The organism is Agrococcus sp. AC640b (assembly GCF_979255995.1).
Map to the genome: position 1 here is coordinate 201,177 of NZ_CEEDMM010000043.1, position 55,749 is coordinate 256,925.

Consider the following 55,749-nt stretch of genomic DNA (forward strand, 5'->3'; position numbering starts at 1 on the left):
TGGAGGTGTCGAGCGACGTGTTCACCGAGTAGCCGGCCTCGATCCACGCGGCGAGCGTGAAGATCTTGAATCCCGAGCCCGGCTGGAACCCGTTGCCTCCGCCGTACTGCGGTCCGACGTTGAAGTTGATCCCGGTCTCGGTGAGGGGATCGTGCGCCTCGGTGTCGTCGTAGTCCTTGTTCTGCGCCATCGCGAGGATGCGGCCGGTCTGCACGTCGAGCATCGTGACGGCACCGCCGTACTCGAGGCGCTGCTCGGTGTTCGGCACGTACTCGTCGAGCGTCGCCTGCACCTCCTCGTTGAGGCCGACGTCGATCGTCGTGTAGATCTGCAGGCCGCCGAGCGACAGCGTGCGCGTCGCCGCCTCGCGGTCGGCGCCGAGGATGAAGCTGCCATCTGGCTGCGGCTCGTCGAGCAGCTCGGTGACGTAGTCGCAGAAGAAGCCCGTCGAGCCGTAGTAGGAGGCGATGCAGCCGTTCTGCGCGGGCTGGATGTTCACGAAGCTCTCGTCGATGACGGTCGCGACCGCCTCGTCGTGCTGCTCCTGGGTGATGTAGCCGACCTCGAGCATCGCGTCGATGATGTAGTTGCGGCGAACCTCGTTGCGCTGGTAGTTGTCCGGCGAGAAGAGGTGCAGCGTCGAGGGGTTCTGCACGATCGTCATGATCGACGCGGCCTGCGCGATGGTGAGCTGGTTGGCGTTGACGCCGAAGTACCGCTGCGCAGCCGCCTCGATGCCGTACGTCGCCTGGCCGAAGTTGGCGATGTTGAGGTACGCGGCGAGGATCTCGTTCTTCGTGTACCGCTGCTCGAGGCCGATCGCGAAGCGCATCTCCTGCAGCTTGCGGCCGTAGGAGTCGGTGGTCTGGTCGTCGCACAGCTCCTGGTCGAAGCGCTCGTCGGTCTCGACGTCGACGACCTGGCATGCGACCTCGACGATCTGCTGGCGCACGAGCTGCATCGTGAGGCTCGAGGCTCCGCCGGAGCCACCCGTGACCTGTCCGACGGCGGCGCGGATGATCGACGGCGCGTCGACGCCTCCGTGGTCGTAGAAGCGGCGGTCCTCGCCGGCGATGGCGGCGAGCGGCGCCCACTGCCCTGCCTGGTCGAGCGTGACGACCTCGCGGTTCTGGCTGTAGAACTCGGCGATGGGCACGTTCTGCCCGTCGAGGGTTCCGAAGATGGTGGAGACCTCGGACTGCTCGTCGATCTGGGCGAACTCCGGCAGGTTCTCGAAGATGTCCAGGCCGCTGTTGGCGGTGCTGGAGGCGACGGCGACGGCGGGCGTGACGGTGGCGCTCACGAGGAGGCCGGCGACGACGCTGAAGCCGATGAGGCCGAGCAGGCTCCCGAGCAGGGATCCCGGCGCGTGCTTGGCGTTCGAGCGGGCTGGCATGCTAGCGAGGGTACGGCACCACGCTATGAACGCTCGTTCGGCACGGAGGACTCATGACCACTTGGGAGTACGCGACGACCCCGCTCCTCATCCACAAGGAGACGGCGATCCTCAACAACTGGGGAGCAGACGGATGGGAGCTCGTGCACATCGCCACGGGCGCGGAGGGCGGCCTCATCGCCTTCCTGAAGCGGCCGAAGGCGTGAGCGTCGCAGACCGCCTCGCCGAGCTGGGCCTCGCGCTGCCGCCGGTCGCACCGCCCGTCGCGGCGTACGTGCCCGCGGTGATCTCCGGCAGCCACGTCTACACGTCCGGCCAGCTGCCGTTCGTCGACGGCGCGCTGCCCGCGACCGGCAAGGTGGGCGCCGAGGTGTCGCCCGAGGATGCGAAGACGTACGCGGCGACGTGCATCCTCAATGCGCTCGCGGCCGTCGAGTCGCAGATCGGCTCGCTCGACCGCGTGACGCGCATCGTGAAGGTCACGGGCTTCGTGGCGAGCGCCCCCGGGTTCTCGGGGCAGCCGGGCGTCGTGAACGGCGCATCCGAGCTGCTCGGCGAGCTGCTGGGCGACGCGGGCGTGCATGCGCGCAGCGCCGTCGGCGTCGCGGAGCTGCCGCTGGGCGCTCCCGTCGAGATCGAGCTCATCGCGGAGTTCGCCTAGCCACCGACCGATGGAGGTTCTCGGCCGCGTGTGACCTCACGAGCGGCCGAGAACCTCCTGTGCTTCGAGCGGGGATCAGCGCAGCTGCGAGCGGATCGCCTCGACGACGCCCTGGTCGGCGAGCGTCGTGGTGTCGCCGAGGTCGCGTCCCTCCGCGAGGTCGCGCAGCAGGCGGCGCATGATCTTGCCCGAGCGGGTCTTCGGCAGGTCGGGCACGATGAACACCTGCCGCGGGCGTGCGATGGGCCCGATGTCGGATGCGACGTGCGCACGCAGCGACCGCTCCGACTCCTCGACGCTCTGCGCGTCGGCGAAGCGCGCCTTGAGGATGACGAACGCGACGACCGCCTGCCCCGTCGTCTCGTCGGAGGCGCCGACGACGGCCGCCTCCGCCGTCGACTCGTGGCCGACGAGCGACGACTCGATCTCGGCCGTCGACAGCCGGTGCCCGGAGACGTTCATGACGTCGTCGACGCGGCCGAGCAGCCAGATGTCGCCGTCCTCGTCCCTGCGAGCGCCGTCGCCTGCGAAGTAGCGGTCGCCGAACTTCTCCCAGTACGTCTCGCGATACCGGTCGTCGTCGCCCCAGATGGTGCGCAGCATCGACGGCCACGGCTCGGTGACGACGAGCAGGCCGCCCTCGCCGTCCTCGACGACGGCACCCGACTCGTCCACGACGTCGATCACGATGCCAGGCAGCGGCACCTGCGCGCTGCCGGGCTTCAGCGCGGTGACGCCGGGCAGCGGGGCGATCATCATCGCGCCCGTCTCGGTCTGCCACCACGTGTCGACGATGGGGGTGAGGCCCGAGCCGACGACCTCGCGGTACCAGAGCCACGCCTCGGGGTTGATGGGCTCGCCCACGGTGCCGAGCACCCGCAGGCTCGACAGGTCCGACGACTGCACGTGCTGCCGCCCGAGCTTCATGAACGTGCGGATCGCCGTCGGCGCCGTGTAGAAGATGGTGACGCCGTAGCGCTCGATGAGCTCCCACGGGCGCTCGGGGCCGGGGGTGTCCATCGTGCCCTCGTAGAGCACCTGCGTCGCGCCGTTCGCCAGCGGCCCGTAGACGACGTAGGAGTGGCCGGTGATCCAGCCGACGTCGGCCGTGCACCAGAACACGTCGGTCTCGGGATGCAGGTCGAACACCGCGCGATGCGTGAAGGCCGCCTGCGTGAGGTAGCCGCCGGAGGTGTGCAGGATGCCCTTCGGCTTCCCCGTCGACCCCGACGTGTAGAGGATGAACAGCGGGTGCTCGGCGTCGAGGCCGGGAGCCTCGTGGTCGGCCTCCACCTCGGCCATCGCCTCGTGGTACCAGCGGTCGCGGCCCTCGACCCACTCGACGTCGTTCTCGCCGCGGCGCACGACGAGCACGCCGGACACGTCGTGGCCGTCGCTCGCGAGCGCCTCGTCGACGACGGGCTTGAGCGGCAGGACCTTGCCCTTGCGCCACGTGCCGTCTGCCGTGATGACGAACGTCGCCTTCGCGTCGTCGATGCGCATGCGCAGGTTCGAGGCGCTGAAGCCGCCGAACACGACCGAGTGGATGGCGCCGATGCGCGCGCAGGCGAGCATCGCGGCGACCGCCTCCGGCAGCATCGGCAGGTAGATGGCGACGCGGTCGCCGTCGCCGACGCCGTGGGCCTCGAGCACGTTGGCGAGTCGCTTGACCTCGTCGGTGAGCTCGGCGTACGTGATGGTGCGCCGATCGCCCGGCTCGCCCTCCCAATGGAGCGCGACGCGGTCGCCGAGGCCCGCCTCGACGTGACGGTCGAGGCAGTTGTAGGCGACGTTCAGCTGCCCGTCGCCGAACCAGCGCGCGTGCGGCGGCTGCCAGTCGAGCACCTCGGTGAAGTCGCGATGCCAGTGCAGCTCGCGAGCGCGATCGGCCCAGAACGCGAGCCGGTCGGCATCCGCCTCCTCGTAGAGCCCCGCGCCCGCGACCGCCTGGGCGCGGAACGCGTCGCTCGGTGGGAAGGTGCGCGACTCGGAGACGAGGTGCTCGAGGTGCTCGGTCATGTCGGGTGCTCCCTTGCATCTGGACGTGACCATCCGACCCTATGGGATGCGCGACCGCTCGCCGGTTGCGAACGGTTGCGCACGGGGGATCCCGCCTGACGCGGGCGGAGGGGCCGGAGTATGCTCCGGGTGTCGATCCCGTGTCGACACGGCAGGCTGCGTCGGATTCCCCCGATCCGTGCGTCTGCGGCGGCGCCCGTTCCCCCCAATGGGCGCCGCCTTCCGTGTGCGGGCGTCTCCACAGGCCCGCGCTCTCCACCGAGCAGCCGCGCTCGAGGCGTGGGCGATGCGCCCGCTGGCAGGGTGCAGCGCATGCCAGGCATCCCGTTCGTCGCAGGACTGCCCGTGGCGCCCGCGGCGAGGCTCGGCGCTTCGGGCGCGCCGTTGCGCGAGTTCGGCGAGCTGGCGCCGCTCGTGGGCGACGCGGCGGTGACCGACGTGTTCGTCGTCGCGGGGCGCGCGTGGGTCGACCGCGGAGCCGGGGCCGTGCAGACGCCCATCGTGCTCGACGAGGCACGCGTGCGGGCGCTCGCGACGCGGCTCGTGGAGGCGGGAGGCAGGCACGTCGACGAGGCCACGCCGTGCGTCGACGTGCGACTGCACGACGGCATCCGCGTGCACGTCGCGCTGCCGCCCGTCGCCGTCGCGGGCACGCAGCTGTCGATCCGGCTGCCGCGCACCGATGCGCTGGGGCTCGATGCGCTCGCATCCGCGGGCGCGTTCTCGCTCGTGGGTCGCGCACGCGTCGACGCGCTCGTGGCACGCCGCGCCAACGTGCTCGTGACGGGCGCAGGTGGCTCGGGCAAGACGACGCTGCTCGGCGCGATGCTGTCCGCGGCGGCACCGGGAGAGCGGATCGTGACGATCGAGGACGTCGCCGAGCTGCGCATCGCGCACGACCACGTCGTCGCGCTGCAGACGCGGCAGGCGAACCTCGAGGGCGTCGGCGAGGTCGACCTCGCTCGGCTCGTGCGGGAGGCGCTGCGCATGCGACCGGATCGGCTCGTGCTGGGGGAGTGCCGAGGCGCGGAGATCCGCGAGCTGCTCGCCGCCCTCAACACCGGCCACGACGGCGGCGCGGGCACGTTGCATGCGAACGCGCTCGCCGACGTGCCAGCGCGACTCGAGGCGCTCGGCGCCCTCGCCGGGCTGTCGCCCGCGGCCCTCGCTCGGCAGGCGGTGAGCGCGTTCGACGCCGTGCTGCACGTCGAGCGCGACGCCGATCGGCGGCGCATCGTCGCCGTGGGCGCGCTCACGATGCGCGACGACCGGCTCGAGGTGGCCGATGCGCGCGCGTGACCTCGAGGCGGTCGCGACCCACGTGCAGCGCGTCGCCGCCGTGACGGCAGGTGGGGTGCCGCTGCACGCCGCCTGGGGCTACGTGGGCGTCGACCGTGCGAGCCGCGACGACGCGCACGCCGAGGCGTGGCGGCTGTGCGACGTCGCGCTCGACGTCGCGGCCGAGGCGGGCGCGCCGGTCGCCGCGGTGCTCGCGCGCCTGGCAGGCACGCTGCGCGATCGCGCGGCGGGTCTGCGGGCCGTCGACGTCGCGCTCGCCGCGCCGCGGTCGACCGCGAGAGTCGTCGCCGCACTGCCGCTCGTGGGCATCGGGTTCGGCATGCTGCTCGGGCTCGATCCGCTCGGCGCCCTCGTCGGGTCGCCGATCGGCCTCGTCGCGCTCGCGACCGGCATCGCGCTCGGGGGCATCGCGCTCGTGTGGACGCGGCGCATCGTCGCGGCTGCCACGCGTGGATCGCCCACCGCAGGGCTCGAGCTCGAGCTCGTCGCGGTCGCGCTCGCTGGCGGCGTCGGCGTGGCGCGGGCCCGCACGATGGTGGCCTCGGCGCTGCAGACGCACGGCGTCGCCGGGGTCGACGCCGAGACGATCGACGAGACGCTGCGCATCGCAGAGGCTGCGGGCGTGCCTGCGGCGGGTCTGCTGCAGGCGGAGGCGGAGGCGGCGCGCACGCGGGAGCGGCTCGCAGGGCAGGAGCGAGCCGAGCGCGCATCGGTGCGGCTCGTCGTGCCGCTGGGCGTGTGCGTGCTGCCGGCGTTCGGGCTGCTCGCGATCGTGCCGCTCGTGCTCACGATGCTGCAGCAGGCGATCGCGCCGATCGCCTGACGAGCCTGCGCGTCAGCCGCGCGGCTGGGCGTCGTGCTGCTCGGGCGACGGCTGCTGCGCATCCCACTGCTGCTGCTGAGGCCACTGCTGGGCCGGCCACGGCTGCTGCTGCCACTGCTGGGCGGGCCCCTGCTGCTGCGGCGGCCATGGCTGCTGCACGTGCCCCGGCTCGGCCGCGAGCGCCCAGGCGCGTGCCGCATGCCAGGTCGCGGGATCGACGTTCGGCGGCAGCACGGGGCTCGCTGCGTGCTCGAACCGCCCGCTGCGCAGCGAGGACGGCAGGACGCCGGGAACGAGGTACGCGAACCCGACGAACGGCACGACGCCGCCGAGCGCCCAGCCGCCGACGATGAACGCGAACGAGAGGCCGCCGTGCAGGCCGGCGTCCTGCAGCCTGCGCCACGTCAGCGCGAGGTGCGGCACGAGGAGGCCGAGGGAGAGGAGGCTCCCGAGCATGAGGAGCCCGAGACCGGGGAGCAGCAGCTCGAGGGGTGTGCTGGATCCGCCGACGGTCGACGGCGACTCGATCGACTCCCGGACGATCGTGATGGTGCCGATCGCGTAGACGATGACGCCGGGCGCCGTCAGCACCGTCGTGGCGAGGAAGAGCGTCAGCTGCCCCCACCAGAACTCGCTCATGCTCGCACGACCTCGGAACGTCGCGTACTTGCGGAGGAATCGCACCATCCCCGCAGGGCCGATCCCGTAGTGCGGCTGGTCGAGGGGCACTGGCATGCCAGCAGTCAACCAGCGCGCACCTCCGCATCCGCTCGGTGGCCGCGTCCTCACAGGCCGGCGCCGTCCACAATCGCGGCGCAGGCGAGGTCGCGCAGGCGGCGTCCGTGCTGTCGTGGTGGCCCGCGCACGGGGCGCGGAGGGAAGAGGGTGGAGATGCTCAGGCTCAGGATGCTCGTCGACGACGAGGCAGGGGCGGCGACCGCGGAGTACGTGGTGGCGACGATGGCGGCGGTCGGCTTCGCAGGGCTGCTCGTGGTGATCCTGCGCAGCGACGAGGTGCGTCAGGTGCTCACCGACATGGTGCAGCGAGCGCTCACGGTGCAGCAGTGAGGTGGCGCCGTCGCGACCTGCACGGCGAGCGCGGCGCCGTGACGGCCGAGCTCGCGGCGGCGCTGCCCGCGGTGGTCGTCGTGGCGGCGCTCGCGATCGGCGGCGTGGGGGCCGCCGCGCAGCAGGTGCGCCTGCAGGACGCCGCAGGCGACGCCGCGCGCGCGGCCGGCCGTGGCGATGCGGCGCAGGAGCACGCCGGCGCTGCGACGGTCGAGGTCGCGACGACGGGCGACCTCGTGTGCGTCACGGTGCGCAGCGAGGCCCTCGGCGGCGTGGTGCCGCTCGTCGCCTCCAGCTGCGCGGACGCGAGCGGTCGATGACGATGACGCCTGCACCGCACGGCGCTCGCGGTGCTGCGCTCGCCGACGACCGAGGCGCAGGCACGGTGCTGGCGCTCGCGCTCGTCGCCGCGTGCGTCGCGGCTGCCGCGGTGGTGCTCGCGGCGTGCGCCGTCGTGGTGGCGTCGGCGCGCGTGGATGCGGCAGCCGACGCCGCGGCGCTCGCCGCCGCCGATGCCGCAGCAGGCTTCAGCGACGTCGACCCGTGCGCGCGTGCGGAGGTGCTCGCGGGCGCCAATGGCGCGCGCGTCGTCGACTGCGTGCTCGACGGGCTCACGTCGACGGTCGTCGTGCGCGACGCAGGCGGGCTGCCGGTGGTCGCGACGGCGGTCGCTGGCCAACCCGCCCTCGAGCAGGAGGCGTCGTGACGCGACGGCGCCCGGGCACGCCTGCGGCGAACGCCCACGCTCGGCGGCACGGCGGCGTCCCGCGTCGTGTGTAGTGTGTGGAACCGTCCGCGGGAAGGAATTGCGTTGGCAGACGGCATCAGGCTCGTCATCGTCGAGAGCCCTGCGAAGGGCAAGACGATCGAGCGCTACCTCGGTGAGGGCTACAAGGTCATGGCCTCGGTGGGGCACATCCGCGACCTCGTGAGCCCCCGCGACCTCCCGGCCGACATGAAGAAGGGGCCGTTCGGCAAGTTCGCCGTCGACGTCGACTCCGCCTTCGAGCCGTACTACGTCGTCAACGACGACAAGCGCAAGACGGTCACCGAGCTCAAGAAGGCGCTCAAGGACGCAGACGAGCTCATCCTCGCGACGGATGAGGACCGCGAGGGCGAGGCCATCGCGTGGCACCTCCTCGAGGTGCTCAAGCCCAAGGTGCCGGTGCAGCGCATGGTCTTCCACGAGATCACGAAGGAGGCCATCGAGCACGCCCGCGACAACACGCGCCAGCTCGACATGGACCTCGTCGACGCGCAGGAGACCCGCCGCATCCTCGACCGCCTCTACGGCTACGAGGTGAGCCCCGTGCTGTGGCGCAAGGTGCGCCAGGGGTTGTCGGCCGGTCGCGTGCAGTCGCCGACGGCTCGCCTCATCGTCGACCGGGAGCGCGAGCGCATGGCGTTCGTGCCCGCCGCGTACTGGAGCCTCGCCGCGACGTTCGACGCCAAGGGCAAGCACTTCCTCGCCAGGCTCGTGCGCCTCGACGGCGCACGCATCGCCACGGGATCCGACTTCGACGACCGCGGTCGGGTGAAGGGCGTGCGCACCATCCTCGACGCCGAGGCCGCCGCCGCGCTCGGCGACGAGCTCGAGCAGTCGTCGTTCACGGTCGCCGGCGTCGAGTCGAAGCCGTACCGCAGGCGCCCGTCGGCGCCGTTCACCACGTCGACGCTGCAGCAGGAGGCCGGTCGCAAGCTGCGCTTCTCGGCGAAGCAGACGATGTCGGTCGCGCAGTCGCTCTACGAGAACGGCTACATCACCTACATGAGGACCGACTCGCCGTCGTTGTCCGCGCAGGCCATCTCGGCCGCGCGCACGCAGGCCGTCGCGCTCTACGGCGACGGCGCCGTGCCGCCGGCTCCGCGCCTCTACTCGGGCAAGTCGAAGTCGGCGCAGGAGGCGCACGAGGCGATCCGTCCGGCTGGCGACGCGTTCCAGACGCCGAAGTCGCTCGCCGGCCGCCTCACCGACAACGAGTCGCGCCTCTACGACCTCATCTGGAAGCGCACCGTCGCGAGCCAGATGATCGACGCGACGGGGCAGACGGCCACGATCACGATCGCCTCCGAGGCGACGAGCCGCGGCGTGGCCGAGTTCACCGCATCCGGCACGGTCATCACCGAGCCCGGGTTCCTGCAGGCCTACGAGGAGGGCAAGGACGTCGACCGGTACGCCGACGACGCCGAGCAGGACGCGACGCTGCCGGACGTGCAGGCGAAGGATGCGCTGGGGCTCGAGAGCCTCGACCGCAAGGATCACGTCACCACGCCGCCGCCGCGCTACACGGAGGCGAGCCTCGTCAAGGCGCTCGAGGAGCTCGAGATCGGCCGCCCCTCGACCTACGCGTCGATCATCGACACGATCGTGCGCCGCGGATTCGTCACCCTGCGCGGCGGCGCCCTCGTGCCCGAGTGGATCGCCTTCGCGACGATGAACCTGCTCGAGCAGCACCTGGGGCAGTACGTCGACTACGACTTCACCGCCGAGATGCTGGCCGACCTCGACCGCATCGCCGATGGCGACGCCGATCGGGTCGAGTGGCTGTCGCGCTTCTACCGCGGCCACGACGGCAAGCCGGGTCTGCGCGACGTCGTCGGCAACCTCGGCGAGATCGACGCGCGCGCCGTGAACTCCATCGACCTGGGCGAGGGCGTCACGCTGCGCGTCGGCCAGTACGGCCCGTACCTCGAGCGCACCGACGAGCAGGGCACGCTGCAGCGCGCGAACGTGCCTGAGGAGCTCACCCCTGACGAGCTCACGCTCGCGCGTGCGCAGGAGCTGCTCGATGCGCCGCCCGTCGAGGAGCGCGTGCTCGGCGAGCATCCGGAGACCGGCAAGTCCATCATCGTGAAGGACGGCCGCTTCGGCCCGTACGTCCAGGAGCTCGAGCCCGAGCCCGAGACTCCGGCGGAGCCCGCCCTCACGAAGACCGGCAAGCCGAAGAAGGTGCCGAAGCCGCCGAAGCCGCGCACCGCATCGCTCTTCGCGTCGATGTCGCCCGAGACCATCGACCTCGACACCGCCGTGCAGCTGCTGTCGCTGCCGCGCACGATCGGCGTCGACCCGGCCGACGAGTCGGCGACGCCCATCACGGTGCGCAACGGCAGGTACGGCCCGTTCATCACGAAGGGCACCGAGACGCGGTCGCTCGACAGCGAGGACGAGATCTTCTCGATCACGCTCGAGCAGGCGATCGAGAAGCTCGCGCAGCCGAAGTACGGCGGCAGGCGCCAGTCGTCGGCGCTCGCCGAGTTCGATGCCGACCCCGTCAGCGGCAAGCCCATCAAGGTGAAGGACGGCCGCTTCGGTCCGTACGTCACCGATGGCGAGACGAACGCGACGATCCCGCGCGGCGAGGAGGTCTCGGACGTCACGTTCGAGCGTGCCGTGGAGCTGCTGCAGATCAAGCGCGACAAGGGACCGGTGAAGAAGCCGGCCCGCAAGGCGCCCGCGAAGCGGCGCACGCCAGCCAAGAAGTGAGCGTGGCCGGGCTCTTCCTCACGCTCGAGGGCGGCGACGGCTCGGGCAAGACGACGCAGTCGACGCTGCTCGCGGCGTGGCTGCGCGATCGCGGGCACACGGTCGTGACCACGCGGGAGCCGGGCGGCACCGACCTGGGCGTGGAGATCCGACATCTCGTGCAGCATCGCCGCGGGCACGTCGCGCCGCGCGCGGAGGCACTGCTCTACGCCGCCGATCGCGCCCATCACGTGGCGACGCTCGTGCGACCCGCGCTCGAGCGCGGCGACGTCGTGCTGCAGGACCGCTACATCGACTCGTCGGTCGCCTACCAGGGCGCAGGCCGGGTCCTCGGCGCCGACGAGGTGCGCGACCTGTCGCTGTGGGCCGTCGACGGGCTGCTGCCCGACCTCACGATCCTCCTCGACCTCGACCCAGCCGAGGGTCGGCGTCGCATGGCTGCGCGAGCCGACGCACCCTACGACCGCCTCGAGGAGGCGCCCGACGACTTCCACGACCGCGTGCGCGCCCAGTACCTCGCGCTCGCCGCGGCCCACCCGGACCGCGTCGTCGTCGTCGACGCGGCGAGCGCGCCGGACGTCATCCACGCTGCCGTCCGAGAGCGCGTCGTCGCCCTGCTGGCAGGCTGACGCCGTGGGCGTCGAGGCGAGGGGAGCGCGAGCGTGAGCGATCCGTGGGGCGAGATCGTCGGCCAGGACGCCGCGGTCGCGACGCTGCGCCGCGCCGCCGCGTCGCCCGACACGTCGGCGATGACGCATGCGTGGCTGATCACCGGCCCGCCAGGCTCCGGTCGCTCGAACCTCGCGTTCGCCTTCGCAGCGGCGCTGCTGTCGCCGCCGGACGGCGTCGACGAGCGCGTGCGCGTGCAGGTCGACGCACGCACGCATCCCGACCTCGTCGTGCTCGCGACCGAGGGCGTGACCATCTCGATCGCCGCGGCCCGCGAGGCCGTGCAGCGCGCGTCGATGTCGCCGGCGTCGTCGCGGTACCGAGTCGTGGTCGTCGAGGACGCGGATCGCATGATCGAGCGCACGTCGAACACCCTGCTCAAGGCGCTCGAGGAGCCGCCGGAGGACACCATCTGGGTGCTGTGCGCGCCCGGCGAGAGCGACCTGCTGCCGACGATCCGCTCGCGCGTGCGCACCGTGTCGCTCGGCGTGCCCGACCCCGACGCGGTCGCGAGGCTGCTGGTCGAGCGCGACGGCGTCGACCCCGCGCTCGCCGCGCAGGTCGCCCGCGAGGCGCAGAGCCACATCGGCATGGCACGCAGGCTCGCCACGAGCGACGAGGCGCGCGCCCGCCGGACCGAGACGCTCGACATCGCCCTGCGCGTGCAGACGGCCGGCCACGCGGTGCTCGCGGCGGCCCGCTACGTCGAGATCGCCGGCGCCGACGCCGAGGCGATGAGCGCCGACCAGGACGCCGCCGAACGCGAGCAGGCGCTGCGGCAGCTCGGCATCGCACCCGGCGGCACCGTGCCGCCGCAGCTGCGCAAGCAGCTGCGCGAGCTCGAGAAGGTGCAGAAGGACCGCGCGAAGCGGGGTCTGCGCGACGGCGTCGACCGCATCCTCGTCGATCTGCTGTCGCTGTTCCGCGACATCCTGCTCACGCAGCTCGGCGTCGCGACCGAGCTCGTGAACGCGGCGCAGCGATCCCGGATCGAGGAGGCGGCGCACGGGCGGCGGCCCGAGGATGCGCTCGCCGTGCTCGACGCCATCCAGGTCGCCAGAGATCGCATCGAGGCGAACGTGCCGCCGCTGCTGGCGCTCGAGGCGCTGCTCGTCGTCGCCGCCGCGCCGTCGCAGCGGTGAGCATCGCACGCCCAGGCGCTCGCACGTAGCATGAGCGCGGACGAAGGGACTCCCATGGCTTCGAGGCTCCGCCGCAGCACGACCGTCGCCGCGCTCGCCGCAGCGGTCGCGATCGCGCTCTCCGGCTGCGTCCTCGTGCCGCCGTCGCTCGCGCCGGGCCAGGGTGGCACGCCACCGACGCCGGACGGCTCCGGCGCCCTCGACTTCACCCCCACCGGCGAGGACGTCGACGCCGCCCTCGAGCCGTACTACACGCAGGACGTCGACTGGACGCTGTGCGCAGGCGGCATGACGTGCGGCACGATCGACGCCCCCATGGACTGGTTCGGCGCCGACGACGGCCGCTCGATCGAGGTCAGCATGATCGTGCGCCCCGCAGACGGCGAGGCGTGGGGCACGATGCTCTACAACCCGGGTGGGCCGGGTGCCTCTGGCCTGGAGTACGTGCGCGAGTACGGCGACTATCTCGTGGCGCCGGAGGTGCTCGAGCACTACAACCTCGTGGGCTTCGACCCTCGCGGCGTCGGCCAGTCGACGCCCATCACCTGCTACGACGACCCGTCGACGCTCTACGACTACCTGTACGAGATCCCCGAGGGTCCGAGCCCCGAGCCGCTGTCGGACGAGGCGCTGCAGCAGCAGCTCGACGATGCCGCCGAGTTCGGCGACGCGTGCCTGCAGCACACGGGCGAGGCGCTCGAGTTCATGGGCACCGAGCAGGCCGCGAGCGACATGGACCTCATCCGCGCCCTGCTGGGCGAGGAGCGGCTGCAGTACCTGGGCGTCTCGTACGGCACGCTGCTGGGCTCGACGTACGCCGACCTGTTCCCCGAGCACGTCGGCAGGTTCGTGCTCGACGCCGCCGTGGCACCCGATGCGACCGATGCCGACGGCACGCTGTTCCAGGCGGGTGGCTTCGAGCTCGCGCTGCGCAACTGGATGACCGACTGCCTGAGCGTCGGCGAGTGCCCGTTCGATGCTGCCGACGCCGACGAGGGCATGCAGCAGGTGGGCGCGTTCCTCGACGGACTCGAGGCGGCACCCGTCGCGGGCACCGATGGACGCGAGCTCGGCTCGAGCACGATGTTCACGGCGATCGCGGCGAACCTGTACTCGCCGCAGCAGTGGGGCACGTTGCGCTCGGTGATCTCGGACGTGCTGGCAGGCGACGCCGACTCGGCGCTCGCCGAGTCGGACCGCTACTACGGCGTGAACCCCGACGGCACGTTCGCCGACAACTCGTTCGAGGCGCTCATCGGGGTCAACTGCCTCGACGCGCCAGCGGTGACCGACTTCGACGAGGTGCGTGCGAACGCGGAGGAGATCCGCACGGTCGCTCCGACGCTGTGGCAGGCGTTCTCGGGCATGTCGACGTGTGCTGCGTGGCCGTTCGAGGCGACGCGCGAGCCGCACGTCATCACGGCTCCGGGCGCCGAGCCGATCGTCGTCATCGGCGGCCGCAACGACCCGGCGACCCCGTACGAGCAGTCGGTGACCCTCGCGGAGCAGCTCGACAGCGGCGTGCTCATCTCGGTCGATGCTGAGGGCCACTCGCAGTACAACCTCGGCAACGCGTGCGTCGACGAGCCGGTGAACGCGTACTTCCTGACCGGCACGGCGCCCTCGGCCGACATCGACGACTGCTGACGAGCCATGGGGATTCGCTGCAACCTTGCAGTGACTGCAATCATGGTGCCATGACGGACGAAGGACTGCGAGCGCGCAAGCGCAGGCGCACGAGCGCGGCCATCCAGCGCGCCGCGCTCGAGCTCGCCCTCGAGCGCGGAGACCTGCAACCGCCCGTCGACGCGATCGCCGCACGCGCCGACGTGAGCCCGCGCACGTTCTTCAACTACTTCGCGACCCGCGACGAGGCGCTCATCGGCGAGCCCATGCGCTTCCCGGACGACGCCGACCCCACGGTCGGTGCCGACCTGCTCGACATGCTCGAGACCGTCGCGCTGCAGGTGCTCGGCGACCGCGAGCTCGACCGCGGCCTCATCATGCTGCGCCGCGACGTCATGCGGCAGCATCCCGAGCTCTTCGCCCGCCGCATGCTGCAGAGCCACGAGATCGAGCAGCAGCTCGTGCGGCTCGCCGAGCGCCGAGCCGACCTCGACGGCGCCGACCGCGCGCACGAGCGCGGCCGCATCGCCGCGCTCGTGGCGATGGGGGCGCTGCGCGCCGGATGGATGCGCTGGGTCGACCGTGCGGGAGCGGAGAGCCTCGAGGACGCCGTGCGTGCGACGTTCGACGAGGTGCGACGCATGGTGCGCGAGGCGACGGTCGCCTGATCCCTTCGGCGGCGGCGTCGTCGCCCGCCGGTCGCCGCCCGCCGCCCGCTGGTCACGGTCCGGTCACGACCTCGCCATCTGGCCGATCCCGCGTCGTGGGCGCGGGTAGCGTACTGGCAACGCCTGCGACGGCGTCGGCTCGACGCCGACCCGCCGCTGGCCTCCCACAGCACCGCAGACCATGGAGGTCACCGTGTCCCGACCCGCATCCAGGCGCCGCGCCCTCGTGGCGCTCGCAGGTGCCACCGCCGCAGCCGTCGCGCTCGTCGGCTGCGTGCAGAGCGACCGCGACGAGCCCGGCACGGGCGGCGGCTCCGACGACGTCGACTCGACGTTCGTCTTCGCCGCCTCCGCCGACCCGCAGGGTCTCGACCCCGCGTTCGCCAGCGACGGCGAGACGTTCCGCGTCTCGCGCCAGATCTTCGAGGGTCTCGTCGGCGTCGAGGCGGGCACCGCCGACCCCGAGCCCCTGCTGGCCGAGGAGTGGGAGCAGTCGGACGACGGCCTGTCGTACACCTTCCAGCTCAAGGAGGGCGTGACCTTCCACGACGGCACCGAGTTCGACGCCGAGGCCGTCTGCTTCAACTTCGACCGCTGGTACAACTTCACCGGCGTCGCGCAGGCCGAGAGCATGGCCTACTACTACACGAGCCTCTTCAAGGGCTACGCCGACAGCCCGGAGAACGCGGTCTACGAGTCCTGCTCCGTCGACGAGGACCTCGTCGCCACCGTGACGCTCGCGCAGCCCTTCGCAGGCTTCATCGCCGCGCTGTCGCTGCCCGCGTTCGCGATGCAGAGCCCCACGGCCCTCGAGGAGTTCGGCGCCGACGACGTGGGCGGCACCGAGGAGGCCCCCACGCTCTCGGACTACGCCAACGGCAACCCCGTCGGCACCGGACCGTTCTCGTTCGACTCGTGGGAGCGCGGCTCGCAGCTCGAGCTCACCGCGTACGACGACTACTGGGGCGAGCAGGGTCAGGTGCAGGACATCATCTTCCGCGTCATCGACGACCCGACCGCACGCCGTCAGGCGCTCGAGGCGGGCGACATCGACGGCTACGACCTCGTGAGCCCCGCCGACGCTGCGGCGCTCGAGGAGGACGGCTACCTCATCGAGTCGCGCGACCCGTTCACGATCCTCTACCTGGGCATGAACCAGCAGGTGCCCGAGCTGCAGGACGTGCGCGTGCGCCAGGCCATCACGATGGCGATCGACCGCGACCAGCTCGTGTCGCAGACGCTGCCGGAGGGCACCGAGCCCGCCAACCAGTTCATCCCGCCGTCGGTCGCCGGCTACAACGACGACGTCACCGAGTACGAGTACGACCCGGAGGCGGCACGCCAGCTGCTCGCCGAGGCCGGCTACCCGGACGGCTTCACGCTGCAGTTCAACTACCCGACGAACGTCTCGCGTCCGTACATGCCGAACCCGGAGGAGATCTTCACGAACGTCTCCGCCCAGCTCGAGGAGGTCGGCATCACCGTCACCCCGCAGCCCGACGCATGGTCGCCGGACTACCTCGACCGCATCCAGGGCGGTGCCGACCACGGCATCCACCTGCTCGGCTGGACGGGTGACTACAACGACACCGACAACTTCCTCGGCGTCTTCTTCGGCAGCCAGTCGAACGAGTGGGGCTTCGACAACCAGCAGCTGTTCGACGACCTGGCCGCCGCCCGCGCGGAGCCGGACCTCGACGCGCAGATCCCGCTGTACGAGGACATCAACGAGGAGGTCGCGACCTTCATCCCCGGCGTGCCGCTGGCGCACCCGGCCCCGTCGCTGGCCTTCTCGGAGCGCGTCGAGTCGTTCCCGACGAGCCCCGTGAACGACGAGGTGTTCAGCCAGATCGTGCTCACGTCGTAGTCGCGACGCACGCATGACCATCGGTGGGAGGGGCCGGGCGACCGGCCCCACCCACCGCTCCTGACGAAAGGCCTTCGTGCTCCGAGTCATCGGCAAGCGCCTGGCGCTCCTCGTCCCGACCCTCGTCGGGCTGAGCCTGCTGCTGTTCCTCTGGGTCCGCGCCCTCCCCGGCGGACCCGCGACCGCGCTCCTCGGCGAGCGCGCGACCCCAGAGGCCGTCGAGCGCATCAACGCGCTGTACGGCTTCGACCGCCCCATCTGGGAGCAGTACGTCACCTACATGGGGCGGCTGCTCACGGGCGACTTCGGCGTCTCGATCGAGACGGGACGACCCGTGCTCGAGGAGTTCGCGCGCCGCTTCCCCGCGACGCTCGAGCTCGCCACGTTCGCGATCCTCTTCGCGGTGCTCATCGGCGTGCCGCTGGGCTACCTCGCCGCGAAGCACTACGGGCGGGCGATCGACCACGGCTCGGTGGTGCTGAGCCTGCTGGGCATCGTCATCCCCGTGTTCTTCCTCGCGTTCATCCTCAAGTACGTCTTCGCGGTCGAGCTCGGCTGGTTCCCGCCCGACGGCAGGCAGGATCCGCGCATCGACGCGACGCACTTCACCGGGTTCTGGGTGCTCGACGGGCTGCTCACCGGCGAGCTCGACGCCGCATGGGATGCGTTCCTGCACCTCGTGCTGCCCGGCATCGCGCTCGGCACCATCCCGCTCGCGATCATCGTGCGCATCACGCGTGCGAGCGTGCTCGACGTGCTCGGCGCCGACTACGTGCGCACGGCGCGCGCGAAGGGCGTGCTCGAGTCGACGATCCGCGGCCGCTTCGTGCTGCGCAACGCGATGCTGCCGGTCGTCACCACCATCGGGTTGCAGGTGGGGCTGCTCATCTCGGGGGCGGTGCTCACCGAGACGGTCTTCGCCTTCAGCGGCGTCGGCCAGTTCCTCGCGTCGGCGATCTTCTCCCGCGACTTCCCGGTGCTGCAGGGCTTCATCCTGTTCATCGCCGTCGGCTACGCCCTCATCAACCTCGTCGTCGACGTCAGCTACTCGTTCATCGATCCCAGGGTGCGTGTCCAGTGAGCGCCGTCCTCCCTCCCTCCGGCGACGCCAGCATCGCCCCGGAGCCCCAGGAGCCGAAGGGCTCCGGCCCGGTGCCTCGCGAGGCCGGCACGAGCGTGTGGGGCGCCGCCTTCTCGAGGCTGCGCCGCAATCCGCAGGCGATCGTCGGCGCCGGGATCGTCGGCGTCTTCGTGCTCGTCGCGATCCTCGCGCCCGTGCTCGCACCGTACGCGGGCACCGCGCTGCCCGGGCGATCCGAGATCACGCCCACGAGCATCCCCGTGCCCGGCGAGCTCGCGCAGTTCCCGCTCGGCCTCGACCGGTTCGGCGGCGACGTGCTGTCGAAGCTCATCTGGGGTGCGCAGGCGTCGCTGCTGATCGGTCTCGTGTCGACGGCGCTCGGGCTCGCGGGCGGCATGCTGCTGGGGCTCGTCGCCGCGAACTTCGGCGGCTGGGTCGACAACCTCGTCATGCGCGTCGTCGACATCCTGCTCTCGGTGCCGAACCTGCTGCTGGCCGTCTCGATCGCAGCGGTGCTCGGGCAGACGCCCGCGTCGGTGATGATCGCGATCGGCGTGAGCCAGGTGCCGATCTTCGCGCGCCTGCTGCGCTCGTCGATGCTGCAGCAGCGTTCGTCGGACTACGTGCTCGCAGCGCAGACGCTCGGACTCTCGCGGCGCACGATCACGATGAGCCACGTGCTGCCGAACGCGCTGGGCCCCGTGGTCGTGCAGGCGACGCTCGCGCTCGCGACCGCCGTGATCGACGCGGCGGCGCTGTCGTTCCTCGGGCTCGGCGGCGGCAGGCCCGAGACGGCCGAGTGGGGCCGCATGCTCACGTATGCGCAGAACGAGCTGGCGATCGCGCCGCACCTGGCGTTCCTGCCCGGCATCTGCATCGCCATCACGGCGCTCGGCTTCACGCTGTTCGGCGAGTCGCTGCGCGAGGCGCTCGACCCGAGGCAGCGGCGCGCGTAGCTCGATCGGGCAGGAGTCGCAGACGTCGGACGCGAGGCGCTGCAGCTCCTGCCCACGCAGTCGTCGGACGTGACCGATCGGCCGGGCGGCGGCGGCCCGGTGCGCGAGCCGGGCAGCGTCAGGCCGCGCCGAGCTCCGCACCGGGGATGGATGCCAGCAGCTGTCGCGTGTACGGGTGCCGCGGGTTCTGGAACAGCTCCTCGCTCGGCGCCTGCTCCACGATCTCGCCGCGCTGCATGACGGCGACGTGGTCGCTGATGAGCCGCACGACCGCGAGGTCGTGGGAGATGAACAGGTACGACAGGCCCAGCTCGCGCTGCAGCTCGCCCAGCAGGTGCAGGATCTGCGACTGCACGAGCACGTCGAGCGCCGACACCGGCTCGTCGCACACGACGAGGTCGGGCTTGAGCGCGAGCGCCCGCGCGATCGCGACGCGCTGCCGCTGCCCGCCCGAGAGCTCGCCGGGGTAGCGGCGCAGCATCGACTGCGGCAGCGACACCTGGTCCATGAGCTCGCGCACGCGCGCGCGGCGCTCGGCGCGCGAGCCACGCTTGTACGCATCCAGGGGCTCGCCGACGATGCGGCCGATCGTGAACGACGGGTTGAGCGACGAGTACGGGTCCTGGAACACCGGCTGCACGCGCTGCCGGAACTGCCGCAGCTCGTCGCCCTTCAGGTCGGCGATCTCCGCGCCGTCGAACAGCATCGATCCCGACGTCGGCTCGACCGCTCGCAGCAGCATCCGCGCCGTCGTCGTCTTGCCGGATCCGGACTCGCCGACGATCGCGACCGTCTGCCCGCGCGGGATGACGAACGACACGTCCTTCGCAGCAGTGAAGTCGTCGCCGCCGCGCACGGGGTAGACCTTCGTGAGACCCGTGATCTCGACGATGTTGTCGGCCGCGGCCGCCTCGCCGTCCGCGGGGCCGTGCTCGATGACCTCGGCGCGCGCCGCGGCGACCGAGGGAGCGGCGGCGACGAGCGCCTTCGTGTACTCGTGCTGCGGCCGCTGCAGGATGTCGGCGGCAGACCCCGCCTCGACGACGCGGCCGCGGTGCATGACGACGACCTTCGAGGCACGCTCGGCGGCGAGGCCCAGGTCGTGGGTGATGAGCAGCACGCTCGTGCCGAGCTCCTCGGTGAGACGGTCGATCTGGTCGAGGATCGTGCGCTGCACCGTGACGTCGAGGGCGCTCGTGGGCTCGTCGGCGATGAGGAGGCGCGGGGCGCACGCGAGGCCGATCGCGATGAGGGCGCGCTGGCGCATGCCGCCGGAGAACTCGTGCGGATACTGCTTCGCACGCTGCTCGCCGTCCGGCAGTCCCGCGGCCGACAGGGCCTCGACGACCTTCGCGTCGACGTCGCGCCGCGTGGCCTTGCGGTGCACGAGCAGCGTCTCTGCGACCTGCGTGCCGATCTTCGACACCGGGTTGAGGTTCGACATCGGATCCTGCGGCACCATGCCGATCTCGGCGCCGCGGATGCTGCGCATCTTCGACTCGGCGAGGCCCACGAGCTCGCGGCCGTCGAGCTGGATGCTGCCGTCTGCGATGGTCGCGTTGTCGGCCAGCAGGCGGATGATCGCCATCGCGGTCGTCGACTTGCCGGAGCCGGACTCGCCGACGATCGCGACCGTCTCGCCCGCCTCGATGTCGAACGACACGTCCTGCACGGCCTCGACCGTGCCCGCCAGGGTGCGGAACGACACCCGCAGGTCGCGCACGCGCAGCAGCGGTGCGCGTTCGGCGTCGGGCGTCGCGGTGGGCTCGACGGGCTCGGCAGCGGGCTCGGTCATGCAGCAATCCTGCCCGACCCGCGGTGCCCGCATCCGTCGTTCCCGCGGATCGTCACACGACCGTAGCCTTGGGCGTCGAGCGGGGCGACGCGTGGCACGCGAGCGGGCGCGAAGTTTGCTATCGTTGCTGTTCGTGCCGCGTGCGGCACACGCCGCCCTAGCTCAGTTGGCAGAGCGATTCACTCGTAATGAATAGGTCGAGGGTTCGATTCCCTCGGGTGGCTCCAGACGAAGGCCCCCGCCGTGCGCGGGGGCCTTCTTCCATGCTCGGCGCGGGTGAGCGGACCGGTCGCGTCGCATCCACGGGAACCGGGGATACGGTGAGTGTCGTGCCCGATGCCCCCGACATGCGCGAGTGGCCCACTGGGCGCCTGCTGGCCGCTGCCGCGCGGCTCGTCGAGCACGAGTGGCACGAGGTGCTGCAGTCCGCGGGCATCACGCACGCTGGGCTCGTCGTGCTCGACCTGCTCTCGGCCGGCCCGTTGCCGCAGGCCGAGATCGCGAGGCGCGCGAGGGTCGAGGTGCAGACGATCTCGCGGACGGTCGACCGTCTCGAGCGCGAGGGTCACGTGGAGCGAACGCCCGACCCGCAGGATCGGCGCTCGCGGCTCGTCGCGCGCACGCCCGCGGGGGAGTCGGCGTGGGCGGAGGCGCGCTCGCTCGAGGCGCGCGCGATCCCGGCGGTCGACGACGCGGACGCGCTGCGGGCGCAGCTGCTGCAGATCGTGCAGTCGCTGAGCGCGCGTCGCTGGTCGTGACCGCCGCGACGCGGACCTGAGGGCGGCGCCGAGCGGCATGCGCCCGCTGCGGGCCGCGCTCGCCGCCTCGCGCCGACACGCATGAGTCGCTCTGGCGCCTGAAGGTCAGCCAGCGTAGTATTTGACGCATGGTCCGTGCGCTGCTCATCGTCGACGTCCAGAACGACTTCACCGAGGGTGGAGCCCTCGGCTGCGACGGCGGGGGCGCCGTCGCCGCCGCGATCACCGAGCACGTGCGCGCGAGCGACTACGCGCTCGTGATCGCGAGCCGCGACTGGCACCACGGCGACGACGACAACGGCGGGCACTTCGCCGCGCCGCAGTTCGGCACGGGCGAGCCCGACTACGTCGACACGTGGCCCGTGCACTGCGTCGCAGGCACGCCCGGCGCCGACTACCACCCCGCGCTCGACGCCTCGCTCGTCGACGTCCACGTCTTCAAGGGCCAGGGAGAGCCGTCGTACTCGGCGTTCGAGGGCGAGACCGACGACGGCCGCGCCCTCGCCGACGTACTCGACGCCGCCGGCGTCGACGAGCTCGTCGTCGTCGGCATCGCCACCGACTACTGCGTGAAGGCCTCCGCCCTCGACGGCCTGCCCGTCGTGCCCAGCGTCACGGTCGTCGACGCGCTCACCGCCGCCGTCGCCCCCGGCACCCGCGCCGCGGCGCTCACCGAGCTCGCCGACGCAGGCGTGGCAGTCCGGTGACCGCCCCCGCCCCCGCACGCGCCACGGGCCGCGTGCCCCGCTGGCTGCGCGCCGTCATCCCCGCCGTGCTCATCGTCGGCTGGCTCACCGCGCTCGGCGTCGGCGGACCCACGTTCGGCAGGCTCGACGAGGTCGTCGAGAACGACCAGGCGGCCTTCCTGCCGCAGTCGGCCGACGCGACGGCCGTGCAGGAGGCCCTCGGTGGCTTCCTCGGCGACGACCGCATCCCCGCGATCGTCGTGCTCGAGGGCGACGGGGCGCTGACCGACGACCAGCTCGCGGGCGCGCAGAGCCTCGCGGCCGACGTCGGCGAGGTCGACGGCGTCGTCGAGGCCTCGCCCGCGATCCCGAGCGACGACGGCGAGGCCGTGCAGATCGTGGCCGTCATCGACTCGGGCGACTCGGAGGCCGTCGACGTCGCCGTCGAGGCGATGCGCGACCTCGTCGCCGACGCGCCGGGCGGCCTCACGGGCGCCGTCACGGGCCCTGCGGGCTTCGCCGCCGACATCGCGGAGGCCTTCGGAGGCATCGACGGCATCCTGCTGCTCGTGGCCCTCGCCGCGGTGCTCGTGATCCTCGTGATCGTGTACCGCTCGCCGCTGCTGCCCATCCTCGTGCTGCTGACGTCGGTCGCTGCGCTGTGCCTCGCGATCCTCGTGGTGTTCCTGCTCGCGCAGGCCGGCGTGCTGCAGCTGAGCGGACAGACGCAGGGCATCCTGTTCATCCTCGTCGTGGGTGCCGCGACCGACTACGCGCTGCTGTACACGGCGAGGTACCGCGAGGCGCTCACGCTGCACGCGAGACGTTGGGATGCGACGGTCGCGGCGTGGAAGGGCTCGTTCGAGCCGATCCTCGCCTCGGGCGGCACCGTGATCGCCGGGCTCCTGTGCCTGCTGCTGTCGGACCTGCAGTCGAACCGGCAGCTCGGCCCCGTCGCGGCGATCGGCATCGCGATGGCGCTGCTGGCGGGCCTCACGATGCTGCCCGCGCTGCTGTACGCCGTCGGCCGCGTCGCGTTCTGGCCCCTGCGACCCAAGCACCACGGTGCGCACGAGCACGAGGCGCAGCATGCGAAGGCCGCCTCGGCGGGCCTGTGGGCGCGCGTCGCGCGGCTCGTGGGCGCGCGACCGAGGCCCGTCTGGATCGTGACGTTCCTCGTGCTCGCAGCCGGCGCGGTCGGCATGACGCAGCTGCAGGCGAACGGCGTGCCCTCGAGCGAGTTCGTCACCGGCTCGTCGCAGGCTCGCGACGGGCAGGCCGTGCTCTCGGACCACTTCCCCGGCGGCTCGGGCGCACCCACGTACGTGCTCGCCGACGAGGGCGACCTCGACGCCGTCGCCGAGACGGCAGGCGACGTCGACGGGGTCGACGCCGTCGCCGCGACGAGCGACGAAGCCCCGGGGGGCACGGTGCCCGTCGGCGACGCGGGCGAGCCCGCGGCGCCCGGTGCGCCAGCCGGCGAGCCGCAGGTCGTCGACGGACGCGTGCTGCTGCAGCTCACGCTCGACGCCGCACCCGACTCGGATGCCGCGCAGCAGACGGTGCGCGACGTCCGCGACGCCCTCGCGGGCGCGGGCCTCGCCGACGCGCTCGTGGGCGGCACGACGGCGACGGCGATCGACACGAACGACACGGCCATCCACGACCGGGCGCTCATCATCCCGATCGTGCTCGCGGTCATCCTCGTGATCCTCGCGCTGCTGCTGCGTGCGATCGTGGCCCCGATCCTGCTCATCCTCACGACCGTGCTGTCGTTCGGCACGGCGTTGGGCGTGGGCGCGCTCATCCTGCACGCGATGGGCAGGGAGGCGATGGATCCGTCGGTGCCGCTGTTCGCGTTCGTGTTCCTCGTCGCGCTCGGCGTCGACTACAACATCTTCCTCATGACGCGCGTGCGGGAGGAGGTGGGCAGGCTCGGGCATCGCGAGGGCGTGCTCGCGGGCCTGCGCGTCACGGGCAGCGTCATCACGTCGGCAGGCGTCGTGCTCGCGGCGACGTTCGCGGCGCTCGCGGTCATCCCCGTGCTGTTCCTGCTGCAGATCGCGATCATCGTGGCGCTCGGCGTGCTCATCGACACCGTGCTCGTGCGCTCGCTGCTCGTGCCTGCGCTCGCGCTCGAGATCGGGAAGGTCACGTGGTGGCCATCGGCGCTCTGGCGTCGGACGGAGGGCACGAGCGTCACGCCTCCGCGCCCACCCGCCGCATGATCGGAGTCGCGGAGATGCCGTGCACGATCACCGAGAGGGTGATGGTGAAGCCGACCGTCGACCAGAGCGCCGGGAGCTCGGCGAAGCCGGCCTCGCCGGCAGCGTAGGCCACGTAGAAGATCGACCCGACGCCCCGCACGCCGAAGAACCCGACGGCGAGCCGCTCGCGGCCCCGCAGCGGGCGGTCGCCGCTCGTCGGTCGCCGCCTGCCGACCGCGAGCGCGATCCACCCCGTCAGGGGCCGGATGACGAGCACGAGCGCGATCCCCACGGCGACGCCACCGGGGGTCAGGTCGGCCAGGAGGCCGTTCGTGAGGGAGATGCCCAGCAGCAGCAGCACGACGAGGGTCAGCAGCTGCTCCAGCCGCTCGATGGTCGCATGCATCTGCCGGTGGTACTCGTGCCCGCGCTCGACCGAGCGAAGGGTGAGGGCGGCGACGAACACGGCCACGAAGCCGTATCCCTGGGCCACCTCCGACGCTCCGTACGCCAGCAGCAGCGCAACGACGGCCATCAGGGGTTGGCCACGCTCCGCGACCCGCATGGACACCTTGGACGAGCGGAACGCGATCCGTCCGAGCAGCCATCCCACGGCGGCGCCGATGACCACGCCGATGAGGACCTTGGCCACGAGATAGAAGCCGACCCACGCCCCGATCCACTCCGACATCGCTGCCTGGCCAGCGAGGAGGATCGCACCGTAGGCGAAGGGGAACGCGAGCGCGTCGTTGAGACCGGCCTCGGACGTGAGCGCGAACCGGACCTCGTCGGACTCGTCGATCTCGCCGGTCGACTCGCTCGGCTGCCCCGGCCCCTCGACCTGGACGTCGCTCGCGAGCACCGGGTCGGTGGGAGCGAGCGCCGCACCCAGCAGGAGGGCCGCGGGCAGCGCGAGCCCCATCCACCACCAGCCGAGCAGCGCGACGGCCCCGATGCACAGCGGCATGGTGATGGCGAGCAGCCGCCACGTCGCCGACCACCGACGCCAGTCACCCGGTCGACGCAGGCTGAGCGGGCGGTCGAGCGCCAGCCCGACCCCCATCAGCGAGACCAGCACCGTGGCCTCGGTCAGATGCTCGGTGACGTCGGCGTGCACGATGGGGGAGAAGGTCTCCGCCTCCCACATGGGCAGCAGCCCGATCAGGCATCCGACCGCGAGCAGCACGACCGGAGCCGACAGCGCCACGCGCTTGAGGGCGACGGGCAGGACCACGGCGATGAGCAGTGCTGCTCCGAAGATCAGGTACGCCAGGTCCGCGGTCACGTTGCAGTGTCACGCGACGAGATCGGCCGAGCAAGCCGGCCCCGACGAGGCGCAGATCGTGCTAGCGACCACCGGCGCCAGGGGTTGATGCGCCAAGCGTCAGGGTGCTTCGGGCTCGTCGGTCGCCCGCAGCCACGCCCACAGCGTGGCGCGATCGCCGAAGACGGTCACGTCGAGCCCGAGCGACGTGCCGAGCGCGACGATCCTGCCGCGCAGCGTGTGCCGGTGCATGCCCGTCGCACGCGCCGCGGCATCCCACGCGCAGTCGTGCGCGAACCAGGTGCGCGCGAGCGCGAGGTCGGCGTCGCCCGCCTCGGTCGCGAGCAGCTCGCCCAGGTGTGCGGTCGCGGCGGCCCGTACGGCGCGGTCGTCGAGCAGACCGAGCAGGCCGTCGGCGGCGGGGGAGTACGTGGCGGATGCCGCACCCTGCCGCCGTGCGCGGTCGAGGGCGGTGCGGGCCTGCGCGGTCGCCGTCGGTGCATCGGCCCATGAGGCGGGCGCCGACCAGCCGACGGGGACGTCCGCGCCGGCGAGCGCTGCGACGACGGCATCGCGATCCACGGCGCTCGCGACGACGAGCGTCTCGCCGCCGCGCACGCTCGACGACGTCGTCCCCGCTCCCTCGACCTCGAGGCCGAGTGCGCCGCCGGCGACGGCGACGACGATCGGCTCGGCAGGCAGCGTCTCGCCGACGCGCGCGAGCAGCCTCGACGTCGACCGCACCTCGCCGGCGAGCGCCTGCTCGAGGATCGCGCCCTCGAGCGCGGCGACGCGGTCGCGGGCGGCCTGCGACGTCGTGAGCGCGAGCTCGAGCAGTCCAGCGGCGGTCGTCGCGACGGAGCGGGCGGGAGCGTCGAGCGCTGCGGACCCCACGAGGGCGAGGGCGCCGTGGAGCCTGCCTGCGCCGCCGAGCGTCTGCACGAGCGTCCACGTGCCGTCGGAGCCCTCGGCCGTGCGTGCCGTGCGGCGTCCTGTGCGCACCCCCGCGCGCACCTCGTCGAGCACGGCGTCGGGGAGGGCGCGGCCCGCCGACGCCTGCACGCGCGCGCGGTCGTCGAGCAGGGCGGCGTCGACGCCCAGCTCGCGTGCGAGGGCGCGCACGACGGCCGCGGCGCCGTCCGCTCGGCTCGCGGCGGCGGCGACCGAGCGCTGCGCGTCGGCGGCCCAGCGGTCGCGCGCCGTCGCCAGCTCGGCGTTCCACCGGATGATGGCGAGGAAGCGCTCCTCGTAGGGCACCTCGAACAGCGGCAGGTCGGCGGCGAGGCACGCGTCCACGAGGGGTGCGGGCACGGCGTCGGCGTGGACGCCGGTGCCGAAGCCGAGCGCGAGGACGCCGGCGTCGACGAGCGCCCGCACGTAGCCGGGGGCGCGGACGTCGTCGTCGACGAGCTGCCTGCCGGTCGTGAGCAGCACGTGGTCCTGGCCGAGGAAGGGCGTCGGATCGGGCAGGTCGGATGCGGCGATCCACGAGATGCGACTCGAGCGGCGCTCGTCGCCGCCGGCGACGATGCCGCGCAGGTGCAGCGTGGGCTCGTCGACGAGCGACGCGACGGTGGGGATCGCGGGCGTCGCTCGAGCCGTGGATGCCATGATGGCAATCATCGCACGCTGAGGTGCCACGCTGGCAGACGGGGCGAGGTCGTCCTCCGCCTACCGTGGTGCCACCGAGCCGAGGGGGCCTACGTGAGCATGCAGCAGACGACCATGCACGACATCGCGGCGGGGACGCCGACGACGCATCCGCCGACCCCTCGCGGCGGACCGTCGCTCGCGCAGGAGCGCAGGGTGCGCACCGCGATTCCCGGCCCTGTCTCCCAGGCGCTGCTCGCACGCAAGACCGAGGCCGTCGCACGCGGCGTCGGCATGGCGCTGCCGGTCTTCGTGACGGCAGCGGGTGGCGGCGTCGTCGTCGACGTCGACGGCAACTCGCTCATCGACCTCGGCTCCGGCATCGCCGTCACCTCCGTCGGCAACGCCGACCCCGCGGTCGTCGCCGCCGCGACGGCGCAGCTCGAGCAGTTCACGCACACGTGCTTCACCGTCACGGGCTACGAGGGCTACGTCGCCGTCGCCGAGGCCCTCAATCGGCTCACGCCCGGCGACTTCGGCAAGCGCACGGCCCTGTTCAACTCGGGCGCCGAGGCCGTCGAGAACGCCGTGAAGATCGCCCGCGCGGCCACGCGCCGCAGCACGATCGTCGCGTTCGACCACGCGTATCACGGCCGCACGAACCTCACGATGGCGCTCACCGCCAAGTCGATGCCGTACAAGCGCGGCTTCGGCCCCTTCGGAGCCGACGTGCACCGCGCCCCGATGTCGTACCCGTTCCGCGACGGCCGCACGGGCGCCGAGGCGGCGCGCATCGCGGTCGATCGCATCGAGCGCCAGGTCGAGACCGACGAGATCGCGGCCGTCATCGTCGAGCCCATCCAGGGCGAGGGCGGCTTCGTGGTGCCCGCCGACGGGTTCCTGCCCGCGATCGCGCAGTGGGCGCGCACCCACGGCATCGTCGTCATCGCCGACGAGGTGCAGACGGGCTTCGCGCGCACCGGCGCGATGTTCGCCTCCGAGCACTTCGGCTTCGAGCCCGACCTCGTCGTCACCGCGAAGGGCCTCGCGGGCGGCATGCCGCTCTCGGCCGTCACGGGCCGCGCCGAGATCATGGACGCCGCGCACGTCGGTGGCCTCGGCGGCACGTACGGCGGCAACCCCGTCGCGTGCGCAGCGGCGCTCGCCGCCATCGCCGCGTTCGAGGGCGGGCTCGTCGAGCGCGCCCGCGAGATCGAGTCCATCGCGCTCGACCGGCTGCGCGCCGCGCAGGCGCAGGACCCCCGCATCGGCGACGTGCGCGGACGCGGCGCGATGCTGGCGATCGAGCTCGTCGACCCCGAGACGGGCCTGCCGGATGCCGCGCTCACGGGCCGCGTCGCCGCCGCCGCGCACGCTGCGGGCGTCATCGTGCTCACGTGCGGCACCGACGGCAACGTCGTGCGACTGCTGCCGCCGCTGGCGATCGGCGACGATCTGCTGCGCGAGGGGCTCGACGTGCTGTGCGACGCCCTCGCAACCGCCTGACCCATCCACGCGTCCGGCCGTAGGCTGAGGACGTCCCCGACCTGCGAAGGAGCACCCATGACGCACCACGACGAGGCGACGCTGCTGGAGGGCGTGCACGGCGCGCTGTACATCGACGGCGCATGGGTCGACGGCGAGGACGGCACGATCGACGTGACCGACCCGTCGACGGGTGAGGTCATCAAGACGATCGCGAACGGCTCGGTCGCCGACGGGGTGCGGGCGCTCGACGCCGCCGTCGCAGCGCAGGACGCATGGGCGCGCACGCCTGCGCGCGTGCGCGGCGAGGTGCTGCGGAAGGCGTGGGAGCTGCTGCAGGAGCGCAAGGAGGACTTCGCGCTGCTCATGACGCTCGAGATGGGCAAGCCGCTCGCCGAGGCGCGCGGCGAGGTCGCGTACGGCGGCGAGTTCCTGCGGTGGTTCTCGGAGGAGGCGGTGCGCATCGACGGCCGCTACCAGCAGAACCCCGAGGGCACGGGCCAGATGATCGTCACGCACCGCCCCGTCGGGCCGTGCTACCTCATCACGCCGTGGAACTTCCCGCTCGCGATGGCGACGCGCAAGATCGCGCCCGCGATCGCAGCCGGCTGCACCGCGGTCGTGAAGCCCGCGACGCTCACGCCCCTGACGACCCTCGCGTTCGCGCAGCTGCTCGAGGACGCCGGCCTGCCGAAGGGCGTCGTCAACGTCGTCACGACGAAGAGCACGGGTGCGCTGTCGGATGCGATCCTCGCCGACCCGCGCCTGCGGAAGGTGTCGTTCACCGGCTCGACGCCCGTGGGGGTGCAGCTGCTGAAGAAGGCGGCCGACAACGTGCTGAAGGCATCGATGGAGCTCGGCGGCAACGCGCCGTTCGTCGTGTTCGAGGACGCCGACCTGACGAAGGCCGTCGAGGGCGCGATGCTCGCGAAGTTCCGCAACATCGGCCAGGCGTGCACCGCCGCGAACCGGTTCATCGTGCACGAGTCGATCGCCGACGAGTTCGCGCAGCGCATCACCGAGCGCGTGCAGTCGATGCAGGTCGGCCGCGGCACCGAGGAGGGCGTGCAGATCGGCCCGCTCGTCGAGCCGAAGGCCGTGGACAACGCCGTGCGCCTCGTCGACGAGGCCGTCGCCGCCGGCGCCGTCGTCACGACCGGCGGCAAGGCCATCGAGGGCGCGGGCTCGTTCTTCGAGCCCACCGTGATCGACCGCGTCTCGGCCGACATGTCGGTCTCGGTCGAGGAGATCTTCGGACCCGTCGTCGGCATCCAGCGCTTCTCGACGGAGGAGGAGGCGGTGGCGCTCGCGAACGCGACGGAGTACGGCCTCGTCGGCTACGTCTTCACCGCCGACGCCGCCCGCGGCCAGCGCATGATCGACCTCATCGACACCGGCATGATGGGCCTCAACGTGGGCGTCGTCTCGAATGCAGCGGGACCGTTCGGCGGCGTGAAGCAGTCGGGTCTCGGCCGCGAGGGCGGCGCCGAGGGCATCCACGAGTACCTCGAGACGAAGTACACCCTCATGCCCAGCCCCTACGCCTCCTGATCCCGTGCGCCTGGACGTGCTCCACCCCGAGGTCGTCCATGCCGTGCGCGACTACCTGAAGGCCGCCGACCGACTGCTGCCCGGGCGCGTCGTGGCGTGCGCGATCGCCGGATCGGTCGCGCTCGGCGCGTACCGGCCGGGTCGCAGCGACGTCGACCTGCTGGTCGTGCTGGGTGGCGGCGCCGTGCGCAGGCGCGACATGCGCAGGCTCCGCAGGCTGCACCGGTCGCAGGTGCCGCGCATCGCGGGCCGCGTGGCGCGCGGGCACGGCATCTCGGCGGCGTGCAATGCGTCGTTCGTGCACGCGAGCGAGCTCGCGCACCCCGTGACGACCATCCGCCCCATCGCATCGCACACGGGCGAGCAGTTCGTCGTCGGGGCGGCGTTCGACGTGAACCCCGTCGTGTGGCGCGAGCTGCTCGACGGCGGCGTCCTCGTGCGCGGCGCGCCGATCGCGACGTGGGGGCTTGACGCCGAGCCCGACCGGCTCGTCGCGTGGAACCGCGCGAACCTCGACGACTACTGGCGATCCGTGCGCGACGCCGTCGTGCGTCGTCGCCGCCCGATGACCGCGGCGTGGGTCGCATGGTGCGTGCTCGGCCCCGCCCGCCTCGACGCGACGATCGTCACGGGCCGCATCCTCACGAAGGAGCAGGCAGGCGTGCTCGCGCTGGCGCGCTTCGAGGAGGCGGCGGGCATCGTCGACGTCGCGCTCGCCCACGTGCGCGACCAGCCGCTGCCCGCGAGCCCGCCGCGCGCGGAGTGGCGGGCGCGGACGGCTGCGCTCATGACGGCGACCATCGAGAGCGCGGGCCGGCCCGAGCGGCGCGGCGGCACGCGCGCCTGACGCGCGCCTAGCTCGCGGCGTCGGCGGGCACGAGCAGCTGGTGCGTCGCGAGCTCGAGGTACAGCGGGCTCGCGACGAGCAGCTCGGCGTGCGTGCCCGTGGCGACGACGCGGCCGGCGTCGAGCACGACGATCTGGTCGGCGTCCGCGACCGTCGACAGACGGTGCGCGATCACGAGCAGCGTGCGGCCCACCGCGACGGCGTCGATCGCCGCCTGCAGCTGCGCCTCGTTGCGGCCGTCGAGGCTCGACGTCGACTCGTCGAGCAGCAGCACCGCGGGCGCCGACAGCAGCGCGCGCGCGATCGCGAGGCGCTGACGCTCGCCGCCCGAGAGACGCACGCCGTGCTCGCCCACGGCCGCGTCGAGCCCGTCGGCGGAGCGATCGACGATCTCGCGGAGGTTCACGCGGCCCAGCACCTCCAGCAGCGTCTCGTCGGAGGCGTCGGGGGCTGCGAGCAGCAGGTTGTCGCGCACGCTGCCTGCGAGCACCGGCGCATCCTGCTCGACGTAGCCGATGCCGGCGCGCAACGCACGCCGCTCGAGCGAGCGCGCATCGCGGCCGTCGACGACGATCGTCCCCGACGTCGGGTCGTAGAAGCGCTCGATGAGCGCGAAGAGCGTCGACTTGCCTGCACCGGACGGGCCCACGATCGCCGTCCGCGAGCCCGGCGGCACCGTGAAGGTCACGTCGTGCAGCACCGTCGGGCTCGCGAGCTCGGCCGCCGCCTCCGCATCGGCGCCCTCCGCCGTCGCCCGCGAGCGCACCACGGCCTCCGGGTAGCGGAACGAGACGCCCTCGAAGGCGATCGCGGCGTCGGACGTGCGCGCGTCGTCGACGACGTCGCCCGCGTCCTCCGCGTCGAGGCGCACGATCTCCTGGATGCGGCCGAGCGCGCCGAGCGCCGTCGACACCGCCGTGACGGCGCCGATCATCTGCCCAAGCGGGAAGATCATGTACGACAGGAACATCAGGAAGCCCACGAGGGAGGCGATGGGCAGCTCGCCCGTCGCGACCCGCAGTCCGCCCACGCCGATCACGACGAGGAACGCCACCTGCACGGCGATGCCGGCGATGGGCACGACGAGCGCCGAGATGCGCGCGACGCGCACGCCCGCGCCGAAGGCCGCGGTGGAGCGCTCGCCGACGACCGCGATCTCGCGATCGGTCGCGTTCGCCGCTCGAACGGTGCGCACGGCCGAGATGGCGCGCTCGAGCGCGCTCGTGAGGTGGCCGACCTGCTCCTGCGCCGCGCGCGTCGCGCGCGTGAGCATGGGCATGACCACGAGCACGGCGCCGAACGCGACCACGACGACGAGCAGCGTGAGGCCGAAGAGCATGGGGTCGATGACGAGCATCGCCACGATCGCGCCGACGAACGTCAGCAGCCCGCCGACCGACTCCACCAGGCCCTGCGTCAGCACGGCGCGCAGCAGCGTCGTGTCGCTGCCGACTCGGCTCACGAGGTCGCCGGTGCGGCGCTGGTCGAACTCGGCGATCGGCAGGTGCAGCAGGCGGCCGACGAGCTGCGTGCGCGTGCGCAGCACGACGTGCTCGCCGAGCACCTGCAGCAGGAAGTGCTGCACGCCGCCGACGACGCCGTCGAGCAGCACGATGCCCACGAGCACCCACGGCAGCCAGGTGAGGGGCTCGGAGTCCTGCACGGCCGTGATGATCTGCTGCACGAGCAGCGGCTGCACGAGGCTCGTCACGGCGCCGAAGACCGACAGCACGAGCGCGCCGACGAGCAGCCCCTTCTTCGGGAACAGGTAGGGGAGCAGCTCGCGCACCGATGCCTTCGGCCCGTCGTCGGCGGCTCGCCGCAGGAATCCTCGTCGCTCGCTCATCGCCGTCCATCATCCCACCGCGGCGCATGCATCCAGGGCTCGTGTCGGAGGGCGCGGCTACAGTGAGTGCTCGTGCCAGCCGTCATCTCCGCCCGTGGCCTCGTCAAGCGCTACGGCGACTTCACCGCCGTCGATGGCATCGACTTCGACATCGAGCAGGGGGAGTCGTTCGGCTTCCTCGGGCCCAACGGTGCGGGCAAGTCGACGACGATGCGCATGATCTCGGCCGTGTCGATGCGCACCGAGGGCACCCTCGACGTGCTCGGCCTCGATGCGAACGACCACGGACCCGAGATCCGCGCCCAGCTTGGCGTCGTGCCGCAGGCCGACACCCTCGACACCGAGCTGCGCGCTCGCGAGAACCTCGTCGTGTACGGCCGCTACTTCGGCCTGCCGCGCGCCGTGGTGCAGCAGCGCGCCGACGAGCTGCTCGAGTTCGCGCAGCTCACCGAGAAGGCGAAGGCGCGGGTCGACGACCTCTCCGGCGGCATGAAGCGCCGCCTCACGATCGCCCGCGGCCTCATGAACGAGCCGCGCATCCTGCTGCTCGACGAGCCCACCACGGGCCTCGACCCGCAAGCGCGCCACATCCTGTGGGATCGGCTCTTCCGCCTCAAGGAGCGCGGCACGACGCTCGTGCTCACCACCCACTTCATGGACGAGGCCGAGCAGCTGTGCGACCGCCTCGTCGTCGTCGACCACGGGCGCATCGTCGCCGAGGGCAGCCCGGCATCCCTCATCCGCGACCACTCGTCGCGCGAGGTGCTCGAGGTGCGGTTCGGGTCGAGCCGCAACGCCGAGGCGGCGAAGGCCATCGGCGGCATCGGCGACCGCCTCGAGGTGCTGCCCGACCGAATCCTCGTCTACGCGCACGACGGCGACGCCGCGCTGCAGGCGATCCACGCGCGAGACCTCAAGCCCATCACGAGCCTCGTGCGACGCTCGAGCCTCGAGGACGTGTTCCTCAGGCTCACCGGCCGCACCCTCATCGAATGAGCGCGCCCATGGAGGCCGAGGCGGGCACGCAGGCCGATCGGGTGGCGATCGGCATCGACGCCGCGCGTCGCAGCCGCAGGCTCGGCTGGTGGTACGTCGCCGAGCAGCGCATCCGCGCGATGCGCGCCTACGTCGGCACGTGGATCGGGCTCGGCCTCGCCTCGCCGTTCCTCTACGTCGCCGGTCTCGGCTTCGGCCTCGCGATCGTCGTGAACGACGCGCAGGGCGGGCAGGACGTCGGCGGAGCCGACTTCCTGCTGTTCCTCGCACCCGCGCTCGTGCTCGGCTCCGCGATGCAGACGGCGGCGCAGGAGTCGACCTACGGCGTGTTCGGCGGCTTCAAGTGGGTGCCGATCTTCATGGCGATGCGGTCGAGCCCCGTGAGCCCTGCGCAGATGGTCGTCGGATACACGATCGGCACGCTCGTGCGCGTCATCCCGTTGTCGGTCGTGTACGTCGTCGCCATCTGGCTGCTGGGCGTCACCGACTCGCCGCGGGCGCTGTGGCTCGTGCCGATCGCGTGGATCCTCGTGCTGGCGGTCGCCCTGCCCGTCACGGCGTGGGCTGCGCACCAGGAGCAGGACCGCGGGCAGCTGAACTTCATCGACCGCTTCGTGACGCTGCCCCTCATGCTCTTCTCGGGCACCTACTTCCCGCTCGAGACGCTGCCGTGGTTCCTGCAGTGGATCGGGTGGATCTCGCCGCTGTGGCACGCCGTCGACCTCGGCAGGTGGGCGCTGTACGGCGCGCCCGTGCCCGACTGGCTCGTCGTCGTGCACGTCGCGGTGCTCGTCGGGTTCGCGACCGTCGGGTTCCTGCTCGCCGTGCGCGTCTTCCGGAGGAGGCTCGACCTGTGACCGCCCACCTCTCCGAGCCGCTGCTCACCCAGCGCCCGCGCGGACCGCTCTCCGGCATCTACGCGGGCAACGCGCGCGCCGTCATCGGCCGCGGCATGCACGTGATGCGGCGCAACAACCTCACGGTCGTCGTCTCCGGCTTCTTCGAGCCGATCTTCTACCTGCTGTCGATGGGCATCGGCCTCGGCGCCCTCATCGGCGTGCTCGACTACCGCGGCGTCGAGGTGCCGTACGCCGCCTACATCGCGCCGGCGCTCATGGCGGTGTCGGCGATGAACGGCGCGGTGTTCGACTCGACGATGAACGTCTTCTTCAAGATGCACTACGGCAAGCTCTACGACGGCATGCTGTCGACGTCGCTCGGCCCGCTCGACGTCGCGCTCGGCGAGATCTTCATGGCCCTGTTCCGCGGCTTCCTGTACGCGTGCGGCTTCATGGCGGTCACGACCGTCATGGGCCTCAACATGTCGCCCACGGCGCTGCTGGCCATCCCCGCCGCCGTGCTCATCGCCTTCGCGTTCGCGAGCCTCGGCATGGCCGTGACGAGCTACATGAAGACGTTCCAGCACCTCGACTACGTGTACTTCGTCATGATGCCGATGTTCCTGCTGTCGGCGACGTTCTTCCCCATCGAGGTCTACCCGCCGGCGGTCCAGTGGATCATCATGGCGATGCCGCTGTGGCACGGCGTCGACATGATGCGGCAGCTGACGCTCGGCATCCTCGACTGGTCGCTGCTCATCCACATCGGCTACCTCGCGGCGATGTCGGTGCTCGGCATCCTCTTCACGACGTCACGGCTCAAGGCGCTCTTCCTGCGCTGACGACGGCGATGGCGCAAGCCCGCGTGCGCGCTCGAGCGCCTCGCTAGCGTCGAGGCATGCCCCGCATCCTCGTCTTCGCACCTGCGCCGCTGCTGTCGATCGCGATCGAGGAGCACGGCGACGAGCCCGACGTGCACATCCACGTCGGCGGCCAAGGCGTGTGGCAGGCGAGGATGCTGCGAGCGCTCGGCGCGGAGGTCGCGCTCGTCGCGTCGTTCGCGGGCGAGCCGGGCAGGGTCGCCGAACGGCTGCTGGGCGACGAGGGGCTCGCGGTCGCCGACCTCGACCGCGAGGGCGTGAACCCCGTGCGCATCACCGACCGCCGCTCGGGGGAGCGCACGTCGATCGTCGAGACCGACGGCTCGCCGCTGAACCGCCACGATCTCGACTCCCTGTACTCGATGGTGCTGCGCGAGGCGGCGCACGCCGACCTCGTCATCCTGTCGGGCCCGGTCGACGACGAGACCCTCGACGCCGACGTGTACCGCAGGCTCGCGAGCGACCTGACCGCGCTCGAGTGCCGCGTGCTCGTCGACCTCGCGGGGGAACGGCTCGCGGCTGCCGTCGATGGCGGCGCGACCGTCGTGAAGGTGAGCCACGAGGAGCTGATCGCCGACGGGCTCGTCGATGACGGCGACGACGAGCAGCAGCTCGTCGCGGCGATGGAGGGCCTGCGCGAGCGCGGCGTCGACGTCGTGGCGGTGTCGCGCGCCGACGTCGGCTCGCTCGTGCTGCACGAGGGCGGACTGCTGCGGGTCACTGCTCCGAGGCTCGAGGTCGTGGACCACTCCGGCGCAGGCGACTCGTACACGGCGGGGCTCGCCCTCGCGATCGCCGACGGTCGCAGCGTCGAGGACGCCATCCGGCTCGGCGCCGCTGCCGGTGCGGTCAACGTCACGAGGCACGGCCTCGGCACGGGCGATGCGGAGGCGATCCGGGCCGTCGCCGAGCACGTCGTCGTGGAGCGCGTCGAGCGCTGATGCGACTACGGCACGGGCGTGCCGACGCCCGACGCGCGCCAGCCGCTCACGAGCTCGTCGATCGCGTTCGGGAGGGCCTCGTCGGTGCAGGTGTCGACCACGATCGTCACGGTGCCGTGCTGCGTCGTCTCGACGACGAGGTGCGTCGTGCGCCCGCCGTCGCAGTCGCCGACGATGGTCGTGTCGCCCTGCACCTCGTATCGGACGACGTCGGCGAGGGCGGCGAGCGCGTCGGCGTCGGTGACGAGGTAGGCGCCCCCGTCGAAGCCGGGGATCGCCTGCGACTGCGAGTACGTCACCGATGTCGGCGAGAGCGTGGGCACCTGCGAGCACGCGGGCAGCGGATGCACGGCGACCGCGCTGCACGGCGGCGAGGGCTGTGGAGCATCGGGCACGACGACGCAGCCGGCGAGCGCGAGCCCACCCAGGGCGACGGCGAGGGCTGCGGCGATGGAGCGGCGGAGGGGCATGTCGTCGACGCTAGCCGGGCCACCGGCGAGGGGCCCGGGTGCGCGGCGCGCGTTCGTCGAGCGTGCGGTGCCGATGTCCTCCGAACCGGCGAACGGGCCCCAACCGTGGTCGGGGCCCGTTCGTCGGTGCGGCGAGGTGCGCGTCAGGCCGACGTGGAGTTCACGTAGTCCTGGTCGCGGGTGTCCTTCGACAGCAGCAGCACGACGAGCGTCAGCGCTGCCGCAGCCGACAGGTAGAGGCCGACGAGCAGCGGCGAGCCGCCCGCGAGGCCCCACAGCGCGACGGCGACGAACGATGCGGGAGCCGCACCGATGACGCTCGACAGGTTGTACGCGAGCGCGGAGCCCGTGTAGCGCACGTTCGCGGGGAACAGCTCGGGCAGGTACGCCGCCATGGGACCGAAGGTGAGGCCCATGAGGGTGAAGCCGAGGATGAGCGCGGCCATGATGCCGACGAAGCCGCTGCCGAACAGCGGCACCCACAGCAGGCCGAAGACGACGATCGCCGCCGAGACGGTCGCGAGCATCCACTTGCGGCCGAAGCGCTCCGCGAGGGGGCCCGCGACGAGCGTGAAGATGCCGAAGAAGACGACGCCGACGATGAGCAGCCAGAGGAAGTCGATGCGCTGGAAGCCGAGGCCTGGCACGAACGTGTCGGGGTTGAACGGCTGACCGGCAGCCTCGGCTGCGGCTGCGCCCTGCTCGACCGTCGAGGCGCGGGTGCCGAACGTGAGCGTGAACGTCGTCATGAGGTAGAACAGCACGTAGGTCGCGAACATGATGAGCGTGCCCTGCAGGACCTGTCGCCAGTTGTGCTTGAACACGCGACCGAGAGGCACCTTCACGACCTCGTTGCGCTCGACGACCTTCGTGAACGCGGGCGTCTCGATGAGCTTGAGACGCACGTAGAGGCCGACGGCGACGAGCACGGCCGAGAGCAGGAACGGGATGCGCCAGCCGAACTCTGCGAACTGCTCGGGCGTGAGCGTGTAGGTGATGGCGATGAAGATCGTGTTGGCGAGGATGAACCCGATGGGGGCGCCCAGCTGCGGGAACGTGCCGTAGATGGCGCGCTTGCCCGCGGGGGCGTTCTCGGTCGCGAGCAGCGCAGCACCCGACCACTCGCCGCCGAGGCCGAGGCCCTGGCAGAAGCGCATGAGCGCGAGGAGCGCGGGGGCGAGGATCTCCCAGCCGGGGGTGAGCGCGGTCGGCAGGCAGCCGATGAGCACGGTCGCGACGCCCATCGTCAGCAGCGACGCGACGAGGGTCGTCTTGCGGCCGATGCGGTCGCCGAAGTGGCCGAACAGGATCGAGCCGATCGGGCGGGCGACGAACGCGACGCCGAACGTCGCGAGCGACGACAGCAGCTGCGCCGTCTCGTTCTCGGCCGGGAAGAACAGGGCCGGGAACACGAGCACGGCGGCCGTCGCGTAGATGTAGAAGTCGTAGAACTCGATCGACGTGCCGATGAGGCTCGCGAAGATGACCCGGCCGCGGGAGTTCGCGGGCGTGCTGGGCTCGGTCGTGGTGGTGGGGGATGCGTCGGCCATGAGGCTCCTTCGGAAGTGCTGGGAGCAGCCTAGCCAGGCGGAGGTGCGAGGCCGCGCACGCGCGCGAGGGTCGCCTCAGGCCCCGTCGAGCGCCCATTCGGCGACGAGGTGCCCGAGCGCCTCGTCGCGACCCGTCGCGCCGCACGACGCGGCGGTGACGGTCTCGACCGTGCCGTCGTCCGACGAGACGGTGACCGTCGTGCGCGTCGACCATGCGCACTCGATGTCCTCCGGCTCCGTGACCGGCAGCGCGAGCACCGCGGCGAGCGCGTCGAGCGACGCGGCGTCGTCGCGTTCGATCCCGTCGGTCCCGTCGCCGAGCGGACCGTCGGACTGCACGGCGAGGGCCGAGGAGACGGTCGCACCGGCCGAGGGCGTCGGCGACGTGCTGCTCGGCCCGGGCGGCCACGGCTCGGTCGCGACGGCATGCTCGCCCGACTCCCGCCACTGGGCGACGAGGCCGTCGATCTCCTGCTGGAAGGCGCTGGCACCGTCGTGCAGCGTGAACGCGATCGTCACGGCGTCGTCGTCGGTCGTCCAGTAGGTGACGAGCGTCGAGCGCGCACCCGGTGCGCCGACGGTCTCGTCCAGCTGATCGCCGTATGCGCCGTGGGCGATCACGATCGCAGCGAGGTCGTCGATCGCGTCGGCGTCCTCGATCCGATAGGTCTGCCCGTCGAAGTCGGGTGTCGCCTGCTCCTGCGAGGCCATCGCGCGCTCGAGGGTCGGGACGGGCTGCCCGACGGGCGGCGTGGCGCACGCGGCGGTGGAGGCGACGAGCAGCGCTGCGATGCCGGACGCGAGGAGGGGGAGGCGGCGCATGGCATCGACGCTAGACGGCGTCGCGGTGCGCCGCCGCAGCGTGCGCGGTGCAGCGCATCCTCGTCTCGTGCGAGTCCGCTGCCGATCGAGCTCGACGCCCCAACCGCGCGCCGCAGACGTTCGTCTGCCGGCGCGTGCGGGCGCGTGCGGGGAGGCTGAGCCAGCGCGTCAGATGCGGTGCAGGGCGAGGGCGGCGCCGACGGCGGCCTCTGCGGCCTTCGCGCCCGTGTCCTCCTTCGAGCCCGGCAGCCCCGCCCGGTCGATGCCCTGCTGCTCGTCGTCGATCGTGAGCACGCCGAAGCCGACGGGCTTGCCGGTGCGCAGCGCCACATGCGTGAGCCCCTGCGTCGCCGCGCTCGCGATGTACTCGAAGTGGGGCGTGCCGCCGCGCAGGATCACGCCGAGGGCGACGACGGCGTCGGCGTCGCGCTCGAGCACGCGCTGCGCGACGACCGCGAGCTCGAACGCGCCTGCGACGGGGATCTCGCGCACGCGCGCGCCCATCTCTGCCAGCGCACGCCGCGCGCCGGCGAGCAGGCCGCCCGCGATCACGTCGTGCCACTGGCCGTAGACGATCGTGACCGTGAGGCCGGTCGCGTCGAGGTCGAGGGCCGGGGCTCCGGAACCTGCCATGTCAGTCTCCTGTCGTGGTGCGCAGCGATGCTGCGTGCTCGGGCACGATCTGCGCGGGCAGCACGTGGCCCATGCGATCGCGCTTGGTCTCGAGGTAGCCCTCGTTGAGGTCGCCGACGCCGACGACGAGCGGCTCGCGCGCCGCGATGGCGATGCCGTGCCGCTCGAGCTGCGACGCCTTCTCGGGGTTGTTCGACAGCAGGCGGATGCGCGTCAGGCCCAGCTCTCGCAGGATCGCGGCGGCAGCGCCGTACTCGCGGGCGTCGGCGGGCAGCCCGAGCGCGAGGTTCGCGTCGAGGGTGTCGAGGCCGTCCTCCTGCAGGCGGTACGCCCGCAGCTTGTTGACGAGGCCGATGCCGCGCCCCTCCTGGCCGCGCAGGTAGACCACGACGCCCTCGCCCTCGTCGTGGATGCGCTGCAGCGCCGCATCGAGCTGCGGGCCGCACTCGCACTTCAGCGAGCCGAACGCCTCGCCCGTGAGGCACTCCGAGTGGATGCGCACGAGGGCGCCGTCGGCGACGGGATGCCCGGCGACGATCGCCACGTGGTCGGCGCCGGTGACGAGGTCGCGGTAGGCGAACATGCGGAAGTCGCCGTGCACCGTCGGTACGGTCGTGCAGACCTCGTACCGCACGCGCGGTGCGAGCGCGGGGTCGACGGGCGCGATCGAGGCGACGGCTCCGGCGTCGAGGTGGGCGATGAGGTCGGCGATCGTGACGACGACGAGGTCGTGCTCGGCGCCGAACGCGATGAGCGAGGGCAGGCGTCGCATCTCGCCGGTGTCCTCGACGAGCTCGCCGATGACTCCGACGGGCTGCAGGCCGGCGAGCGCGAGCAGCTCGACGGTGGCCTCGGTGTGGCCCGGGCGCACGCGCACGCCGCCGTCGACGGCGCGCAGCGGCACGATGTGACCTGGCCTGCGCAGGTCGCCCGCGCCGGATGCGGGGCTCGCGAGCACGCGCAGCGTGTGGGCGCGGTCGTCGGCGGAGATGCCGGTCGTCGCGCGGTCGGCCGCATCGACGGTGACCGTGTACGCCGTCTGCCGCAGGTCCTCGTTCGCAGGCACCATGAGCGGCAGCCGCAGCCGGTCGGCGACCTCGCCCGTGAGCGGCGCGCAGAGGAATCCGGAGGTGTGCCGCACGAGGAACGCGACCTGCTCGGGGGTGGCGAGCTCGGCGGCGAGCACCAGGTCGCCCTCGTTCTCACGCCCCTCGTCGTCGACGACCACGACGGATCGACCGGCGCGCAGCGCCTGCACCGCCTGCTCGATCGTGCCGATCATGCTCGCGCTCCCGCGCTCGCGCGCACGTGGTCGAGGCGCAGCATCCTGGCGACGTGCCTCGCGACGACGTCGGTCTCGACGTTGACGCGGTCGCCGGTCATGAGGGTGCCGAGCGTCGTCGCCTCGAGCGTCTCGGGGATGAGCGACACCTCGAGCCACTGCTGCGGCTCCGCCTCGTCGCTGAGGTCCGACACCGTCAGGCTCACGCCCTGCAGCGTGATGGAGCCCTTGCGGGCGACGAGCTCGGCGAGGTCGTCGTCGAGCGCGAGGCGCACGCGCCGCCATGCGTCGCCGTCCTCCCACACGACGACGGTCGCGGTGCCGTCGACGTGGCCCTGCACGATGTGCCCGCCGAGGCGGTCGCCGACGCGCGCGGCGCGCTCGAGGTTCACGCGGTCGCCGACGGCGAGGTCGCCGAGCTGCGACATGCGCAACGACACCTGCATGACGTCGGCGGTGAAGGTGTCGGCGGTCTGCTCGACGACCGTGAGGCAGAGGCCGTTGACGGCGATGGAGGCGCCGTGGGTCGCGTCGGACACCGCGAGCGGACCGCGGATGGTGAGCCTGGCGGAGTCGCCTGCGGTCTCGAGCGCGACGACCTCGCCGATCTCCTCGATGAGCCCTGTGAACATGGGTCAGCCCTCCTTCGCCGCGGTGGCGGCCGGTCGGATGGTGGCGGTGACGAGCAGATCGCGGCCGAGCGTCTCGACGTGCACGTCGTCGAGCAGCAGCTGCTCGCCGATCGTCGCGACGCCGACGGCGGCGATCGCCGTGCGCGGACCGCCGAGCAGCGTCGGTGCGACGTAGCAGTGGATGCGGTCGGCGAGGCCCGCGGCGACGATCGCGGAGGCGAGCGTGGGCCCGCCCTCCACGTAGAGCGACTGGACGCCGTGGTCGCGCCACAGTGCACCGAGGGCTGCGTGGAGCGGACCCGTCACCTGCACGAACGCGCGGGGGTGGTCGTGGAGCCGGGCGCGGGCGGGCACTGCGCGCGCGCCGACGACCACGGGCAGCGGCTGCCGCGTCTCGGAGCCGCCGTCGACGCGTGCCGTGAGCCGGGGGTCGTCGGCCAGCACGGTCCCGGTGCCGACGGCGATGGCGTCGTGGAGCGCCCGCTGCCGATGCACGTGCGCACGAGCCTCGGCGCCGGTGATCCACCTGCTGCTGCCGTCGGCGGCTGCGGCGCGGCCGTCGAGCGACTGCGCCCACTTCACCGTCACGCGCGGGCGTCCGGTGGTGAGCGCGTGACGCCAGTCGTCGACGAGCGCCGCCGCGCGTGCGTCGGGTGCGTGCACGACGTCGACGCCGGCCGCTGCGAGTCGCTGCGCACCACCTGCGGAGGCGTCGCCGGGGTCGGCGACGGCGTAGACGACGCGTGCGATGCCCGCCGCGACGAGCGCGTCGGCGCACGGGCCCGTGCGACCGACGTGGTTGCAGGGCTCGAGGGTGACGACGGCCGTGGCACCGCGCGCGGCGCCTGGCGGCAGCTGCGACAGCGCGTCGACCTCGGCGTGCGGGGTGCCCGCGCCGCGGTGGTGCCCTTCGGCGAGCACGTCGCCTGCGGCGCTCAGCAGCACGCATCCCACCTGCGGGTTGCGTCCCCTGGGGCCGAGTCCGGCGAGCGCGAGCGCCGCGTCGAGCGCGTCGCGCTCTGCCTGCGTCGGGGCGGTCGCTGCCGCCTGTCGTGTCGCCACTCGTCCTCCGTGTCGAGGCCGCGGGCGCGCAGAGGCAACCCACTCGAGGTGCCACTTCCATCCGGACTCTCACCGTCGGCGCAGGAATTCCACCTGCTCGGCCACCCGGGTGGGTGGTTCGCGGACTCTGACCGCCGGTTCAGACTTGCACTGACCCCGTGAGCACTCGACGTGTATCTGGAGCCTACAACTCGCCGCCGTCAGCGGTCATTCCCGGGCGACTCCCTGCGCAACCTGGGTCGTGCCTCGAGCGCTAGGAGAGCGCGAGCGGGGCGGCGCCGAACGACACGGCGAACTGCGCGCACCAGATGGACACGCTCGTGATTGCCGTGAGGTCGAGGTCGCCGGGGATCGCGTACTGCTGCGTGCCGACGTTGCCCGTCAGCGGGCCGAGGCTGGTCCAGCTGCCGTCGTCGAAGACGCCCCAGCCGTCGAAGCCCTCGATGACGGGCTGGTCGGTGAGCCAGACGTGCAGGTCGGGGCCGTTGGAGGTGTCGAGCTCCTCGAGCACGAGCACGCGGTCGCCGGTCGGGAGCTCGAGGATGCGGGCGACGCCGGTCGTCGCGTGCTCGTGCGTGATGAAGGTGCCGCTCGCGAGCTCGACGGGACCGGTCGGGCTCGGCGACGGCAGCGACTCGTCCTCCGTGGCCGTCGGTGCGGTCGCGGGCTGCGCGACCGCCGTGGGCACGCGCTCGTCGACGACGTCGTCCACGAGCAGCAGCCAGGGTTGGAAGACGGCTCCGGCGACGACCACGGCGACGACGGCGACTGCCGCGCCGATCGCCAGAGGCAGGCGGCGTCTCAGGTTCGCCCGTGCCATCGCCGGCTCCCGTCGTCGTGCACCGCGCTGTCGGAGCACCGGTGCCGGAGACCCACGCTCACGCGCCGACCCGGTCCGGTGCTGCCCGCGCCGAGCGGCTAGCGCAGCCCGATCGCCCGGTATGCGCGGTCGAGCGTCGCCTCGGCGACCTCCGACGCGCGGGCGGCGTTGCTCGCGAGGATGCGGTCGAGCTCGGCCGGGTCGGCGAGCAGCTCGAGTGCCCGCGCGCGGATGGGCTCGACCTCCGCGACGACCGCGTCGGCGACCGCCGACTTGAAGGCCCCGTACTGCTGCCCGGCGAACTCGGCCTCGAGGTCGGCGATCGGCCGCCGCGTGACGCTCGAGAGGATCGCGAGCAGGTTGGTGACGCCGGGCTTCGTCTCGCGGTCGGCGCGCACGACGCCCTCCATGTCGGTCACCGCCGAGCGGATCTTCTTGGCCAGCGCCGTCGGCTCGTCGAGCAGCCACAGGATGCCCTTGGGGGAGTCGCCCGACTTCGACATCTTCGCCGTCGGCTCCTGCAGGTCGTAGATGCGTGCCGCGTCGCCCTGGATGACGGGCTTCGGCAGCGTGAACGTGTCGCCGAAGCGCTGGTTGAAGCGGGTCGCGAGATCGCGAGTGAGCTCGATGTGCTGCTTCTGGTCGTCGCCGACCGGCACGGCCTCGGCATCGAACAGGAGGATGTCGGCCGCCATGAGCACGGGGTAGGTGAAGAGCCCGACCGACGTCGCCTCAGCGCCCTGCTTCGCCGACTTGTCCTTGAACTGCGTCATGCGCCCGGCCTCGCCGAAGCCCGTGATGGTCGAGAGCACCCATGCCAGCTGGGCGTGGGCGGGCACGTGCGACTGCACGTACAGCACGGAGCGCGACGGGTCGATGCCGGCGGCGATGTACTGCGCGGCCAGCGTGCGCACCTGCTCGCGCAGCGCCTTCGGGTCCTGCGGCACGGTGATGGCGTGGAGGTCGACGATGGAGAAGTAGGCGTCGAACTCCTCCTGCATCGTCTGCCACTGGCGGATGGCGCCGATGTAGTTGCCGATGTGCAGCGAGCCCGACGAGGGCTGCATGCCGGAGTAGAGGCGGGGCTTCGTGGTCATGCTGGTTCCTTGGATGCTGGGCGCGAGCGCGTGCGGCTCAGAGCGCGTAGTCGACGACGACGGGGGCGTGGTCGGACCATCGGGTGTCCCACGCGCTCGCCTTCGCCACCTCGTAGTGGGTGACGGTCGACGCGAGCGCGGGGGTGGCGAGCTGGTAGTCGATGCGCCAGCCGGTGTCGGTGTCGAACGCGCGACCGCGCTGCGACCACCACGTGTAGGGGCCGTCGACGTCGCCTGCGTGCGCGCGGCCGACGTCGACCCATCCGTGGCCCTTGCCGCGCACGCCGTCGGCGCCCGTGACGATCCTGCCCTCGGGCCCGAGGATGCGGTCGAGGTGCGAGCGCTCCTCCGGCAGGAAGCCCGCGTTCTTGCGGTTGCCCTTCCAGTTGCGGATGTCGCGCTCGGTGTGACCGACGTTGAGGTCGCCCATGACGACGGCGAGGTCGGTATGGGCGCGCAGCTGGGGGAGGCGCTTGAGCATGGAGCCGAGGAAGCGCATCTTGTCGTCCTGCTTCGGGGTGCCGACCTCGCCCGAGTGCACGTACGCCGAGACGACGGTCAGCACGCGATCGTCGCCGCCGTCGGCAGACGGCACGGCGAAGTCGGCCTCGAGCCAGCGACCCTTCGTGTCGAACGTCTTCAGGCCGATGTCGGTGCGGTGCTCGATGGACGGCTGGCGCGACGCGACGGCGACGCCTGCGCGGCCCTTCGCGGTCGCGGGATCGTGCAGGATGTGCCAGCCCTCGAGGATGCGCAGCACGTCCTCGTCCTGCGCACGCACCTCCTGCAGGCACAGGATGTCGGGCTTCGCCTCGTCGATCCACTCGAGCATGCCCTTGCCCGATGCTGCCCGGATGCCGTTGACGTTGACCGACACGATGCGCATGGGCTCGAGCCTACCGGCGCACCACCGACGCGATCGGCGCAGCGACTGCGCTCTCGGGTCGCTCGCGATGCGGAGCGGTCTCAGGGGATTCGCATCCGGGCGGTAACGCTCGTGGCCATGCTGGACAGGTCATGATCATGGGCGCAGACGACGACCGAGCGAGCGAGTATCGCATCCTCTTCCGTGAGGTGTACGACGATGCGGTGCGGTTCGCGATGCGGCGCACGGAGCCGGCGGACGCCGACGAGGCCGTCGCGACGGCCATGATGGTCGCGTGGCGCCGATTCGCGCACGCGCCGCAGTCGCTCGACGCACGACGCGCCTGGGTGTTCGGCATCGTGCGGAAGACGCTGTTGAACCAGCGTCGCAGCGCCACGCGGCGCACGGCGTTGGCCGTGAGGCTCGCCTCGCACGCCGACCTCACGCATCGGGACGACGTCTCCGAGGTCGAGCTCCGTGCCGATCTCGCCGCGGCGTGGTCCGCGCTGTCGGCTGCCCATCAGGAGGCGCTCGGTCTCGCCGTGTTCGAGCAGCTCGATGCGACCGCCGCGGCGCGCGTGCTCGGCATCCTGCCCGGCACCTACCGCGTCCGCCTCTCGCGTGCCCGGAGGGCACTGCACGCCGCCCTCGAGGACCAGCCCACCACCGCCCCGCCTCAGAAGGCACTGAACCATCAGGAGACATCATGACTCTCGATTCCCAGCTGCGATCGATGGATGCGGCCGCCGGGCAGCCAGACGCTCGACGTCGAGCTCGCGGCGCCTCCCTCGCGGACAGGATCGTGCACACCGGCACCGCACGGGACCACGCGTCACGATCGCCACTCGTGTGGCGCGTCGGCGGGGTGCTCGCCGCCGGTGCACTCGTCGCGGCCGGCGCGATCCTGCTGCCAGGACTCACCCCGGCGCTCCCAGCCGTCGCATCCTGGACCCCGGAGGCCGGACCCGTGTCCGCGGACGACCTGGCCGTCGCCGAGGACGCCTGCAGGCAGAGCCTCGGGTACGAAGGTCGCATCGATGAGGACACTCCCGTCGTCCTCGCCGAGCGCCGCGGCGACATCATCGGGCTGATCCTGTACGAGGCATCCCCCGAATCGCAGGGATCGTGCATCGTCGGCCTCCCCGAGGGATCCACGTCGACTGCGGGCGTGCTCAGCGCATTCGGCGGCCAGTCGGGCGACGCGCTCGTGCCACCGGTCGACAGGATCATGGAGGGCGCCCTGTCGCAGTTCCGTGCAGCAGACGGGTTCGTCTCGCTCACCTCCGGCGCGGCGGGCCAGGACGTCGTCAGCGTGCAGCTGCACGCCGACGGCATCACGACGGAGGCGACCGTCCACGACGGCCGATTCGTGGCGTGGTGGCCAGGCGCCGCGTTCGAGGACGCCGACGAGCCCTCAGGGCAGGGCGGCCCCGACGACGTGATCACGTACGACGTCACGCTCCGTGACGGCACGGTCATCACGAACGCCGAACCCTGGTTCCCCCGCCCGTAGCGGCGGACCGGGCTCGTGCTGCGGGCGTGGGCTCAGGGCGTCACGCCCGGTTCGCTGCTCGCGGCACCGCCGCAGCCCGCCGTGCCTGGCGGCGTCGAGCCTGCAGGACGGTCAGCGCCTGCGCGCCTGCTTCGCGAGCCGCTTGTGCGTCTGCCGCATGAGCAGGCTCTGCTTGGGGTCGGGCTTCTCGCGCTCGGCGATCTCGGCCTTGAGGGCCTCGCGCTCGGCCTTCGCCTTCGCGATCGCCTCCTCGCGCGCGTTCTCGACGTCGACGAGTCGCACGTACGCCTTGCCGACGCTGCCGACCGCGATCCACGCGAGCGCGACGAGCAGGATCTGGTTCACGAGCCCGAGCCAGATGAGGATGCCCAGGATGGCGGCGAAGCCGGCGACCAGCGGGTTCGCGCCCCCGGACAGCAGCAGCGTCGCGAACTGCTTCAGGATGAAGAATGCGACGGCGCAGGCGAGCGACGCGCCCAGCAGCTGCTTCGCAGGCAGTCGCAGGCGGCCTGCGAAGCGGTAGAGCAGGGCGACGATCGACGCATCGAGGGCGAGCTGCGCCACGATGCCGACGACCTGCCCGACGCCGCCGATGCCGAGCGCGTCGGCGACCGCCGAGGTGACGACGAGGATCGCCGCGGAGGCGAGCACGAGCACGCCGATGCCGACCGCGACGCCGAGGTCGCCCACCTTGAGCAGCACCGGCAGGGTGCGCACGTCAGGCAGGTGGAAGACGGCGCGGAAGCCCTCGCGACTCGTGCCGATCCATCCGATCGCGGTGATGAGGATGCCGACGGAGGCGATCGCGGTGCCCCAGCCGAGCACGCTCGACTCGAGCAGGGCGTCGACGTCGATGAGGCCGCCGTCGCCGGTGTCGAGGAGGCCGGGCACGCTGCCCGCCACGGACTGGATGACACGGTCGCGCAGTGCGTCGTTGCCGCCGAGCACGAGCGCGAAGATCGCGAAGCCGATGAAGAGCGCCGCGAACAGCGACAGGAACGCGCTGAGCGTCATGCCCTGCGCGAAGACCGGCCCCTTCGCCTGCCCGTAGTGCGTGAACGCGCGCACGGGACGCGACTGCATGATGCGTTCCACGGCGGTCTGCGCCACGGTCGTACCCCCACTTCGACGCCGTCCGGACAGCGTAGTCTTGCCCCATGGCAGAGCTGCGTGGAGTCGGTGTCGGTCGCGGAATCGCTGCAGGCGTGGTACTGCGGATGCCCGAGCCGTTGGCACCCCCGTCGAACGAACCGCTGCAGGGCGACGCCGCCGACGAGACGGCACGCGTGCAGGCCGCGCTCGCCGAGGTCGCGAGCGAGCTGTCCGACCGTGGGCGCACCGCCGGCGGCGAGGCGCAGGAGGTGCTCGAGGCTGCGTCGCTCATGGCGCAGGACCCCGCGCTCGCCGACGACATCGCCGGCCGCATCCAGCAGGGCACGAACGGCGAGCGTGCCGTGCACGACGCGTTCGACCAGTTCAAGACGATGCTCATCGCCCTCGGCGGCTACATGGCCGAGCGCGCCACCGACCTCGACGACGTGTCGCAGCGCGTCGTCGCGCACCTGCGCGGCGTGCCCGCGCCTGGCGTGCCCGAGTCGGACGTGCCGTTCATCCTCCTCGCCCGCGACCTCGCCCCGGCCGACACGGCGACGCTCGACCTCGAGCGCACGCTCGCGCTCGTCACGCAGGACGGCGGCCCCACGAGCCACACGGCGATCCTCGCGCGCTCGAAGTCGATCACGGCCGTCGTGGGCGTCGAGGGACTGCTCTCGGCCGTCGAGGACGGCACGCGCGTCATCGTCGACGCGAAGACCGGCCTCATCACCCTCGACCCGACCGATGCGGAGGTGGAGGAGGCGACGAGCGAGGCCGCGACGCGCGCCGAGCGTGCCGACGCCCCCATCACCGAGGGTGCGCTCGCCGACGGCACGAAGGTGCCGCTGCTGGCGAACGTCGGGCGCCCGGAGGATGCCGTGAAGGCGCTCGAGCTCGGCGCGGAGGGCGTGGGCCTGTTCCGCACCGAGTTCCTCTTCCTCGACGCGAAGGAGGCGCCGTCGGTCGCCTCGCAGACCGACTCGTACACGCGCATGCTGCAGGCGTTCGAGGGCAAGAAGGTCGTCGTGCGCGTGCTCGACGCCGGAGCCGACAAGCCGCTCGCGTTCCTCAACGACGCCGAGGAGGAGAACCCGGCGCTCGGCCTGCGCGGCATCCGCGCGCTGCGCGCGAGCGAGCAGATCCTGCGCGACCAGCTCGAAGCGCTCGCGGCAGCCGACGCGGCGACGAACGCCGACCTGTGGGTCATGGCGCCGATGATCGCGAACCAGGAGGAGACCGAGTACTTCGTCGCGCTGGGTCGCGAGCACGGCCTGAAGACGGTCGGTGCGATGGCCGAGGTGCCGTCGATCGCCGTGCTCGCCGATCAGGTGATGGCCTCCGCCGACTTCGTGTCGATCGGCACGAACGACCTCACGCAGTACACGTTCGCCGCCGACCGCATGCTCGGCACCGTCGCGTCGTTCCAGGACCCCTGGCACCCCGCGGTGCTGCGCCTCGTCAAGATGCTGGGCGACGCGGGCGCCGAGGCAGGCAAGCCCGTCGGCGTGTGCGGCGAGGCTGCCGCCGACCCGGCGCTGGCGGTCGTGCTCGTGGGGCTCGGCGTCTCGACGCTGTCGATGAGCCCCGCCGCGTTCGCCGACGTGCGCGCCGAGCTGCTCGAGGTGACCCTGGAGCAGGCGAAGGCGAAGGCCGCCGCAGCGCTGCTCGCGTCGACCGCGACGGGTGCGCGAGACGCGGCAGCCGCCGCCTGACCGCGCTGCCGCGTCCGCGTCTCAGGCGCGGGCGCGGCGCACGGCGTCGCCGAACGCCTCCGCGCGGTCGCGCTCGAGCTCGATGGGCTCGACGACCTCGGTGCGCGCCACCTCGGCGACCGCGCGTCGGAGGCGACGCCGAGCGCGTGCGCGGCGGGCGGCCCCGATCGCGCCGCCGACGCCCGCGCCCAGCAGACCCACGAGGATGCCCAGCAGCACGCCGGCGGCGATGAGCAGCGTCGGCACCGGCCAGCCCTGCTCGACCGGCACGTCGACGGCGGGGAGGCCCCAGATCGGCAGCAGCGCGGCAGCGAGCAGCCAGCCGACGCCCACGAGCGCCGTGCCGAGCGCGATCCACTGCACGATCGCGAGCACGGCCCACCACCACGAGCCGCGTGCGCCGAGGTCGGTGCGAGCGACGGCGCGGTCGAGCGCGTCGGGCACGACGGCGAGCGCCTCGTTCGCAGCCTGCCGCACCGCGGCGCGCCAGCCGTCGCCGAGCCCGTCGGCTGCTGCGTCGCCGTAGGCGCGGACCGCGAGCGACGCCTGCGCCCGCTCGGCGGAGGACTGCGCTGGCAGCGCCGTGCGATGCACGTCGGCATCCCGATCGCGTCGGGCGCGGCCGGGCAGCAGATGCAGGCGACGCAGCGGATCGGGTCGAAGCCGCAGCAGCCACGCCGTGGGGATCCACCCGGTCGTCTGCCCAGCGCGCTTGCGGTACGACGCGCCGGTCGCGCGGGCGACGGGCTCGACGCGCGCGGCGACCGCGAGGCCGTCGACGAGGCGTGCGCGCACGGCTGCGTCGACCTCGGGTGCGATGTCGGGTGCATCGAGCCTCGCGGCGGCGGCCGCGACGTCGGCGGCGAGCCGTGCCGACTGCGCGGCGCGCTCGCGGGCGAAGCGCGCGATGACGGCACGCACGGCGTCGATGCCCTCACCCGTCGCAGCGCTCGCCGGCAGCACGCGCACGTCGGCGAGGCCGTCGGCGGCGAGCAGCCCGCGCAGCGATGCGACGACGTCCGGCACCGCGTCGGTCGGCAGCAGGTCGACCTGGTTGAGCACGGCGGCGGTGACGCCGCCGTGCGTCGCCAGCGGTGCGACGAACGCGCGATGCAGCACCGCGTCGGCGTACTTCTGCGGATCGACGACCCATACGAGCACGTCGACCTGGCCGGCGAGGCGCTCGGCGACCGCGCGATGCTGCGGCTCGACCGAGTCGAAGTCGGGCAGGTCGAGCAGGATGAGCGACAGCGCCTCGTCGCCGGCGAACGGTGCCTCGACGTGCCTGCGATCGGAGACCTGCAACCAGTCGAGCAACGCATCCGAGCCGTGGGCGCCCCAGACGGCGGCGAGCGGCTCCGACGTCGTCGGCCTGCGCACGTGCGCGCGGGCGAGCTGCTCGCCGACGACGGCGTTGAGCAGCGACGACTTGCCGGAGCCCGTCGCGCCGAAGAAGCCCACGACGGTGTGCTCGCTCGACAGCGCTCGTCGCGACGCGGCGCGGTGCAGCACGCCGCGGATGGCGTCGACGTCGGCGTCGTCGATGCGGCCGGCGCCGAGCTCGGCGGCGTCCTCGAGCGCGTCGAGGGCGGCGTCGAGGCTCACGCGCGCTCCTCGTCGCTCGCGGCTGCGTCGTCGGAGGCGACGGCGGCCATCGCGCGCTCGAGCGCATGCGACGCGTCCTCGAGCGTCGCCGGCGTCGTGCCCGCTCGCACGGGGTCGAGCAGGGGTGCGTAGCGGTCTGCCTCCTCGGCGAGCAGTCCGCGCACGCGCTCGTCGAGGTCGGCACGCGCCTCCTTCGCCATGCGCCGCACGGCGTCCTCGCCGAAGATCGTCTCGAGCAGCTTCTGCCCGACGAGCGCCGAGCCGCCGGCGATCGCCACCTCGCCGCCGGTGAGCCCACCCGTCGAGGCGAACACGATCACCATGAGCGTCACGGTGACGGCGTTGAGCCCGAGCGACAGGATGCGCGCCTTGACGCGCTTGTCGCCGGCCTGATCGGTGATGCGCTGCACGAGCGCCGCCTGCCAGTCGCGCACGAGGCGCGACGTGCGCTGCGCGAGGTCGTCGCCCTCGCGAGAGAGGTCGACGCTCGCCGTCAGCTGCCTGCCCGCCTGCGTCGTGCGCACCCGCTGCCACGCGTCGCCCGCTGCGCCGCCGGCCTCGTCGACGACGACGGCGTGCAGTCCGTGCTCGATGGCCGTCTCCACCTGCACGACCGGCGCCGGCTTGCCCTGGAAGAACGCGCCGAGTCGGTCGCGGGTGCGCGAGAACCAGCCCTCGATGGTGCGGAACACGTCGGACGTGCCCACGAAGTCCTGCCACCTCGCGAGCACCTCGCCGCGCAGCAGCGTGCCGTCGCTCGTGGCGGCGTGGATGCGCTCGGCGGCATCGTCGTAGCGCGCCTGCACGACGCGCGCGAACTCGTCGGCGGCATCCACCTGCTGCGCGCGAGCCGCGGCGACCTCGCGCGTCGTCGCGGCGAGCCTCGTCGCGGCACCTGCGAGCGTGCGACCAGCGATGCGCGCACGCTCGGCACGATCGCCTGCGATGCCCACGAGCCAGGCACGGATGTCGGCCACGGCATCCGTCGGCAGCATGCCGAGGTCGTCGAGCGGCGACTCGACGACGGTGAAGATGGGGGCTGCGCCGAGGCCGCGCTCGCCCAGCATGCGTCGCAGATCGTCCTCGACCTCCGCCACGGCGCCGGCGGGCACGCGGTTGAGCACGACGCCGACGGTGACGGCACGGCCTGCCGCGTCGTCGAGCGCCTCCCACGGCACGGCGTCGGCGTATCGGTTCGCGGTCGTCACGAAGAGCCACAGGTCGGCGGCGGCGAGCAGCTGGCCGGCGAGCGCACGGTTCTCGTCGGCGATGGAGTCGAGGTCGGGCGCGTCGACGATCGCGAGGTCGGCGGGCACGCGATCGTCGCCGACGAGCACGACGGAGCCGACCATCGTCGCGTCGGGCTCCTCTCCGGCCGCCGAGGCGGGGAGCGGAGCGGGGCGCACCTCGCCCGTGATGCGCGCGAGCCCCGGCAGCACCCGCGTCGATGCGAACCAGCCGCGGTCGCCGGGCGCGTGCAGCAGGATCGGCTGCCGCGTCGTGGGGCGGATGACGCCCGTGCGCGTCACGGGCAGGCCCACGACGGCGTTGACGAGGGTCGACTTGCCGGCTCCCGTGGATCCGCCGACGACGGCGAGCAGCGGGGCGTCGAGGTTCGTCAGGCGCGGCTCGACGTAGTCGTCGATCTGCTGCAGCGCGCGCTGCCGCTGGTCGCGCGCGGCGTCGACGCCCTCGACGGCGAGCGGCAGCCGGGTCGCGTCGAGCGCCTCGCGCAGCGCGCTCAGCCGCTCGAGGGCGGTGATCGTCGCATGGGTCACGGCACCAGCATGCCGCAGCCGCCTGAGCGCGTCCGCGCCACGCTCGCCGTGGGATGCGCTCAGTGCGCGTGCACGCGCACGGGGCGGCGGTGGCTGCGCAGCCGCACCGCGACCGTGACGGCTGCGACCACGACGCACACGACGGCCGCGACGACGGCGAGGACCGTCGACTGCGGCTCGCCCGTCAGCCTCGCGACACCGATCCATGCCACGCCCCACACGATCGCGAGCATCGGGCCGATGCGGCCGTGGCCGCGCAGCGCGAGCGCGATGGCGATGCCCGCGACGACGACGAGCACGATGCTCGCGGGCAGCGCGAACGCCTCGGGGCGCAGTCCCATGTCTGCGAGCCACGCGGCGACGTTCGCGACGGTCGCGACGCTCACCCAGCCGAGGTAGAGGCCGAACGTGCCGTCGACCACGACCGTCTCCACGAGCGAGCTCGAGCGGATGCGGCGCAGCACCTCGAAGATGGCGATGAGGCTCAGCAGCAGCGCGACGATGATGACCACGGTGAGGGCGACGGCGGTCGCGAGGCTCGCGGTGATCCACGCCGCGTTCAGCACCATCGACGCGAGCGCGAGCCACCCCATGCGGCGCTGGCGGGGGTCTGCCTGGTTGCGGGGGAGCACCTGCCAGATGCCGTAGACGGCGAGGCCGAGGTAGATGACCGACCAGATCGAGAAGGCGGGTCCCCCGGGGGCGAGCGGCGTCGCGTCGGAGGCGAACGCGCCCTGGCCGACGCCTTCGGCGGTGCCGCCGCCGAGCAGTCCGGAGCCGAGCGCGGCGCCCAGCAGCGTCGCGGGCACCGCGACGAGCACGAGGATCGCGCGCACGCGGTCGAGCGTCGTCGGCGAGGACGTGGTGCGGGCGGGGGCGCTGGAGCCTGCGGGTTCGACCATGCGGTCGACGCTAGCGCTGCGGATGCGTGGCACGCGCGGGGTTGACAGCCGGCTGACTACTTGCCGGCTTGACGACTGCCTCCTGCGTCGCTCGGGTCAGGAGCGGTCGGGCGGGTGCTGCGCGCGCCACCGCAGCCACATGCTCGTCGTCCTGCCGAAGAGCACGGAGATCGTGACGAGCGCCACGACGGTCAGCGCGCCCGCCGGGAGCAGCAGGCCGGGCACGATGCCGCCGAGCATGCCGATGGCCGCAGCGCCGACGTGCGCCCACCGCGCCCACGACCGGCCGAGCCGCACGAGCACGAGCGCCGCCGCCCGCAGCATCGCGCTCGCCGCGATCACGCATGCGCCGACGACATGATCGAGCGGGTACGCGCTGCCCGAGAGGGCGGCCTGCGCGAGGGCAGCGAGGAAGAGCGCTGCCAGCACGGCCACGACGCTCTCGAGCGCGAGCATGATCGCGAGGCCTGTGAGCCGCAGCGGCACCATCGGCCATGCCGAGGCCGCATCGCGCGGTGGCTGCCACCGGCGGGCAGTCGCACCGGATGCCTGCGACGCGGATGCCGGCGACAGCGGCACGTCGTGCGTCACCGGCGAGCGCGGCCCGCGCGCGTGATGGTCCGATGGCTCCGTCATGCCGGGCACGCTACCGGGGGCCCGTGGACGTCGGGTCAGAGGATCTGGCCGATCGGCTCGCGCTTCTCCGCCTGGAAGCGGTCCTCCGTGCGGCCAGCGGCCCAGTATCCCGAGAGCGACAGGTCGTCGCGCGCGACGCCGTGACGCTTCACGACGTCGCGGATGGCCTTCATCGCCTCGCGCTCGCCGTGCGCGAAGACGTGGGTGCGCCCGTCGACGAACGCGTGCGCGGCCACGGCATCCGCGAGCACCGACGACGAGCCGGGCGCGACGTCGTCGCCGCGGTGCAGCCACACGACGTCGACGCCGGCCGGGGACGGCAGCGGCAGCTCGTCTGCGGCGCCGAACACCTCGAGGTAGGCCGTGCCGACCGCCGCGGGCGCCTCGGTCGCGAGCCACGCGAGCGCCGCGCCGATCGCAGGGATCGCCGACTCGTCTCCTGCGAGCAGGTGCGCATCGGCGTCGGCGTCGGGCACGTAGCCGCCTCCTGGCCCCGAGAAGACGATCGCATCGCCGGGCTGCGCCGCCGCGGCCCACGGGCCCGCGAGGCCCTCGTCGCCGTGCACGACGAAGTCGATCGCGACGCGACCCTGCTCGACGACCGGCACCGAGTACGTGCGCGTCACCGGCAGGTCCTCGGGTGCGAGCGTCTCGCGCAGGGCAGCGAGGTCGTACGGCGGCTCGAGGCCCAGCTCGGGCCTCGCGAACCACAGCTTCACGTACCGGTCCGTCGCCTCCGACCCCTCGAAGGCGGCGAGCCCCTCGCCGCCTGCCCAGACGCGCACGAGGTGCGGCGACCGCCGGTCGACCTCGAGCACCTCGAGCAGATG

Annotated in this window: 51 protein-coding genes, 1 tRNA gene and 1 riboswitch (1 of these 53 cut by a window edge); of the genes, 29 read left to right on the forward strand and 23 right to left on the reverse strand. The window is 72.6% G+C overall.

Going from position 1 to position 55,749, the window contains the following annotated elements:
• On the reverse strand, nt 1-1,396 hold the 5' portion of the coding sequence (locus ACZ6H8_RS14875) for a transglycosylase domain-containing protein (protein ID WP_464147692.1). It extends 1,187 nt beyond the left edge of the window; only the first 1,396 of its 2,583 coding nucleotides appear in the window; it begins with the start codon at nt 1,394-1,396; its stop codon lies beyond the left edge, outside the window.
• Between the two features lie 53 nt (nt 1,397-1,449).
• Between ACZ6H8_RS14875 and ACZ6H8_RS14880 the strand changes: the two genes are divergently transcribed.
• Together ACZ6H8_RS14880 and ACZ6H8_RS14885 are read left to right on the forward strand one after the other, a co-directional pair.
• The gene (locus tag ACZ6H8_RS14880) at nt 1,450-1,602 is read left to right on the forward strand and encodes a DUF4177 domain-containing protein (protein ID WP_260980139.1); all 153 of its coding nucleotides are present in this window, start codon (nt 1,450-1,452) and stop codon (nt 1,600-1,602) included.
• The gene (locus ACZ6H8_RS14885; RefSeq protein ID WP_464147693.1) at nt 1,599-2,057 is read left to right on the forward strand and encodes a RidA family protein; all 459 of its coding nucleotides are present in this window, start codon (nt 1,599-1,601) and stop codon (nt 2,055-2,057) included. The genes ACZ6H8_RS14880 and ACZ6H8_RS14885 overlap by 4 nt, the downstream gene beginning before the upstream one ends.
• Nucleotides 2,058-2,132: 75 nt before the next feature.
• On the opposite strand, the gene acs is transcribed toward ACZ6H8_RS14885, so the two are convergent.
• A complete protein-coding gene (acs, locus tag ACZ6H8_RS14890; protein WP_464147694.1) occupies nt 2,133-4,076 on the reverse strand; it encodes an acetate--CoA ligase in 1,944 nt (647 codons plus the stop codon).
• Between the two features lie 312 nt (nt 4,077-4,388).
• On the opposite strand from acs, the gene ACZ6H8_RS14895 reads away from it, so the two are divergent.
• Both ACZ6H8_RS14895 and ACZ6H8_RS14900 read left to right on the forward strand, forming a co-directional pair.
• On the forward strand, nt 4,389-5,375 hold the full coding sequence (locus ACZ6H8_RS14895; protein WP_464147696.1) for a TadA family conjugal transfer-associated ATPase: 987 nt from the start codon (nt 4,389-4,391) through the stop codon (nt 5,373-5,375).
• A complete protein-coding gene (locus tag ACZ6H8_RS14900; RefSeq protein WP_464147697.1) occupies nt 5,362-6,198 on the forward strand; it encodes a hypothetical protein in 837 nt (278 codons plus the stop codon). The genes ACZ6H8_RS14895 and ACZ6H8_RS14900 overlap by 14 nt, the downstream gene beginning before the upstream one ends.
• A gap of 12 nt (nt 6,199-6,210) precedes the next feature.
• Here the strand turns inward: ACZ6H8_RS14900 and ACZ6H8_RS14905 are convergent, their stop codons facing one another.
• Nucleotides 6,211-6,933 carry a DUF805 domain-containing protein gene (locus ACZ6H8_RS14905; protein WP_464147699.1) on the reverse strand — a complete coding sequence of 241 codons (723 nt, stop codon included), beginning with the start codon at nt 6,931-6,933 and terminating at the stop codon, nt 6,211-6,213.
• A gap of 156 nt (nt 6,934-7,089) precedes the next feature.
• Between ACZ6H8_RS14905 and ACZ6H8_RS14910 the strand changes: the two genes are divergently transcribed.
• The 11 genes from ACZ6H8_RS14910 (at nt 7,090) to ACZ6H8_RS14960 (ending at nt 18,759) form a co-directional block, all read left to right on the forward strand.
• Entirely contained in the window at nt 7,090-7,266 is a 177-nt protein-coding gene (locus ACZ6H8_RS14910) for a DUF4244 domain-containing protein (protein ID WP_464147700.1), read from the forward strand.
• Nucleotides 7,263-7,586: a TadE family type IV pilus minor pilin gene (locus tag ACZ6H8_RS14915; RefSeq protein WP_464147701.1), complete on the forward strand. Its 324-nt coding sequence runs from the start codon at nt 7,263-7,265 to the stop codon at nt 7,584-7,586. The genes ACZ6H8_RS14910 and ACZ6H8_RS14915 overlap by 4 nt, the downstream gene beginning before the upstream one ends.
• A gap of 2 nt (nt 7,587-7,588) precedes the next feature.
• Complete coding sequence (locus ACZ6H8_RS14920; protein ID WP_464147702.1) at nt 7,589-7,972, forward strand: Rv3654c family TadE-like protein; 384 nt, start codon at nt 7,589-7,591, stop codon at nt 7,970-7,972.
• Between the two features lie 105 nt (nt 7,973-8,077).
• Nucleotides 8,078-10,750, forward strand: a complete 2,673-nt coding sequence (gene topA, locus ACZ6H8_RS14925) for a type I DNA topoisomerase (protein WP_464147703.1) — start codon at nt 8,078-8,080, stop codon at nt 10,748-10,750.
• Nucleotides 10,751-10,752: 2 nt separating this feature from the next.
• Nucleotides 10,753-11,379 carry a dTMP kinase gene (tmk, locus tag ACZ6H8_RS14930; protein ID WP_464147704.1) on the forward strand — a complete coding sequence of 209 codons (627 nt, stop codon included), beginning with the start codon at nt 10,753-10,755 and terminating at the stop codon, nt 11,377-11,379.
• A gap of 33 nt (nt 11,380-11,412) precedes the next feature.
• Nucleotides 11,413-12,561 (forward strand): DNA polymerase III subunit delta', encoded by a 1,149-nt coding sequence (locus tag ACZ6H8_RS14935; RefSeq protein ID WP_464147705.1) that lies wholly within the window; start codon nt 11,413-11,415, stop codon nt 12,559-12,561.
• A 54-nt stretch (nt 12,562-12,615) separates the two neighbouring features.
• Nucleotides 12,616-14,208 carry an alpha/beta hydrolase gene (locus ACZ6H8_RS14940; protein ID WP_464147706.1) on the forward strand — a complete coding sequence of 531 codons (1,593 nt, stop codon included), beginning with the start codon at nt 12,616-12,618 and terminating at the stop codon, nt 14,206-14,208.
• Between the two features lie 50 nt (nt 14,209-14,258).
• A complete protein-coding gene (locus ACZ6H8_RS14945; protein ID WP_464147707.1) occupies nt 14,259-14,855 on the forward strand; it encodes a TetR/AcrR family transcriptional regulator in 597 nt (198 codons plus the stop codon).
• 181 nt (nt 14,856-15,036) lie between these two features.
• Entirely contained in the window at nt 15,037-16,722 is a 1,686-nt protein-coding gene (locus ACZ6H8_RS14950) for an ABC transporter substrate-binding protein (protein ID WP_464147708.1), read from the forward strand.
• A 76-nt stretch (nt 16,723-16,798) separates the two neighbouring features.
• Nucleotides 16,799-17,803, forward strand: coding sequence for an ABC transporter permease (locus ACZ6H8_RS14955; RefSeq protein ID WP_464147709.1), 1,005 nt, complete (start codon nt 16,799-16,801; stop codon nt 17,801-17,803).
• Between the two features lie 71 nt (nt 17,804-17,874).
• Entirely contained in the window at nt 17,875-18,759 is an 885-nt protein-coding gene (locus ACZ6H8_RS14960; protein WP_464147753.1) for an ABC transporter permease, read from the forward strand.
• A 118-nt stretch (nt 18,760-18,877) separates the two neighbouring features.
• Here the strand turns inward: ACZ6H8_RS14960 and ACZ6H8_RS14965 are convergent, their stop codons facing one another.
• Nucleotides 18,878-20,554: a dipeptide ABC transporter ATP-binding protein gene (locus tag ACZ6H8_RS14965; protein ID WP_464147711.1), complete on the reverse strand. Its 1,677-nt coding sequence runs from the start codon at nt 20,552-20,554 to the stop codon at nt 18,878-18,880.
• Nucleotides 20,555-20,705: 151 nt separating this feature from the next.
• Between ACZ6H8_RS14965 and ACZ6H8_RS14970 the strand changes: the two genes are divergently transcribed.
• The 4 genes from ACZ6H8_RS14970 to ACZ6H8_RS14985 all read left to right on the forward strand — a co-directional run bounded on the left by ACZ6H8_RS14970 (nt 20,706) and on the right by ACZ6H8_RS14985 (nt 24,226).
• Nucleotides 20,706-20,781, forward strand: a tRNA-Thr gene (locus tag ACZ6H8_RS14970).
• A gap of 102 nt (nt 20,782-20,883) precedes the next feature.
• Nucleotides 20,884-21,312 (forward strand): MarR family winged helix-turn-helix transcriptional regulator, encoded by a 429-nt coding sequence (locus ACZ6H8_RS14975; RefSeq protein ID WP_464147713.1) that lies wholly within the window; start codon nt 20,884-20,886, stop codon nt 21,310-21,312.
• 128 nt (nt 21,313-21,440) lie between these two features.
• Nucleotides 21,441-22,019 carry an isochorismatase family protein gene (locus tag ACZ6H8_RS14980; protein WP_464147715.1) on the forward strand — a complete coding sequence of 193 codons (579 nt, stop codon included), beginning with the start codon at nt 21,441-21,443 and terminating at the stop codon, nt 22,017-22,019.
• Nucleotides 22,016-24,226, forward strand: a complete 2,211-nt coding sequence (locus ACZ6H8_RS14985; protein WP_464147716.1) for an MMPL family transporter — start codon at nt 22,016-22,018, stop codon at nt 24,224-24,226. Before ACZ6H8_RS14980 ends, ACZ6H8_RS14985 begins: the two co-directional genes overlap by 4 nt.
• Here the strand turns inward: ACZ6H8_RS14985 and ACZ6H8_RS14990 are convergent.
• Nucleotides 24,198-25,490 carry a cation:proton antiporter gene (locus ACZ6H8_RS14990; protein WP_464147718.1) on the reverse strand — a complete coding sequence of 431 codons (1,293 nt, stop codon included), beginning with the start codon at nt 25,488-25,490 and terminating at the stop codon, nt 24,198-24,200. The two genes, ACZ6H8_RS14985 and ACZ6H8_RS14990, sit on opposite strands and share 29 nt — an antisense overlap.
• Before the next feature lie 99 nt (nt 25,491-25,589).
• Complete coding sequence (locus ACZ6H8_RS14995; protein ID WP_464147719.1) at nt 25,590-27,080, reverse strand: PucR family transcriptional regulator; 1,491 nt, start codon at nt 27,078-27,080, stop codon at nt 25,590-25,592.
• A gap of 99 nt (nt 27,081-27,179) precedes the next feature.
• On the opposite strand from ACZ6H8_RS14995, the gene gabT reads away from it, so the two are divergent.
• The 3 genes from gabT to ACZ6H8_RS15010 are packed head-to-tail and all read left to right on the forward strand — an operon-like array spanning nt 27,180 to nt 30,942.
• Complete coding sequence (gabT, locus tag ACZ6H8_RS15000) at nt 27,180-28,565, forward strand: 4-aminobutyrate--2-oxoglutarate transaminase (RefSeq protein ID WP_464147754.1); 1,386 nt, start codon at nt 27,180-27,182, stop codon at nt 28,563-28,565.
• A 57-nt stretch (nt 28,566-28,622) separates the two neighbouring features.
• Nucleotides 28,623-30,095, forward strand: coding sequence for an NAD-dependent succinate-semialdehyde dehydrogenase (locus tag ACZ6H8_RS15005; RefSeq protein WP_464147720.1), 1,473 nt, complete (start codon nt 28,623-28,625; stop codon nt 30,093-30,095).
• Between the two features lie 4 nt (nt 30,096-30,099).
• A complete protein-coding gene (locus ACZ6H8_RS15010) occupies nt 30,100-30,942 on the forward strand; it encodes a nucleotidyltransferase domain-containing protein (RefSeq protein ID WP_464147721.1) in 843 nt (280 codons plus the stop codon).
• A 7-nt stretch (nt 30,943-30,949) separates the two neighbouring features.
• Here the strand turns inward: ACZ6H8_RS15010 and ACZ6H8_RS15015 are convergent, their stop codons facing one another.
• The gene (locus ACZ6H8_RS15015) at nt 30,950-32,788 is read right to left on the reverse strand and encodes an ABC transporter ATP-binding protein (RefSeq protein WP_464147722.1); all 1,839 of its coding nucleotides are present in this window, start codon (nt 32,786-32,788) and stop codon (nt 30,950-30,952) included.
• A gap of 72 nt (nt 32,789-32,860) precedes the next feature.
• On the opposite strand from ACZ6H8_RS15015, the gene ACZ6H8_RS15020 reads away from it, so the two are divergent.
• The 4 genes from ACZ6H8_RS15020 to ACZ6H8_RS15035 are packed head-to-tail and all read left to right on the forward strand — an operon-like array spanning nt 32,861 to nt 36,445.
• Nucleotides 32,861-33,784 carry an ABC transporter ATP-binding protein gene (locus ACZ6H8_RS15020; RefSeq protein WP_464147723.1) on the forward strand — a complete coding sequence of 308 codons (924 nt, stop codon included), beginning with the start codon at nt 32,861-32,863 and terminating at the stop codon, nt 33,782-33,784.
• Nucleotides 33,781-34,641: an ABC transporter permease gene (locus tag ACZ6H8_RS15025; protein WP_464147724.1), complete on the forward strand. Its 861-nt coding sequence runs from the start codon at nt 33,781-33,783 to the stop codon at nt 34,639-34,641. The genes ACZ6H8_RS15020 and ACZ6H8_RS15025 overlap by 4 nt, the downstream gene beginning before the upstream one ends.
• Nucleotides 34,638-35,465 (forward strand): ABC transporter permease, encoded by an 828-nt coding sequence (locus ACZ6H8_RS15030; RefSeq protein WP_464147725.1) that lies wholly within the window; start codon nt 34,638-34,640, stop codon nt 35,463-35,465. Before ACZ6H8_RS15025 ends, ACZ6H8_RS15030 begins: the two co-directional genes overlap by 4 nt.
• 56 nt (nt 35,466-35,521) lie before the next feature.
• Entirely contained in the window at nt 35,522-36,445 is a 924-nt protein-coding gene (locus ACZ6H8_RS15035) for a 1-phosphofructokinase family hexose kinase (RefSeq protein ID WP_464147726.1), read from the forward strand.
• 5 nt (nt 36,446-36,450) lie between these two features.
• Here the strand turns inward: ACZ6H8_RS15035 and ACZ6H8_RS15040 are convergent, their stop codons facing one another.
• The 10 genes from ACZ6H8_RS15040 to ACZ6H8_RS15085 all read right to left on the reverse strand — a co-directional run bounded on the left by ACZ6H8_RS15040 (nt 36,451) and on the right by ACZ6H8_RS15085 (nt 45,699).
• Nucleotides 36,451-36,915: a hypothetical protein gene (locus ACZ6H8_RS15040; RefSeq protein WP_464147727.1), complete on the reverse strand. Its 465-nt coding sequence runs from the start codon at nt 36,913-36,915 to the stop codon at nt 36,451-36,453.
• Nucleotides 36,916-37,058: 143 nt separating this feature from the next.
• Nucleotides 37,059-38,465, reverse strand: coding sequence for an MFS transporter (locus tag ACZ6H8_RS15045; RefSeq protein WP_464147729.1), 1,407 nt, complete (start codon nt 38,463-38,465; stop codon nt 37,059-37,061).
• A 75-nt stretch (nt 38,466-38,540) separates the two neighbouring features.
• The gene (locus ACZ6H8_RS15050) at nt 38,541-39,287 is read right to left on the reverse strand and encodes a hypothetical protein (protein ID WP_464147730.1); all 747 of its coding nucleotides are present in this window, start codon (nt 39,285-39,287) and stop codon (nt 38,541-38,543) included.
• Between the two features lie 168 nt (nt 39,288-39,455).
• The gene (gene ribH / locus ACZ6H8_RS15055) at nt 39,456-39,920 is read right to left on the reverse strand and encodes a 6,7-dimethyl-8-ribityllumazine synthase (RefSeq protein ID WP_464147731.1); all 465 of its coding nucleotides are present in this window, start codon (nt 39,918-39,920) and stop codon (nt 39,456-39,458) included.
• Between the two features lies 1 nt (nt 39,921).
• Nucleotides 39,922-41,202, reverse strand: a complete 1,281-nt coding sequence (ribA, locus tag ACZ6H8_RS15060; protein WP_464147732.1) for a GTP cyclohydrolase II — start codon at nt 41,200-41,202, stop codon at nt 39,922-39,924.
• Complete coding sequence (locus tag ACZ6H8_RS15065) at nt 41,199-41,834, reverse strand: riboflavin synthase (protein ID WP_464147734.1); 636 nt, start codon at nt 41,832-41,834, stop codon at nt 41,199-41,201. The genes ribA and ACZ6H8_RS15065 overlap by 4 nt, the downstream gene beginning before the upstream one ends.
• Before the next feature lie 3 nt (nt 41,835-41,837).
• Nucleotides 41,838-42,896 (reverse strand): bifunctional diaminohydroxyphosphoribosylaminopyrimidine deaminase/5-amino-6-(5-phosphoribosylamino)uracil reductase RibD, encoded by a 1,059-nt coding sequence (ribD, locus tag ACZ6H8_RS15070; protein WP_464147735.1) that lies wholly within the window; start codon nt 42,894-42,896, stop codon nt 41,838-41,840.
• Between the two features lie 46 nt (nt 42,897-42,942).
• Nucleotides 42,943-43,064, reverse strand: a riboswitch (FMN riboswitch).
• An 85-nt stretch (nt 43,065-43,149) separates the two neighbouring features.
• On the reverse strand, nt 43,150-43,716 hold the full coding sequence (locus ACZ6H8_RS15075) for a DM13 domain-containing protein (protein WP_464147736.1): 567 nt from the start codon (nt 43,714-43,716) through the stop codon (nt 43,150-43,152).
• A gap of 98 nt (nt 43,717-43,814) precedes the next feature.
• Nucleotides 43,815-44,813: a tryptophan--tRNA ligase gene (gene trpS, locus ACZ6H8_RS15080; protein ID WP_464147737.1), complete on the reverse strand. Its 999-nt coding sequence runs from the start codon at nt 44,811-44,813 to the stop codon at nt 43,815-43,817.
• A 37-nt stretch (nt 44,814-44,850) separates the two neighbouring features.
• Nucleotides 44,851-45,699, reverse strand: coding sequence for an exodeoxyribonuclease III (locus ACZ6H8_RS15085; RefSeq protein ID WP_464147738.1), 849 nt, complete (start codon nt 45,697-45,699; stop codon nt 44,851-44,853).
• Nucleotides 45,700-45,830: 131 nt separating this feature from the next.
• On the opposite strand from ACZ6H8_RS15085, the gene ACZ6H8_RS15090 reads away from it, so the two are divergent.
• Nucleotides 45,831-46,388: an RNA polymerase sigma factor gene (locus ACZ6H8_RS15090; protein ID WP_464147739.1), complete on the forward strand. Its 558-nt coding sequence runs from the start codon at nt 45,831-45,833 to the stop codon at nt 46,386-46,388.
• Nucleotides 46,385-47,191, forward strand: coding sequence for a hypothetical protein (locus ACZ6H8_RS15095; protein ID WP_464147740.1), 807 nt, complete (start codon nt 46,385-46,387; stop codon nt 47,189-47,191). The genes ACZ6H8_RS15090 and ACZ6H8_RS15095 overlap by 4 nt, the downstream gene beginning before the upstream one ends.
• Nucleotides 47,192-47,302: 111 nt before the next feature.
• Here ACZ6H8_RS15095 and ACZ6H8_RS15100 read toward each other — a convergent pair whose 3' ends face one another.
• Entirely contained in the window at nt 47,303-48,286 is a 984-nt protein-coding gene (locus tag ACZ6H8_RS15100; RefSeq protein ID WP_464147741.1) for a YihY/virulence factor BrkB family protein, read from the reverse strand.
• A 62-nt stretch (nt 48,287-48,348) separates the two neighbouring features.
• On the opposite strand from ACZ6H8_RS15100, the gene ptsP reads away from it, so the two are divergent.
• Nucleotides 48,349-49,998, forward strand: coding sequence for a phosphoenolpyruvate--protein phosphotransferase (gene ptsP / locus ACZ6H8_RS15105; RefSeq protein WP_464147743.1), 1,650 nt, complete (start codon nt 48,349-48,351; stop codon nt 49,996-49,998).
• A gap of 21 nt (nt 49,999-50,019) precedes the next feature.
• Here the strand turns inward: ptsP and ACZ6H8_RS15110 are convergent, their stop codons facing one another.
• The 5 genes from ACZ6H8_RS15110 to ACZ6H8_RS15130 form a co-directional block, all read right to left on the reverse strand.
• The gene (locus ACZ6H8_RS15110) at nt 50,020-51,603 is read right to left on the reverse strand and encodes a GTPase (RefSeq protein ID WP_464147744.1); all 1,584 of its coding nucleotides are present in this window, start codon (nt 51,601-51,603) and stop codon (nt 50,020-50,022) included.
• A complete protein-coding gene (locus ACZ6H8_RS15115) occupies nt 51,600-53,381 on the reverse strand; it encodes a dynamin family protein (protein WP_464147746.1) in 1,782 nt (593 codons plus the stop codon). Before ACZ6H8_RS15115 ends, ACZ6H8_RS15110 begins: the two co-directional genes overlap by 4 nt.
• A gap of 59 nt (nt 53,382-53,440) precedes the next feature.
• Nucleotides 53,441-54,283, reverse strand: a complete 843-nt coding sequence (locus tag ACZ6H8_RS15120) for a TspO/MBR family protein (RefSeq protein ID WP_464147747.1) — start codon at nt 54,281-54,283, stop codon at nt 53,441-53,443.
• A 96-nt stretch (nt 54,284-54,379) separates the two neighbouring features.
• The gene (locus ACZ6H8_RS15125; RefSeq protein WP_464147748.1) at nt 54,380-54,919 is read right to left on the reverse strand and encodes a hypothetical protein; all 540 of its coding nucleotides are present in this window, start codon (nt 54,917-54,919) and stop codon (nt 54,380-54,382) included.
• A gap of 35 nt (nt 54,920-54,954) precedes the next feature.
• Nucleotides 54,955-55,749 (reverse strand): siderophore-interacting protein (locus tag ACZ6H8_RS15130; protein ID WP_464147749.1); only part of this gene is annotated, 795 nt, incomplete at its 5' end.

Excerpts from the sequence above, each read along its gene's own strand:
- ACZ6H8_RS14880 (WP_260980139.1), top strand. The coding sequence starts at position 1,450 with ATGACCACTTGGGAGTACGCGACGACCCCGCTCCTCATCCACAAGGAG.
- acs (WP_464147694.1), bottom strand. The coding sequence starts at position 4,076 with ATGACCGAGCACCTCGAGCACCTCGTCTCCGAGTCGCGCACCTTCCCA.
- ACZ6H8_RS14895 (WP_464147696.1), top strand. The coding sequence starts at position 4,389 with ATGCCAGGCATCCCGTTCGTCGCAGGACTGCCCGTGGCGCCCGCGGCG.
- ACZ6H8_RS14900 (WP_464147697.1), top strand. The coding sequence starts at position 5,362 with ATGCGCGCGCGTGACCTCGAGGCGGTCGCGACCCACGTGCAGCGCGTC.
- ACZ6H8_RS14905 (WP_464147699.1), bottom strand. The coding sequence starts at position 6,933 with ATGCCAGTGCCCCTCGACCAGCCGCACTACGGGATCGGCCCTGCGGGG.
- ACZ6H8_RS14910 (WP_464147700.1), top strand. The coding sequence starts at position 7,090 with ATGCTCAGGCTCAGGATGCTCGTCGACGACGAGGCAGGGGCGGCGACC.
- ACZ6H8_RS14920 (WP_464147702.1), top strand. The coding sequence starts at position 7,589 with ATGACGCCTGCACCGCACGGCGCTCGCGGTGCTGCGCTCGCCGACGAC.
- ACZ6H8_RS14940 (WP_464147706.1), top strand. The coding sequence starts at position 12,616 with ATGGCTTCGAGGCTCCGCCGCAGCACGACCGTCGCCGCGCTCGCCGCA.
- ACZ6H8_RS14945 (WP_464147707.1), top strand. The coding sequence starts at position 14,259 with ATGACGGACGAAGGACTGCGAGCGCGCAAGCGCAGGCGCACGAGCGCG.
- ACZ6H8_RS14950 (WP_464147708.1), top strand. The coding sequence starts at position 15,037 with ATGGAGGTCACCGTGTCCCGACCCGCATCCAGGCGCCGCGCCCTCGTG.
- ACZ6H8_RS14965 (WP_464147711.1), bottom strand. The coding sequence starts at position 20,554 with ATGACCGAGCCCGCTGCCGAGCCCGTCGAGCCCACCGCGACGCCCGAC.
- ACZ6H8_RS14980 (WP_464147715.1), top strand. The coding sequence starts at position 21,441 with ATGGTCCGTGCGCTGCTCATCGTCGACGTCCAGAACGACTTCACCGAG.
- ACZ6H8_RS14995 (WP_464147719.1), bottom strand. The coding sequence starts at position 27,080 with ATGGCATCCACGGCTCGAGCGACGCCCGCGATCCCCACCGTCGCGTCG.
- gabT (WP_464147754.1), top strand. The coding sequence starts at position 27,180 with ATGCAGCAGACGACCATGCACGACATCGCGGCGGGGACGCCGACGACG.
- ACZ6H8_RS15005 (WP_464147720.1), top strand. The coding sequence starts at position 28,623 with ATGACGCACCACGACGAGGCGACGCTGCTGGAGGGCGTGCACGGCGCG.
- ACZ6H8_RS15015 (WP_464147722.1), bottom strand. The coding sequence starts at position 32,788 with ATGAGCGAGCGACGAGGATTCCTGCGGCGAGCCGCCGACGACGGGCCG.
- ACZ6H8_RS15025 (WP_464147724.1), top strand. The coding sequence starts at position 33,781 with ATGAGCGCGCCCATGGAGGCCGAGGCGGGCACGCAGGCCGATCGGGTG.
- ACZ6H8_RS15035 (WP_464147726.1), top strand. The coding sequence starts at position 35,522 with ATGCCCCGCATCCTCGTCTTCGCACCTGCGCCGCTGCTGTCGATCGCG.
- ACZ6H8_RS15040 (WP_464147727.1), bottom strand. The coding sequence starts at position 36,915 with ATGCCCCTCCGCCGCTCCATCGCCGCAGCCCTCGCCGTCGCCCTGGGT.
- ACZ6H8_RS15045 (WP_464147729.1), bottom strand. The coding sequence starts at position 38,465 with ATGGCCGACGCATCCCCCACCACCACGACCGAGCCCAGCACGCCCGCG.
- ACZ6H8_RS15050 (WP_464147730.1), bottom strand. The coding sequence starts at position 39,287 with ATGCGCCGCCTCCCCCTCCTCGCGTCCGGCATCGCAGCGCTGCTCGTC.
- ribH (WP_464147731.1), bottom strand. The coding sequence starts at position 39,920 with ATGGCAGGTTCCGGAGCCCCGGCCCTCGACCTCGACGCGACCGGCCTC.
- ribA (WP_464147732.1), bottom strand. The coding sequence starts at position 41,202 with ATGATCGGCACGATCGAGCAGGCGGTGCAGGCGCTGCGCGCCGGTCGA.
- ACZ6H8_RS15065 (WP_464147734.1), bottom strand. The coding sequence starts at position 41,834 with ATGTTCACAGGGCTCATCGAGGAGATCGGCGAGGTCGTCGCGCTCGAG.
- ACZ6H8_RS15075 (WP_464147736.1), bottom strand. The coding sequence starts at position 43,716 with ATGGCACGGGCGAACCTGAGACGCCGCCTGCCTCTGGCGATCGGCGCG.
- trpS (WP_464147737.1), bottom strand. The coding sequence starts at position 44,813 with ATGACCACGAAGCCCCGCCTCTACTCCGGCATGCAGCCCTCGTCGGGC.
- ACZ6H8_RS15085 (WP_464147738.1), bottom strand. The coding sequence starts at position 45,699 with ATGCGCATCGTGTCGGTCAACGTCAACGGCATCCGGGCAGCATCGGGC.
- ACZ6H8_RS15090 (WP_464147739.1), top strand. The coding sequence starts at position 45,831 with ATGATCATGGGCGCAGACGACGACCGAGCGAGCGAGTATCGCATCCTC.
- ACZ6H8_RS15095 (WP_464147740.1), top strand. The coding sequence starts at position 46,385 with ATGACTCTCGATTCCCAGCTGCGATCGATGGATGCGGCCGCCGGGCAG.
- ptsP (WP_464147743.1), top strand. The coding sequence starts at position 48,349 with ATGGCAGAGCTGCGTGGAGTCGGTGTCGGTCGCGGAATCGCTGCAGGC.
- ACZ6H8_RS15120 (WP_464147747.1), bottom strand. The coding sequence starts at position 54,283 with ATGGTCGAACCCGCAGGCTCCAGCGCCCCCGCCCGCACCACGTCCTCG.
- ACZ6H8_RS15125 (WP_464147748.1), bottom strand. The coding sequence starts at position 54,919 with ATGACGGAGCCATCGGACCATCACGCGCGCGGGCCGCGCTCGCCGGTG.